47 protein-coding genes and 1 tRNA gene (1 of these 48 only partly in view) are annotated in these 57671 nt (G+C 71.6%); 31 read left to right on the top strand and 17 right to left on the bottom strand.

The genetic code is table 11. The features are described 5' to 3' along the window. Positions 1 to 134: 134 nt before the first annotated feature. The 5 genes from RIC31_RS08820 (at position 135) to RIC31_RS08800 (ending at position 3341) form a co-directional block, all read left to right on the top strand. A complete protein-coding gene (locus RIC31_RS08820; RefSeq protein WP_350105287.1) occupies positions 135 to 1121 on the top strand; it encodes a 2-hydroxyacid dehydrogenase in 987 nt (328 codons plus the stop codon). Positions 1122 to 1138: 17 nt separating this feature from the next. Beyond that, complete coding sequence (locus RIC31_RS08815) at positions 1139 to 1675, top strand: PAS domain-containing protein (RefSeq protein WP_350105285.1); 537 nt, start codon at positions 1139 to 1141, stop codon at positions 1673 to 1675. A 140-nt stretch (positions 1676 to 1815) separates the two neighbouring features. Further along, on the top strand, positions 1816 to 2349 hold the full coding sequence (locus RIC31_RS08810; protein WP_350105283.1) for a PAS domain-containing protein: 534 nt from the start codon (positions 1816 to 1818) through the stop codon (positions 2347 to 2349). Between the two features lie 148 nt (positions 2350 to 2497). Further along, the gene (locus RIC31_RS08805; RefSeq protein ID WP_350105282.1) at positions 2498 to 3025 is read left to right on the top strand and encodes a hypothetical protein; all 528 of its coding nucleotides are present in this window, start codon (positions 2498 to 2500) and stop codon (positions 3023 to 3025) included. Beyond that, positions 3018 to 3341, top strand: coding sequence for a hypothetical protein (locus tag RIC31_RS08800; protein WP_350105280.1), 324 nt, complete (start codon positions 3018 to 3020; stop codon positions 3339 to 3341). Before RIC31_RS08805 ends, RIC31_RS08800 begins: the two co-directional genes overlap by 8 nt. Positions 3342 to 3348: 7 nt before the next feature. Here the strand turns inward: RIC31_RS08800 and ftsY are convergent, their stop codons facing one another. The 4 genes from ftsY to dapF are packed head-to-tail and all read right to left on the bottom strand — an operon-like array spanning position 3349 to position 7115. Continuing rightward, positions 3349 to 4314, bottom strand: a complete 966-nt coding sequence (gene ftsY / locus RIC31_RS08795) for a signal recognition particle-docking protein FtsY (protein WP_350105278.1) — start codon at positions 4312 to 4314, stop codon at positions 3349 to 3351. Between the two features lie 49 nt (positions 4315 to 4363). After that, complete coding sequence (gene mtaB, locus RIC31_RS08790) at positions 4364 to 5659, bottom strand: tRNA (N(6)-L-threonylcarbamoyladenosine(37)-C(2))-methylthiotransferase MtaB (protein WP_350105275.1); 1296 nt, start codon at positions 5657 to 5659, stop codon at positions 4364 to 4366. A gap of 54 nt (positions 5660 to 5713) precedes the next feature. Then, on the bottom strand, positions 5714 to 6247 hold the full coding sequence (locus RIC31_RS08785) for a 2'-5' RNA ligase family protein (RefSeq protein WP_350105272.1): 534 nt from the start codon (positions 6245 to 6247) through the stop codon (positions 5714 to 5716). A gap of 16 nt (positions 6248 to 6263) precedes the next feature. Further along, the gene (dapF, locus tag RIC31_RS08780; protein WP_350105270.1) at positions 6264 to 7115 is read right to left on the bottom strand and encodes a diaminopimelate epimerase; all 852 of its coding nucleotides are present in this window, start codon (positions 7113 to 7115) and stop codon (positions 6264 to 6266) included. A gap of 89 nt (positions 7116 to 7204) precedes the next feature. On the opposite strand from dapF, the gene RIC31_RS08775 reads away from it, so the two are divergent. The 16 genes from RIC31_RS08775 to RIC31_RS08700 all read left to right on the top strand — a co-directional run bounded on the left by RIC31_RS08775 (position 7205) and on the right by RIC31_RS08700 (position 23323). After that, positions 7205 to 8263, top strand: a complete 1059-nt coding sequence (locus RIC31_RS08775) for a malate/lactate/ureidoglycolate dehydrogenase (RefSeq protein ID WP_350105269.1) — start codon at positions 7205 to 7207, stop codon at positions 8261 to 8263. A 46-nt stretch (positions 8264 to 8309) separates the two neighbouring features. Then, positions 8310 to 8633 (top strand): TM2 domain-containing protein, encoded by a 324-nt coding sequence (locus RIC31_RS08770; protein ID WP_350105267.1) that lies wholly within the window; start codon positions 8310 to 8312, stop codon positions 8631 to 8633. 133 nt (positions 8634 to 8766) lie between these two features. Then, positions 8767 to 9108 carry a cupredoxin domain-containing protein gene (locus RIC31_RS08765; RefSeq protein ID WP_350105265.1) on the top strand — a complete coding sequence of 114 codons (342 nt, stop codon included), beginning with the start codon at positions 8767 to 8769 and terminating at the stop codon, positions 9106 to 9108. Positions 9109 to 9247: 139 nt separating this feature from the next. Continuing rightward, positions 9248 to 10615 carry an efflux RND transporter periplasmic adaptor subunit gene (locus RIC31_RS08760; protein ID WP_350105263.1) on the top strand — a complete coding sequence of 456 codons (1368 nt, stop codon included), beginning with the start codon at positions 9248 to 9250 and terminating at the stop codon, positions 10613 to 10615. After that, positions 10612 to 13737 (top strand): efflux RND transporter permease subunit, encoded by a 3126-nt coding sequence (locus RIC31_RS08755; protein WP_350105261.1) that lies wholly within the window; start codon positions 10612 to 10614, stop codon positions 13735 to 13737. Before RIC31_RS08760 ends, RIC31_RS08755 begins: the two co-directional genes overlap by 4 nt. 57 nt (positions 13738 to 13794) lie before the next feature. Beyond that, on the top strand, positions 13795 to 14454 hold the full coding sequence (locus RIC31_RS08750; RefSeq protein WP_350105259.1) for a glutathione S-transferase family protein: 660 nt from the start codon (positions 13795 to 13797) through the stop codon (positions 14452 to 14454). Positions 14455 to 14617: 163 nt separating this feature from the next. Further along, the gene (gene ffh / locus RIC31_RS08745) at positions 14618 to 16099 is read left to right on the top strand and encodes a signal recognition particle protein (RefSeq protein WP_350105257.1); all 1482 of its coding nucleotides are present in this window, start codon (positions 14618 to 14620) and stop codon (positions 16097 to 16099) included. A 69-nt stretch (positions 16100 to 16168) separates the two neighbouring features. Further along, complete coding sequence (gene rpsP / locus RIC31_RS08740; protein WP_350105255.1) at positions 16169 to 16585, top strand: 30S ribosomal protein S16; 417 nt, start codon at positions 16169 to 16171, stop codon at positions 16583 to 16585. A 25-nt stretch (positions 16586 to 16610) separates the two neighbouring features. Beyond that, a complete protein-coding gene (rimM, locus tag RIC31_RS08735) occupies positions 16611 to 17114 on the top strand; it encodes a ribosome maturation factor RimM (RefSeq protein ID WP_350105253.1) in 504 nt (167 codons plus the stop codon). 24 nt (positions 17115 to 17138) lie between these two features. Then, a complete protein-coding gene (gene trmD / locus RIC31_RS08730) occupies positions 17139 to 17897 on the top strand; it encodes a tRNA (guanosine(37)-N1)-methyltransferase TrmD (protein WP_350105250.1) in 759 nt (252 codons plus the stop codon). Further along, positions 17894 to 18391, top strand: a complete 498-nt coding sequence (gene rplS / locus RIC31_RS08725; RefSeq protein ID WP_350105248.1) for a 50S ribosomal protein L19 — start codon at positions 17894 to 17896, stop codon at positions 18389 to 18391. The genes trmD and rplS overlap by 4 nt, the downstream gene beginning before the upstream one ends. Positions 18392 to 18662: 271 nt before the next feature. Continuing rightward, the gene (leuC, locus tag RIC31_RS08720) at positions 18663 to 20072 is read left to right on the top strand and encodes a 3-isopropylmalate dehydratase large subunit (RefSeq protein ID WP_350105246.1); all 1410 of its coding nucleotides are present in this window, start codon (positions 18663 to 18665) and stop codon (positions 20070 to 20072) included. 17 nt (positions 20073 to 20089) lie between these two features. Further along, a complete protein-coding gene (leuD, locus tag RIC31_RS08715; protein WP_350105244.1) occupies positions 20090 to 20695 on the top strand; it encodes a 3-isopropylmalate dehydratase small subunit in 606 nt (201 codons plus the stop codon). Between the two features lie 119 nt (positions 20696 to 20814). Beyond that, entirely contained in the window at positions 20815 to 21933 is a 1119-nt protein-coding gene (gene leuB, locus RIC31_RS08710; protein WP_350105242.1) for a 3-isopropylmalate dehydrogenase, read from the top strand. Between the two features lie 126 nt (positions 21934 to 22059). Then, positions 22060 to 22197: a hypothetical protein gene (locus tag RIC31_RS08705; protein ID WP_350105240.1), complete on the top strand. Its 138-nt coding sequence runs from the start codon at positions 22060 to 22062 to the stop codon at positions 22195 to 22197. A 100-nt stretch (positions 22198 to 22297) separates the two neighbouring features. After that, the gene (locus RIC31_RS08700) at positions 22298 to 23323 is read left to right on the top strand and encodes an aspartate-semialdehyde dehydrogenase (RefSeq protein WP_350105237.1); all 1026 of its coding nucleotides are present in this window, start codon (positions 22298 to 22300) and stop codon (positions 23321 to 23323) included. Positions 23324 to 23486: 163 nt separating this feature from the next. On the opposite strand, the gene pdxY is transcribed toward RIC31_RS08700, so the two are convergent. After that, the gene (gene pdxY, locus RIC31_RS08695) at positions 23487 to 24308 is read right to left on the bottom strand and encodes a pyridoxal kinase (protein WP_350105234.1); all 822 of its coding nucleotides are present in this window, start codon (positions 24306 to 24308) and stop codon (positions 23487 to 23489) included. Positions 24309 to 24451: 143 nt separating this feature from the next. Between pdxY and RIC31_RS08690 the strand changes: the two genes are divergently transcribed. The 3 genes from RIC31_RS08690 (at position 24452) to RIC31_RS08680 (ending at position 27281) form a co-directional block, all read left to right on the top strand. Next, a complete protein-coding gene (locus tag RIC31_RS08690) occupies positions 24452 to 25336 on the top strand; it encodes an HpcH/HpaI aldolase/citrate lyase family protein (RefSeq protein WP_350105232.1) in 885 nt (294 codons plus the stop codon). 123 nt (positions 25337 to 25459) lie between these two features. Then, positions 25460 to 25984, top strand: coding sequence for a PAS domain-containing protein (locus RIC31_RS08685; RefSeq protein ID WP_350105230.1), 525 nt, complete (start codon positions 25460 to 25462; stop codon positions 25982 to 25984). Positions 25985 to 26000: 16 nt separating this feature from the next. Beyond that, positions 26001 to 27281, top strand: coding sequence for a methyl-accepting chemotaxis protein (locus RIC31_RS08680; RefSeq protein WP_350105228.1), 1281 nt, complete (start codon positions 26001 to 26003; stop codon positions 27279 to 27281). Here RIC31_RS08680 and RIC31_RS08675 read toward each other — a convergent pair. From RIC31_RS08675 to RIC31_RS08660, 4 genes are all read right to left on the bottom strand, one after another. Further along, on the bottom strand, positions 27259 to 27891 hold the full coding sequence (locus tag RIC31_RS08675) for a GNAT family N-acetyltransferase (RefSeq protein ID WP_350105226.1): 633 nt from the start codon (positions 27889 to 27891) through the stop codon (positions 27259 to 27261). The genes RIC31_RS08680 and RIC31_RS08675 overlap by 23 nt on opposite strands. After that, positions 27888 to 28307, bottom strand: a complete 420-nt coding sequence (locus tag RIC31_RS08670; protein ID WP_350105224.1) for a ketosteroid isomerase-related protein — start codon at positions 28305 to 28307, stop codon at positions 27888 to 27890. The genes RIC31_RS08675 and RIC31_RS08670 overlap by 4 nt, the downstream gene beginning before the upstream one ends. Before the next feature lie 26 nt (positions 28308 to 28333). Then, positions 28334 to 28735, bottom strand: coding sequence for a c-type cytochrome (locus RIC31_RS08665; RefSeq protein ID WP_350105222.1), 402 nt, complete (start codon positions 28733 to 28735; stop codon positions 28334 to 28336). A gap of 88 nt (positions 28736 to 28823) precedes the next feature. Next, positions 28824 to 29066, bottom strand: coding sequence for a hypothetical protein (locus RIC31_RS08660; RefSeq protein WP_350105220.1), 243 nt, complete (start codon positions 29064 to 29066; stop codon positions 28824 to 28826). Positions 29067 to 29203: 137 nt separating this feature from the next. Here RIC31_RS08660 and RIC31_RS08655 point away from each other — a divergent pair. Then, positions 29204 to 29277 (top strand) — tRNA-Gly (locus tag RIC31_RS08655). A gap of 40 nt (positions 29278 to 29317) precedes the next feature. Here the strand turns inward: RIC31_RS08655 and RIC31_RS08650 are convergent. Genes RIC31_RS08650 through RIC31_RS08635 form a run of 4 tightly spaced genes read right to left on the bottom strand, consistent with a single transcriptional unit; the run spans position 29318 to position 31632 of the window. Continuing rightward, complete coding sequence (locus RIC31_RS08650; protein ID WP_350105218.1) at positions 29318 to 30331, bottom strand: nucleotidyltransferase family protein; 1014 nt, start codon at positions 30329 to 30331, stop codon at positions 29318 to 29320. After that, positions 30318 to 30590: a PqqD family peptide modification chaperone gene (locus tag RIC31_RS08645; protein ID WP_350105216.1), complete on the bottom strand. Its 273-nt coding sequence runs from the start codon at positions 30588 to 30590 to the stop codon at positions 30318 to 30320. Before RIC31_RS08645 ends, RIC31_RS08650 begins: the two co-directional genes overlap by 14 nt. Next, positions 30587 to 31438, bottom strand: a complete 852-nt coding sequence (locus RIC31_RS08640) for a hypothetical protein (RefSeq protein WP_350105214.1) — start codon at positions 31436 to 31438, stop codon at positions 30587 to 30589. Before RIC31_RS08640 ends, RIC31_RS08645 begins: the two co-directional genes overlap by 4 nt. After that, positions 31432 to 31632, bottom strand: a complete 201-nt coding sequence (locus tag RIC31_RS08635; RefSeq protein ID WP_350105211.1) for a hypothetical protein — start codon at positions 31630 to 31632, stop codon at positions 31432 to 31434. Before RIC31_RS08635 ends, RIC31_RS08640 begins: the two co-directional genes overlap by 7 nt. 87 nt (positions 31633 to 31719) lie before the next feature. On the opposite strand from RIC31_RS08635, the gene RIC31_RS08630 reads away from it, so the two are divergent. Further along, on the top strand, positions 31720 to 33180 hold the full coding sequence (locus RIC31_RS08630) for a fused MFS/spermidine synthase (RefSeq protein WP_350105209.1): 1461 nt from the start codon (positions 31720 to 31722) through the stop codon (positions 33178 to 33180). 20 nt (positions 33181 to 33200) lie between these two features. Here the strand turns inward: RIC31_RS08630 and RIC31_RS08625 are convergent, their stop codons facing one another. Further along, positions 33201 to 33944 carry a protein phosphatase CheZ gene (locus tag RIC31_RS08625; RefSeq protein ID WP_350105207.1) on the bottom strand — a complete coding sequence of 248 codons (744 nt, stop codon included), beginning with the start codon at positions 33942 to 33944 and terminating at the stop codon, positions 33201 to 33203. A 184-nt stretch (positions 33945 to 34128) separates the two neighbouring features. Here RIC31_RS08625 and RIC31_RS08620 point away from each other — a divergent pair, with 184 nt between their 5' ends. Then, the gene (locus RIC31_RS08620; protein WP_350105205.1) at positions 34129 to 35085 is read left to right on the top strand and encodes a hypothetical protein; all 957 of its coding nucleotides are present in this window, start codon (positions 34129 to 34131) and stop codon (positions 35083 to 35085) included. 21 nt (positions 35086 to 35106) lie between these two features. Here the strand turns inward: RIC31_RS08620 and RIC31_RS08615 are convergent, their stop codons facing one another. Continuing rightward, a complete protein-coding gene (locus RIC31_RS08615) occupies positions 35107 to 35874 on the bottom strand; it encodes a methyltransferase domain-containing protein (RefSeq protein ID WP_350105203.1) in 768 nt (255 codons plus the stop codon). A 174-nt stretch (positions 35875 to 36048) separates the two neighbouring features. Here RIC31_RS08615 and RIC31_RS08610 point away from each other — a divergent pair, with 174 nt between their 5' ends. Further along, on the top strand, positions 36049 to 37422 hold the full coding sequence (locus RIC31_RS08610) for a pentapeptide repeat-containing protein (RefSeq protein WP_350105201.1): 1374 nt from the start codon (positions 36049 to 36051) through the stop codon (positions 37420 to 37422). Then, positions 37419 to 37901, top strand: coding sequence for an MmcB family DNA repair protein (locus RIC31_RS08605; protein ID WP_350105199.1), 483 nt, complete (start codon positions 37419 to 37421; stop codon positions 37899 to 37901). The genes RIC31_RS08610 and RIC31_RS08605 overlap by 4 nt, the downstream gene beginning before the upstream one ends. Before the next feature lie 468 nt (positions 37902 to 38369). Here the strand turns inward: RIC31_RS08605 and rfaE1 are convergent, their stop codons facing one another. Both rfaE1 and RIC31_RS08595 read right to left on the bottom strand, forming a co-directional pair. Continuing rightward, entirely contained in the window at positions 38370 to 39851 is a 1482-nt protein-coding gene (rfaE1, locus tag RIC31_RS08600) for a D-glycero-beta-D-manno-heptose-7-phosphate kinase (RefSeq protein WP_350105196.1), read from the bottom strand. Next, positions 39848 to 40435, bottom strand: a complete 588-nt coding sequence (locus RIC31_RS08595) for an SIS domain-containing protein (protein ID WP_350105194.1) — start codon at positions 40433 to 40435, stop codon at positions 39848 to 39850. Before RIC31_RS08595 ends, rfaE1 begins: the two co-directional genes overlap by 4 nt. A gap of 182 nt (positions 40436 to 40617) precedes the next feature. Between RIC31_RS08595 and RIC31_RS08590 the strand changes: the two genes are divergently transcribed. Next, the gene (locus RIC31_RS08590) at positions 40618 to 57294 is read left to right on the top strand and encodes a calcium-binding protein (protein WP_350105192.1); all 16677 of its coding nucleotides are present in this window, start codon (positions 40618 to 40620) and stop codon (positions 57292 to 57294) included. A 57-nt stretch (positions 57295 to 57351) separates the two neighbouring features. After that, positions 57352 to 57671: the 5' end (the start) of an O-antigen polymerase gene (locus tag RIC31_RS08585; RefSeq protein WP_350105190.1), read on the top strand. It continues 979 nt past the right edge of the window; 320 of the gene's 1299 nt are visible here — the first part of the coding sequence; its start codon is at positions 57352 to 57354; its stop codon lies beyond the right edge, outside the window.

Here is a 57671-nt window from a genome sequence, read left to right as displayed (position 1 = left end):
CGCGCCTACGATATAAGCTCGACCGCACGGGACAGGTGACAGCCGGTCGCGGCCCTGCTAACCGATGCCTGGACGGTCACGAGCCGGTGCGGCCCGCGGCGAGCCGACGGAGACCGAGGGCCCGGGAGGATTCCATGCCGCATAGCAAGCCGCTGGTCATCGTCACCCGCAAGCTGCCGGATCCGGTCGAGACCCGGATGATGGAGCTGTTCCAGACCCGCCTGAACCTGTCCGACGTGCCGATGACCCACGACCAGCTGGCGGCGGCGATGCGCGAGGCCGACGTGCTGGTGCCGACGGTCACCGACCGGATCGACGCCGCGCTGATCCAGCAGGCCGGCGACCGCCTGAAGCTGATCGCCTCCTTCGGCACCGGCGTCGACCATATCGATCTGCGGGCCGCCAAGGCCCGGCACATCACCATCACCAACACGCCCGGGGTCCTGACCGAGGACACCGCCGACATGACCATGGCGCTGATCCTGGCGGTGCCGCGGCGCATCGTCGAGGGCAGCGCGCTGATCCGCACCGGCACCTGGACCGGCTGGTCGCCGACCGGGATGCTCGGCCACCGGATCCACGGCAAGCGCCTCGGCATCGTCGGGATGGGGCGGATCGGCACCGCGGTGGCGCGCCGGGCCCGCGGTTTCGGGCTGTCGGTCCACTATCACAACCGCCGGCCGGTGCACCCGGACCTGGAGGCCGAGCTCGAGGCGACCTACTGGGACAACCTGGACCAGATGGTCGGCCGGATGGACATCCTGTCGGTCAACTGCCCGCACACCCCGGCGACCTACCATCTGCTGAACCGCCGCCGGATCGACCTGATGCAGCCGCATGCCTATATCGTCAACACCGCGCGCGGCGAGGTGATCGACGAGGCGGCCCTGATCGACGCGCTGCGCGACAAGCGCATCGCCGGTGCCGGCCTCGACGTCTACGAGCACGAGCCGCAGGTCAACCCGGACCTGCTCGGTCTCGACAACGCCGTGCTGCTGCCGCACATGGGGTCGGCGACCATCGAGGGGCGCCGCGACATGGGTGAGCGCGTGATCGTCAACATCCGGTCCTTCGCCGACGGCCATACCCCGCCGGACCGGGTCGTCGAGACGATGTTCTGACGGCAGTGGACCCAGTCATGCTCCGCACGCCGGAGGACCTGCTCCCGGACGACGCGCCCGGCGATATCCGGCGGTTCGCCGGCTACTGGATCGCCAAGGCCGCAGGGCGCCAGATGCCGATCTTCGCCGACATCGACGCGGTCGAGATCCCGTGGGCGCTGTCGCGGGTCTATGTGGTGAGGGTCCTCGACGGCGGGCGCGACTTCGTCTACCGGCTGGCCGGTGAGGCGATCAACCTGCGCTACCAGGGCGCGATCGCCGGCAAGCGCGTCGGCGACCTGCTGGAGGCGAGTGCGGCGGCCGAGGTGTTCGCGCGCTGGCGCCGGGTGGTCGAGTCGCCGGCCGCCTACTACGTCGTCGGCGAACACCCGACCACCAGCGGCCTCCGGATCAGGGGCCTGCGCATCGCGATGCCCCTGGGGCCGGTAGGCGGCCCGGTCGACCACATCATCGGCATGACCGTGTTCGAGAGCCGCCCGGCGGCCGGCAGCGCCGTGATCAGCGGCGCCGAGACCCACGACATCCGCTGGGCCGACCTGTCGGCTGCGGGCTGACCCGGGGCCGCGACCCGGACCCGCCGGATTCCTGCTGACGCCGTCGGCCGTTGCTCTATCCTCGGCGATCGGCGAAATGCCCCGGAGGCGACCGATGGCGGAGCGCAGAAGGCGGCTCCCGACGAGGCGAAGGACGGACCGTGCTCGACTCGCCTGACGACCTGGTCCCGGCCGACGCCCCGGGCGACCTGCGCCGGCTGGCGGCGTACTGGATCGCCAGGGCGGCCGGCCGCCGGATGCCGTGCTTCGAGGACATCGATCCGGTCGACCTGCCCTGGGCGCTGTCGCGGCTGTTCGTGGTCCGCGCCATGGACGGCGGCGCCGACTTCGAATACCGGCTCGCCGGCCAGGAGATCTACGAGCGTCACGGCGGCAGCATCGTCGGCAAGCGGGCCGGCGACCTGTTCCGGCCGGCCGGCGCGGCCGCCATCCTGGCGCGCTGGCGACGCGTCGTGACCGAGCCGGCGGCCTGCTACACCTATGCCCAGCACCCGACCAACGCCGGCCAGCGCATGCCCGGCTACCGGGTGGTGCTGCCGGTCGGCCCGGCGGACGGCCCCGCCGACCACATGGTGGGCATGACGGTCTACGCGAAGTCGGCGGCGATTCCGGTGCTGCAGGCCGAGACCGAGATAATCGACCTGCGTTGGGTGTCGCTGCGCGACAGTCGGTGAGATCGTGGCCGAGGTTGGTGTCCAGTCGTGCAGGTGGAAACGCTCTGGCTTCCCCATAGGTTGTTCGCTGCGGCGGTACGTTGCCGTTATGGTACCGTTAGATCAACTTGATTGGGTTTCGAGCTGATTGGTACGAGGCGAGGGGCGGGTGCCGGACTGGGTCGTTCACATCCTTACGGATTCGCTTTGGGTCGGTGGAGCGACTTGGGGCGCCGGTGTGATTACCATCGTCGGCCTGGCCCTGACCTATCGGCAGGCGCGCGGTGCTCGGAGAGCTGCCGAAGCGGCACGGCAGGCGACTGCGGCAACGGTTCGCCGGCTGAACCAAAGCGATCATATCGCGGAGCTCGGCGAGGCTGGCCAGGTCACTCAGCGGATCAAGGAGCATGCCGAGACAGGCAAATTAGAGGTTGCGAGAATTTGCCTGGAGATGCTGAGGGCCAAGATAGACAGTCTGGAAGCGACCGCTGGCGGGGACAATGCCGCGGATAGAGAGCATCGGTCGATGGATCGCGCCGTCGGTATCCTAGAGCAGCACTTCGACCAAGCGATGGTCTCGCCTGACGCGAGCCTGGACCCGGCTATGATATCGTCCCATCTCAACGATATACGCAGGGTGCTGTCACGGCGCGTGCAGCGCGCGAAGAGATCCCTTCCGGAGGAAGCCGATGGCTGACTTGGCTGCAATGGTTCCCGACATCTTGGCGAAGACCGAATTGGGCAACCTTCAATGGGAAGAGCCCGACTTCAACGAACTCGAGGCCATACTCCCGCCGTACAAGCTACAGCTGAAGCCTTCGCGCGAAGGACTGACACTCACGTTGTTCAACGCTGATGGTCGCCCAATTCAGTCCGTCGTATCTCAGCCTCTCGGCTTTGCAATGAAGCCGGATGGCGTCAACCTGACCGGGCTCTTTGAAGCTGCGAAGCGTCGGGCGCGCCGCGTCGACGAGGCCCTTGCCGAGGTCGAGCAGATGCTCAAGGCCCTGTAGGCCGCCGCTACCCCTCGATCCCCATCAGCGAGCGGGCGAAGGCCTCGGCCTCGAACGGCCTGAGGTCGTCGGCGCCCTCGCCGACGCCGACCGCGTGCACCGGCAGGCCCTGGCTCTGGGCCAGCGCCACCACGATGCCGCCGCGCGCCGAGCCGTCGAGCTTGGTGACGATCAGCCCGGTCACGTTGACCATCTCGCGGAACGCCTTGACCTGCTGGTGGGCGTTCTGGCCGACCGTGCCGTCCAGCACCAGCACGGTGGCGTGCGGGGCGTCGGGCTCCTGCTTCTTCAGCACCCGGATGACCTTGGCCAGCTCCTCCATCAGGGCGGCCTTGTTCTGCAGCCGGCCGGCGGTGTCGACCAGCAGCACGTCGGCGTTGCGGGCCCGCGCCTCGACCAGCGCGTCGTAGGCCAGCGCCGCCGCGTCGGAGCCGTGCGGCTTCTCGACCACGTGGCAGCCGGTGCGCTCGCCCCAGATCCGCAGCTGCTCGATGGCGGCCGCCCGGAAGGTGTCGCCGGCCGCCAGCACCACGGTCTTGCCGGCGGCTGTCCACTGCCGGGCCAGCTTGCCGATGGTGGTGGTCTTGCCGGAGCCGTTGACCCCGACCATCAGCACCACGAACGGCCTGGCCGGGACGTCCCGCGGCTCCAGCGGCACCGCCACCGGCGCGAGGATCTCGGCGATCTCGGCGGCGAAGGCGGCCCGCACCTCGTCGCCGGTGACCTCGTTGTCGAACTTCTCGCGCGCCAGGTTGGCGGTGAGCCTGGCGGCGGTCTCGACGCCGAGGTCGGCGGTGATCAGCAGGTCCTCGAGCTCCTCCAGCGTCGCGGCGTCCAGCCGACGCTTGACGAACAGGCCGGAGATGCCGTCGACCAGCCGGCGCGACGACTTGGCGAGGCCGTCGCGCAGGCGGGCGAACCAGCCCTTCCTTCCCGACGAGTCCGATTGGGGCGCGGTCGGCTCGGCACTCATCGGGCGGTCTCCGGCGAAGCGGGCATCAGGCGGCGGCGCGCAGCGGTCATCACGCTGCGGCGCGCAGCGCCGGGCGGCCGATCAGGCGGCCGTTCTCCAGGCCGAGGATCGTCACCGGCACCACCGTGCCGGGCTCGGCCGCGGATCCGGGCTCCAGCGCGATCGGCGCGAAGCTCTCGCCGCGGCCGATGCCGTCGGCCTCGACCAGCACCCGGTCGGTCGTCCCGACCCGGCCGGCCAGCCAGGCGTCGAGACTGGCGGCGCCGATCGCCCGCAGCCGGGCGGCCCGGGCCTTGCGGACGTCGCCCGGCACCTGCGGCATGCGGGCGGCCGGGGTGCCGGGGCGCGGCGAGTACGGGAACACGTGCAGGTGCTGGATGCCGAGGTCGGCGAGCAGGGCGGCGGTGTTCTCGAACATCGCGTCGCTCTCGGTCGGGAAGCCGGCGATCACGTCGGCGCCGAACGCCACGTCCGGGCGCAGGGCGCGGACCTTCTCGACCAGCCGGATCGCGTCGGCCCGCAGGTGCCGGCGCTTCATGCGCTTCAGCACCATGTCGTCGCCGGCCTGCAGCGACAGGTGCAGGTGCGGCATGAAGCGCGGCTCGCCGGCGATCAGCCGGAACAGGTCGTCGTCCAGCTCGACCGGGTCGACCGAGGACAGCCGCAGGCGCGGCAGCTCGGGCACCAGCGCCAGCAGCCGGCGTACCATCTGGCCGAGGCTCGGCCTGCCGGGCAGGTCGCCGCCATAGGAGGTGATGTCGACCCCGCTCAGCACCATCTCGCGGTAGCCGGCGGCCACCAGGGCGCGGACCTGCTCGACGACGGCGCCGATCGGCACCGAGCGGCTGTTGCCGCGGCCGTAGGGGATGATGCAGAAGGTGCAGCGGTGGTCGCAGCCCTGCTGGACCTGGACGATCGCGCGCTCGCGGCCCTGGGCCTCGGTGACCAAGTGGGCGGCGGTCTCGCGCACGCTCATGATGTCGTTGACCAGCACGGCCGGGGCGTCGTCGACGGCCGACCAGGTCCCGGCCTGCAGCTTCTCCTCGTTCCCGACCACGCGGGCGACCCCGGGGATGGCGGCATAGCGGGCCGGGTCGATCTGCGCGGCGCAGCCGGTGACGACCACCTGGCTGCCGGGGTTGTCGCGGACCAGCCGGCGGATCGCCTGGCGCGACTGCCGCTCGGCCTCGGCGGTGACGGCGCAGGTGTTGACCACGATGGTGTCGCCGGCCCCGGAGGCCGCGAGATGGCCGCGGATCACGTCGGACTCGTGCGCGTTCAGCCGGCAGCCGAAGGTCTCGACCCGGTGGGAAGCAGCGGTGGGGATGTCGGCCGCGCGTGCCATGGGCCGGTAGATGCCTTCACGGCGACGGGAATGCAAGGCCGGTGCGCGCGCCGGTCAGCCGCGCAGCGCCACCTCGGCCAGCCGGCGGGCCGGTTCCTTGCCGTCCAGGCGGAACAACTCGACGGTCTCCAGTCGGGCGCCGATCTCCGGCTCCTGGCCGTTCAGGTCGTCGGCGAGCGCGCGGGCCAGCTTGGCCTCGGCGATGCGGCCGAGGGTGATGTGCGGGATGTAGGGCAGGTCGAGCCGCAGCGCCTCGGCGAACGGCCCGGAATACAGCCGGTCGTGCAGCCGGACCAGGGTCGAGAAGCCCTCGTCGGGCACCAGGTAGACGAAGGTGTCGCCGGAGTCCGGGTCGGGCACCGGCAGCGCGCAACGGAACGCCAGGTCGAGCGGCGGGGTCTCGCCGGCGACCATCGCCAGGTGGCCGGTCGCGGTGGTGGCGTCGGTGGCGCCGGTCGGGAACACCAGGGTGACGTGCGGCCCGATCTCCGGGGTCGCCAGCGCCTTGCCGTGGCGGTCGCGCAACGCGGTGATCCAGGCGGCGTCGGCAGCCTTCAGCCGGGGCCGCCCGAGCACCGCCAGACTCATCGCACGACCGTCGGCATCAGACCGCCAGCAGGTCGGCGTCGAGGATGCCGGCGAAGCTGGTCGCCACCGGCCCGGTCATCTCGACATGGCCGTCCGGGCGCCACCAGATCTCCAGCGACCCGCCGTCCAGGTCGACGGTGGCGCGCCGGCCGGTCAGCCCGCGGCGGGCCGCCGCCACCAGGGTCGCGCAGGCGCCGGAGCCGCAGGCCTGGGTGATGCCGGCGCCGCGCTCCCACACCCGCATGCGCAGCCGGTCGGGGGCCAGCACGGTGGCGAACTCGATGTTGGCGCGTTCCGGGAAGGCCGGGCTGTGTTCGATCCCGGGGCCGACGCCGGCCAGGTCGACGGCCTCGGCGTCGGGCACGAAGAACACCGCGTGCGGGTTGCCGATGTTCACGGCGGTCGCCGGCCCGAAGGCCTCGGCCCCCGGGACCGTGAAGGACAGGGTGTCCGCTTCGGCAGCGTTTTCCGCGGGGGCCAGCGGGATCTCGTCCCAGCCGAGCCGGGCCGGGCCCATGTCGACGGTCACCCGGCCGTCGCCGGCGTCGGTGCAGACCAGCCGGCCGGCGACCGTCTCGATCGCCACCTCGGCGGTGCCGGCCTCGCGCATCAGCAGCGAGGCGACGCAGCGCGTGCCGTTGCCGCAGGCCTGGGCCTCGGAGCCGTCCGGATTGTGGATCGCCATGTAGGCGGCGCCGCCGTTGCGGGCCGGCAGGATGGTCAGGAACTGGTCGTAGCCCACCCCGCGCCGGCGGTCGCCCACGGCGCGGTACTGCGCCGGGCTGAGCGCGGCCGGCATGGCCCGGCCGTCGACCACGACGAAGTCGTTGCCGAGGCCATGCATTTTGGTGAAGGGCAAACCGTCCATGACGGCAGATATAGAGACGGTGTAGGCTCGCGCGCAACCACGCCTTACCGCCTTCCGCGAAAAACCGCATCCAGGGGAGAGAAGCACCGATGATCATCGGGCACGAGCGCCTGACCGAACTCGTCACGCGCATGATCCAGGGGGCCGGCAGCGACCGCGCCGAAGCCGCGGCGGTGGCCGAGAACCTCGTCCAGGCCAACCTGATGGGCCACGACAGCCACGGCGTCGGGCTGGCGCCGCGCTACATGAAGCATGCCCGCACCGGCACCATGAACCTCGGCGTCAAGCCGACGGTGGTGACCGACAACGGCGTCTACCTGCTGCTCGACGGCAACATGGGCTACGGCCAGACGGTGTGCCGTGACGCCACCGAGATGGCGATCGCCCGGGCCAAGGAGAAGGGCGCCGCGATCGTCGGCCTGCGCCGGACCCACCACATGGGCCGGATCGGCGCCTGGGGCGAGATGTGCGCCCGGGCCGGGCTGATCTCGATCCACTACGTCAACACCACCGGTCACCGGCCCTATGTGGCACCGTGGGGCGGCTACGAGGCGCGCTACTCGACCAACCCTTACTGCACGGCGATCCCGGCGACCGACAAGACCCCGATGATCGTGCTCGACATGGCGACCTCCAGAGTCGCCCAGGGCAAGGTCCGGGTCGCCTACTACGCCGGCAAGAAGACCCCGGCCGACGCCCTGATCGGCCCCGACGGCCTGCCGACCGACGATCCGAAGGTGATCTTCGAGGAGCCCTACGGCGCGATGATGAGCTTCGGCCAGCACAAGGGCTACGGGCTGGCGATGATCTGCGAGATCCTGGCGGCCGGCATCACCGGCGGCGGCACCGCCCGCGACGAGCTGATGGACCAGGAGACGATCTGCAACAACATGCTGATGATCGTCATCGACCCCAAGGGCTTCGGGGCCGACATCCCGTTCCGCGACGAGATCGACAAGCTGGTCGAGCACGTCAGTTCCTCGAAGCCGGCCAAGGGCTTCGACAAGGTGCAGTTCCCGGGCGATCCCGAGCGCGCGGCCATGGCCGAGCGCCAGGCCAACGGCATCTGGATCGACGACAACACCTGGGGCGAGATGCGCCGGGCCGGGCTCGAGGCCGGCCTGAGCGAGGCGGACTTCGCGGGCTGAACTTGCTAGCCTCCGGGAACCTGCACGGACCGAACGGGAGCCGGGGATGAGCGACGACCGGGGACGGATGGACGAGGCCGGCAAGCTGATGCGGTTCGACGCCGCGAAGAAGTCGGTCCTGGTCGCCTACCTGCTGTGGTTCTTCCTCGGCTTCTTCGGGCTGCACCGGATCTATCTCGGATATGTGCTCAGCGGCCTGCTGATGCTGGCCCTGTGGGCCGTCGGCACGGCCCTGAGCATTATCCTGATCGGCTACGTCATCCTGGTGCTGCCGTTCCTGTGGTGGCTGGTCGACGCCCTGCTGATCCCGGGGTTGGCCCGCGACCGCAACAACGCGATCATCGCCGAGATCGAGCGCGGCGCCCGCTGATCGACCGGGCCCGGCCGGCCGATCGTGTCGGGCATGCGCCATTGTATCCGACCGGCAGGACTGGTAGCGCTGTGGCAGGCCTGAACCAGCCCGGGGGGCGCCGGGGGAAACTCAGGAGCAGAGGATACCGCGCATGAATGTCCGACCAATCGCCCGTGCCGCCGCCTTCGCCGCCGGCCTGCTCGCGGCCGTGCCGGCGTCGGCGAACGTCGACAAGCCGGTCGAGCTGACCATCAAGGACCACCACTTCCATCCGGCCCGCCTCGAGGTGCCGGCCGGCAAGCTGTTCACCCTGCTGGTGCACAACACGGACGGCACCGCCGAGCATCTCGACCTGACGGACCTTCGGCTCGAGAAGGTCATCCGCGGCAACAGCAAGGGCTATATCTCGATCCGGCCGCTGAAGCCGGGCGAGTATCGCTTCGTCGGGCAGCGCCACGACAAGACCGCCAGGGGCGTGATCGTCGCCAAGTAGCCCCAGGGGATCCACACCGGGGGCTCCGCTCCGGGGTTGCCGCCCGCCGGTCGCGGCGCGGTCGTCGATGGCGGCAATTGCCACTTTGAAACCCCGCGTCGGCGGTTACTCTGGGCCGGTCGCTACCCGGAGATGAGCCATGGCGGTTTCGCGCAAGCTGTTGATCCTGCCGCCGGTCGTCCTGGGCGCGCTGGTGCTGGCTGCAGTGGTTGCGACCCGCGGCGAGCCGGCGCGCGAGCCGGCCGGGGAGACGGCGGCCCGGGTCCGTGTGCTCGAGGTCGCCGCCATGCCCTTCGTGCCGCGGCTCACCGGCTACGGGACGGTGGCACCGGGCCGCAGCTGGTCGGCGGTCGCGCAGGTCGCGGGCCGGGTCGCCCGGACCGCGCCCGAGCTGGAGCGCGGGGCCCGGGTCGCGGCCGGCACCGAGATCGTCAAGATCGCCGACGAGGACTACCAGCTGGCGGTCGCCAAGGCCGACGCCGACATCAATGCCGCCCAGGCCGGCCTCGACGAGCTGGCGATGGACGAAGCCAACCTGCGGACCAGCCTGGAGATCGAGCAGCGGGCGCTGGCGCTGGCCGAGCGCGACCTGCAGCGCCAGCGCGACCTGGTCAGGCGCGGCAACACCTCGCAGGCGTCGGTCGACGACAGCGATCTGGCGGTGGTCCGGCAGCGCGCCACCGTCCAGGGACTCGAGAACGACCTCCGGCTGATGCCGACGAAACGTCGGACCCAGGAGCTGGCAAAGGCGGTCGACGAGGCCGACCTGGCGACCGCGCTGCTGAACCTGGACCGGACCGCGATCAGGACGCCATTCGAGGGCCGGATCGCCGAGGTCAAGGTCGAGGCCACCCAGTATGTCGGGGTCGGCGAGGTGCTGGCGACCCTGGACGGCATCGACACCGCCGAGGTCGACATGCAGGTCCCGCAGTCCCGGATGAAGCCGTTCTCCGAGCTCGGCTTCGGCGGCTTCGGGAAGACCGCCGACCCGGTCGCGAACTTCCGCGACCTGGTCGACCGGGCCGGGCTGAGCGCCACCGTGCGGCTGCGCTTCGACGACCGCGACATCGAGTGGCCCGGCCGGCTGGCGCGGGTCAGCGACACCGTCGACCCGTCGACCCGGACCGTCGGCCTGATCGTGGTGGTGGACGAGCCCTATGCCCGCGCCCGCCCGGGCGAGCGGCCGCCTTTGATCAAGGACATGTTCGTCCAGGTCGAGCTGCGGGCGGCGGCGATCGCCGATACGATCGTGGTGCCGCGTTCGGCGGTGCGCGACGGCGCGGTCCACGTGGTCGGCCCGGAGGCCCGCCTCGAGCGCCGGCCGGTATCGGCGATGCGGGCGTTCGGCGACCTGGTGGTGGTCGGGTCCGGCCTGGCGCCCGGCGACATGGTGGTACTGGACGACCTGCCGGCGGCGATTCCGGGCATGCTGCTGACGCCGGTGCCCGACGCCGGCGCCGCCGAGGCGCTGCGGCGCCGGGCTGCGGGCGAGGCGGGCCGGCGATGATCCGCTACTTCGCCGGCCATCCGACGGCCGCCAACCTGCTGATGCTGGCCTTCGTCGTGGCCGGCATCGCGATCGCCCCGAGCCTGCGCCGCGAGACCTTCCCGCGCATCGACCCGGACGAGGTGCAGGCCCGCATCGCCTATCCGGGGGCCGCCCCGGCCGAGGTCGCCGACGCGGTCTGCCAGCGGGTCGAGGACGCGGTCGACGGCGTCGACAACATGGCGGAAATCCGCTGCGAGGCGCGCGAGGGGCTGGCGATCGCCACCTTCGAGATGACCGAGGGGTCGAACTTCGACCGCTTCTTCCTCGACATCAAGACCGAGGTCGACGCCATCGACAGCTTCCCCGACGAGGTCGAGACCCCGGTGGTCAAGCAGCTCGGGCTCGCCGATTTCGTCGCCGCGGTGGCGATCACCGGGCCGGACCGCCTGCCGGAACTCAAGGCCTATGCCGAGGCGGTCAAGGCCCGGATGCTGCGCTGGGGCGGCATCCCGAACGTCGATGTCACCGGCTTCTCCGACCACCAGATCAGCATCGAGGTGCAGGACGGCATGTCCCGCGCGCTCGGCCTCAGCGTGTCGGACATCGCCGACCTGGTGGGCCGCCGCAACGTCGAGCTGCCGGCCGGCGACATCGAGACCGCGGACCGGGTGGTGGCCCTGCGGTTCGACGACCAGCGGGTCTCGGTCGACGCCCTGAAGGACCTGGTGGTGGTGGAGGGCGGCCGCGGCGGGCAGATCCGGCTCGGCGACATCGCCACGGTCACCGACCGGTTCCAGGACGACGAGGTCCGCATCGAGTTCAACGGCAAGCCGGCGGCGCTGCTGGAGATCACCAAGACATGGTCGGCCGACAGCCTGGACGTCATCGCCGCGCTGCAGGCGTTCCTGGAGGACGAGCGCGGGCGGGCGCCGCCCGGCGCGGTGCTGGCGATCACCAGCGACCGGTCGTCGATCGTGCGCGACCGGCTGACCATGCTGTTCGAGAACGCCGTCCAGGGCATCGTGCTGGTGGCGGCCGCGGTCTGGCTGTTCTTCGGCCTGCGCACCGCGTTCTGGATCTCCATGGGCCTGCCGGTGTCGTTCCTCGGCGGGCTCGCCGCCATGGCCCTGCTCGGCTACTCGATCAACATGCTGACCATGGTCGGGCTGCTGATCGTGATCGGCATCATCATGGACGACGCCATCGTGATCGCCGAGAACATCCAGGCGCACCGCCAGCGCGGCCGCCCGGCGCTGCAGGCCGCGATCGACGGCACGGTGCAGGTGCTGCCGGGGGTGGTGTCGTCCTTCGTCACCACCGCGGCGGTGTTCGGCTACCTGGCATTCCTGAGCGGCGACCTCGGCCAGCTGCTGTCGGTGGTGCCGGTGGTGATGCTGCTGGTGCTGGCGGTGTCGCTGGTCGAGGCCTTCCTGATCCTGCCGAACCACCTCAGCCACGATCCCCATGACACCGAACACGGCCCCGATCGGCCCGGGCGGGTGCGGCGCTGGGCCGAGGGCTGGATGGAGCGGGTCCGCGACCGGCAGGTCGGGCCGCTGGCGGCGCGCGCCGTGGCGCATCGCTACCTGACCGTCGGCATCGCGTTCGGCGCCTTCCTGGTCGCGGTGGCGATGCTGGCCGGCGGTGTGCTGAAGTTCCAGGCCTTTCCGGAACTCGACGGCGACACCCTGGAGGCCCGCGTCACGCTGCCGCGCGGCAGCCGGCTGGCCGACACCGAGGCCATGGTGGCCCGGCTGGTCGACGCCGCCGGGCGGGTGAACCAACAGCTCGCGCCGAGGCAGCCGGACGGCCGGCCATTGGTCCGCCATGTCCTGTTGACCTACAACGAGAACGCCGACACCGGCGACACCGGCGCCAACCTGGCGACCGTGTCGATCGACCTGCTGTCGTCGGAGATCCGCACGGTCGACAACGACGGCATCGTCGACCGCTGGCGCCGGGAGGTCGGGCCGCTGCTCGACAGCGTCCGCGTCACCTATGCCGAGCCCACGGCCGGCCCGGCCGGCAAGGCGATCGAGTTCCGGCTGGCCGGCGCCGACCTGCCGGCGCTGGACGCCGCCGCCCGGGACCTGGAGGGCTGGCTCGCCGGTTACCGCGGCACCCGCGACCTGCTGGACGACCTGGAGGCCGGCAAGCCGGAGATCGTGCTGACCCTGAAGGAGGGGGCCGGCCAGCTCGGCCTGGACGCCCGCACCGTCGCCCAGCAGCTGCGCGCGGCGTTCTTCGGCAGCACCGCTGACGAGATCCAGGTCGGCGTCGAATCCTACGAGATCGACGTGCGGCTGGCCGGCGTCGACCGCGGCAGCCTGGCCGCCCTGGACGACGCGGTGATCGCGACCCCGGACGGCAAGCTGGTGCCGCTGAGCGAGGTCGCGGCCGCCCGCTGGAACCGCGGCTACGCCCGCATCGTGCGGATCGACCGGCGGCCGACCGTGACCGTCCAGGGCGACGTCGACACCCGGGTGGCGAACGCCACCGAGATCGTCAACGACACCTACGCCCGCTTCGTGCCGGAACTTCGCCGGCGCTATCCCGGCCTGGAGGTGTCGATCGAGGGCCAGGTCGCCAGCGGCCGGACTACCGGCACGTCGATGGCCAAGGCGCTGGTGCTCGGGCTGGTCGGGATCTTCCTGGTGCTGAGCTTCCAGTTCCGCAGCTACGTCGAGCCGCTGGTGGTGATGAGCCTGATCCCGTTCGCGCTGATCGGCGCGGTCGCCGGGCACCTGCTGCTGGGCATCGACCTGGCGCTGCCGAGCCTGCTCGGCCTGATCTCGCTGGCCGGCATCGTGGTCAACGACTCGATCCTGCTGGTGCAGTTCATCAAGAGCGAGCACGCCCCCGGCGACGTCACCGTCGAGGCCGCCGCCCCGAAGGCGGCGAAGGCGCGGTTCCGGGCGATCTTCCTGACCTCGCTGACCACCGTGGCCGGGCTGCTGCCGCTGCTGTTCGAGACCAGCCTGCAGGCCCAGCTGCTGATCCCGCTGGTCACCAGCATCGCCTTCGGCCTGACCACCACGACCTTCCTGGTGCTGTTCGTGGTGCCGGCGTTCTACGCCATCCTCGACGATTTCGGCCTGACCTCGCTGGCCCGCGAGCGGCGCGAGGCGGCGCGGGCTTGACATCGGTCGACTTTATGAGTTGATATCAACTCATAATCCTGCCGGAGGAGATCCGCCTTGGTCCCGTCGCTCTATGCGCACCCGTTCTCGTCCTACTGCCAGAAGGCGCTGATCGCGCTGTACGAGAACGGCACAGGTTTCCGATACCGCCGGATCGGCCAGGACGACGACCCTGCGGCGTTCGCCGAGATGACGGCGCTGTGGCCGATGAAGCGCTTCCCGGTCCTGGCCGACGGCGACCGGACGGTGTTCGAGACGACGGTCATCATCGAGTACCTGGACGTGCACCATCCCGGACCGCTGCGGCTGATCCCCGAGGATCCGGCGGCGGCCCTCGATGCACGGATGCTGGACCGAGTGTTCGACAACTACGTCATGACCCCGCTGCAGAAGATCGTCGGCGACAGCCTGCGTCCCGCCGACCGGCGGGACCGGCAGGGCGTGGACGAGGCTCGGGGCATGCTCGACACCGCCTATGGCTGGCTCGATTCCCGGATGGCCGGGCGCGAGTGGGCGGCCGGCGGGTTCGGCCTCGCCGACTGCGCGGCGGCCCCGTCCCTGTTCTATGCCGACTGGGCGCATCCCCTGGGCGACCGGTTTCCGGCGCTGCGCCGGTACCGCGACCGGCTGCTGGCCCGGCCTTCCTTCGCCCGCGCCGTCGACGAGGCCCGCCCGTTCCGCCACCTGTTTCCGCTCGGCGCGCCGGACCGCGACTGAGCGGATCTCGCCGCTCGCCTTGACCCTCCCGGCCGCCGCGCGTATAAGGCGGCCTTCTCGGCGAGACCCTGTCTGCTGAGACCTTAACGGGTTCCGTCCGTCCTCGAGGGTTCGAGCACGGGCGCGATATCGTTTGGGGCAACGGTTTGTCTGGAGTGACGGTTTGTTCGAAGGACTGAGCGAGAGGCTGGGATCGGTCTTCGACCGGCTGCGCAAGCGCGGGGCGCTGAGCGAGGCCGACGTCGCGACCGCCATGCGCGAGGTCCGGGTCGCCCTGCTCGAGGCCGACGTCGCCCTGCCGGTGGTCAAGCAGTTCGTCGACAAGGTCCGCGAGCGGGCGGTCGGCCGCGAGGTGCTGCGCTCGGTCACGCCGGGCCAGATGGTCGTCAAGATCGTCCACGACGAGCTCGTGGACATGCTCGGCTCCGACAGCCAGTCGATCAGCCTGAACGCCCCGGCCCCGGTGCCGATCCTGATGGTCGGCCTGCAGGGCGGCGGCAAGACCACGACCACCGCCAAGATCGCCAAGCGCCTGAAGGAGCGCGAGCGCAAGAAGGTGCTGATGGCGTCGCTCGACGTCACCCGCCCGGCGGCGCGCGAGCAGCTCCGGATCCTCGGCGAGCAGGTCGGCGTCGCCACCCTGCCGATTGTCGCCGGCGAGACCCCGGCCGGGATCGCCAGGCGGGCTATGACCGCGGCGAGGCTGCAGGGCTTCGACGTGGTGATGCTGGACACCGCCGGCCGCACCTCGATCGACGAGGGGCTGATGGCCGAGGCCCGGGCGGTCCGCGAGGCGGTGAACCCGCACGAGGTGCTGCTGGTCGCCGACGCGCTGACCGGCCAGGACGCGGTCACCACCGCCACCAACTTCCACGAGCGGGTCGGGATCACCGGCATCGTGCTGACCCGGGTCGATGGCGACAGCCGCGGCGGTGCCGCGCTGTCGATGCGCGGCGTCACCGGTATGCCGATCAAGATGCTCGGCGTCGGCGAGAAGGTCGACGACCTGGAGGACTTCCACCCGGAGCGCCTGGCCGGCCGCATCCTCGGCATGGGCGACGTGGTCAGCCTGGTCGAGAAGGCCGCCGAGACGATCGACGCCGAGGAGGCCCAGAAGACCGCCGAGCGAATGATGCGCGGCGTCTTCACCCTCGACGACATGGCGGCCCAGCTGAAGCAGGTCCGCACGCTCGGCGGGCTCGGCGGCATCATGGGAATGCTGCCCGGCATCGGCAAGCTGCAGAAGCAGATGGCCGGCGCCAATCTCGACGACAAGGTGCTGAAGCGCAACGAGGCGATCATCTCCTCGATGACCCGCGACGAGCGCCGCAACCCGAAGCTGCTCAACGCCTCGCGCCGCAAGCGCATCGCCGCCGGTTCCGGCACCCAGGTGCAGGACGTCAACAAGGTGCTGAAGCAGCACCAGGACATGGCGCGGATGATGAAGCAGGTCGGCAAGATGGGCGGCAAGGGCGCGCTGGCCGGCCTGTTCGGCGGTGGCGGCGGCATGCCCGCTCCGCCCGCCGGCGGTGGTTCGCTGCCGCCGATGCCCGGCGGCTTCCCGGGCCTCGGCGGCCCCGGCGGCCCCCGGCTTCCAGGGCTTGGCGGCGGCCTGCCCCCCGGATTTCCCGGCAAGCGCAAATAAGCGCGCCGGCGATCGTCAACGAACCGAATTGATACTCATCGGACTGCAGGAACACGAAAGGACCAAACCATGTCGCTTCGCATTCGTCTCGCCCGCGGCGGCGCCAAGAAGCGCCCGTTCTACCGGATCGTCGTCGCCGAGGCGACCAGCCCGCGCGACGGCCGCTTCGTCGAGAAGATCGGCACCTACAACCCGATGCTGCCGAAGGACCATGCCGACCGGCTGATCGTGAAGGCCGACCGCATCCAGCATTGGCTGAGCGTCGGCGCCCGCCCGACCGACCGGATGCACAAGATGCTCGGCCAGGCCGGCCTGATGGAGCCGTTCCAGTACAACGCGCAGCCGCTGAAGTCGGCACCGGGCAAGAAGCGCGCCGAGCGCGAGGCCGAGGCCGCGCAGAAGGCCGCCGACGCCGCCGAGAAGGCTGCCGCGGAGGCCGCCGAGACGCCGGCAGAGGCGCCGGCCGAGGCATCGGCCGAGGCCTGATCGCGAGCGCAGGGCGGGAACGGCGGTGGTCGATCGCGTCTGCCTGGGGGCGGTAACCGGCGCCCATGGCGTCCGCGGTCAGGTGAAGGTCAGGCCCTTCACCGAGAACCCGGACGACGTGGCCGCCTACGGCCCGGTCGAGGACGAGTCCGGCGACCGCCGGTTCGAGCTGCAGGTCACCGGCCGCCACAAGGACGGGGTGATCGTCCGGGTCGACGGCGTGGCCGACCGCGATGCCGCCGAGGCGTTGCGCGGTACCCGGTTCTACGTGGCGCGCTCGGTGTTGCCGGAGCCGTCGGACGGCGAGTACTACCACGCCGACCTGATCGGCCTGGCGGTGGTCGCGACCGACGGCCGGCAACTCGGCCGGGTCACGGCGATGCACGACTTCGGGGCCGGCGACCTGATCGAGTATGTCGGCGCCGACGGCAGGTCCCAAATGCTGCCGTTCACCGAGGCGGTGGTGCCGGAGGTCGATCTGGCCGGCGGCCGGCTGCTGGTGGATCCGCCCGAGGGGCTGCTGGACTGATGAAGGGCGGCGGAGTGAGGAGCGATGGCCGACGCTGCGGCGACCGGATGGCAGGCAACGGTGCTGACTCTGTTCCCGGAGATGTTTCCGGGGCCGCTCGGGCTGTCGCTGGCCGGAAAGGCGCTGAATGCCGGGATTTGGTCGCTGAAAGCGCTGGACATCCGGGAATTCGCACGCGATAAGCACCGCTCCGTCGACGACACCCCGTTCGGGGGCGGATCCGGCATGGTCATGCGGCCGGACGTCGTCGATGCGGCGCTCGCCTCGATCGAGGATCAGCCCGGACCGCGGATCTATCTCAGCCCCCGCGGCCGGCGGTTCGATCAGGCGCGGGCCAGGGCGCTGGCGGCGGAACCGGGTGTGGTGCTGCTGTGCGGGCGCTACGAGGGGTTGGACGAACGGGTGATCGCCGCCCGCGGCCTCGAGGAACTGAGCCTCGGGGATTTCGTGCTCTCCGGCGGGGAGCCGGCGGCGCTCGCGGTGATGGACGCGGTGATCCGCCTGCTGCCGGGGGTTCTCGGCGCGGCGGAGACGCTGGCGGAAGAGAGTTTCGAGGAGGGGCTGCTGGAGTATCCCCTCTATACCCAGCCTCGGGACTGGAACGGGATGACCGTTCCCGAGGTGCTGACCAGCGGGCACCACGCCAATGTCAGGGCGTGGCGGCGCCGGGAGGCGGAACGGATCACCCGGGAGCGGCGCCCCGACCTGTGGGCCCGCCGTTCCGGGCAGTGTGAACGGGCCGGCGGTACGGCCGACGACGAGGATACGGAGACCACGCCATGAACATCATCGAGCAGCTCGAGACCGAGCAGGTCGCGGCCCTCTCGGCCGACAAGCAGATCCCGGTCTTCGGCCCGGGCGACACGGTGCGGGTCGACGTGAAGGTCGTCGAAGGCACGCGCGAGCGCATCCAGGCGTTCGAGGGTGTCTGCATCGCCCGCAGCAACGACGGCGTGAACTCGTCGTTCACGGTCCGCAAGATCTCCTACGGCGAGGGCGTCGAGCGGATCTTCCCGCTGTACTCGCCGCGGATCGCCGGGATCGAGCTGATCCGGCGCGGCAAGGTGCGGCGCGCCAAGCTGTATTACCTGCGCGGCCGGACCGGCAAGTCGGCCCGTATCGCCGAGAAGACCACCGGCGTCGCCGGCAAGGCTGCCGCCGAGGATCGTGCGGTCGCCGCCGAGGCGCGCGCCGCGCGCCTGGCCGAGCAGGCCGAGCAGCGGGCCGCCAAGGCCGAGGCGAAGGCCGCCGAGGCCGAGGCCGGCACCGAGGCGTAAGCCTGCACATCCGGAACGGGATCCAGCGCCCCCGGACGGCAACGTCCGGGGGCGTTTCGCGTTGGCGGGTTCCGGGCGCCCACGCCGGTCCTGATTTCATCACGTCGTCCGGATGGCCGCCGGCATCGGGCCTGGCGGCTCTGCAAAGCCCCCTTGCGCGTTTCGTGGTTTGCCTCGGCGGCGCAACTTTGTAATGTCCGGCCTCCGGAGAACACGAGGCACCGCCGCGCCGACTGAACGCGCGACGGCCCGCAGGAGGGAATACCGAGCCATGGCCAAGCCCCGCACCCTGTTCGACAAGATCTGGGCGTCGCACCTGGTCGACGTCCAGGACGACGGGACCTGCCTGATCTACATCGACCGGCATCTGGTCCACGAGGTCACCAGCCCGCAGGCCTTCGAGGGCCTGCGCCAGAACGGCCGCAAGGTGCGCCGTCCCGAGCTGACCCTGGCGGTCGCCGACCACAACATCCCGACCACCGACCGCAGCAAGGGGATCGAGGACGAGGAGAGCCGGATACAGGTCGAGACCCTGGAGAGCAACGTCAAGGCGTTCGGGGTTCCCTACTTCCCGGTCCTGGACGCCCGCCAGGGCATCGTCCACATCATCGGGCCGGAGCAGGGCTTCACCCTGCCGGGCATGACCATCGTGTGCGGCGACAGCCATACCGCGACCCACGGCGCCTTCGGCTCGCTGGCCTTCGGCATCGGCACCTCCGAGGTCGAGCACGTGCTGGCGACCCAGACCCTGGTGCAGGCCCCGGCCAAGAACATGCGGATCACCGTTGATGGCGAGCTGCCTGCCGGCGTGACCTCCAAGGACGTGGTGCTGGCGATCATCGGCGCCATCGGCACCGCCGGCGGTACCGGCCACGTGGTCGAGTATGCCGGCGAGGCGATCCGGGCGATGTCGATGGAAGCCCGCATGACGGTCTGCAACATGACCATCGAGGCGGGCGCCCGCGCCGGCATGATCGCGCCGGACGACACCACCTTCGAGTACCTCAAGGGTCGGCCGATGGCGCCGAAGGGCGCGGCCTGGGAGGCCGCCGTGGCGTACTGGAAGACTCTGCCGTCGGACCCCGGCGCCGCCTACGACAAGGAAGTGACCCTGAAGGCGTCGGACATCGCGCCGCAGGTCACCTGGGGCACCAGCCCGCAGGACGTGGTGCCGGTCACCGGCCGCACCCCGGACCCGGCGGCCGAGAGCGACCCGAACAAGAAGGCGGCGATCGAGCGGTCGCTGAAGTACATGGGCCTGGCCCCGAACACCCCGATCGCCGAGGTCAAGGTCGACAAGGTGTTCATCGGCTCCTGCACCAACGGCCGGATCGAGGACCTGCGCGCCGCCGCGGCGGTCGCCAAGGGCCGCAAGGTCGCCGACGGGGTCCACGCCATGGTGGTCCCGGGCTCCGGCCTGGTGAAGGAGCAGGCCGAGGCCGAGGGCATCGCCGACATCCTGATGGCGGCCGGTTTCGACTGGCGCGAGGCGGGCTGCTCAATGTGCCTGGCGATGAACGCCGACAAGCTGGAGCCGGGCGAGCGCTGTGCCTCGACCTCGAACCGCAACTTCGAGGGCCGGCAGGGCCGCGGCGGGCGGACCCATCTGGTCAGCCCGGCGATGGCGGCGGCGGCGGCGATCACCGGCCGGCTGTCCGACGTTCGCGAACTGACGAACTGAGCGGGAGGAGAGCACCGATGGAAAAGTTCACCCAGCTGCGCGGCACCGCCGCCCCGCTCGACATGATCAACGTCGACACCGACATGATCATCCCCAAGCAGTACCTGAAGACCATCAAGCGGACCGGGCTTGGCAAGCACCTGTTCGCCGAGATGCGCTACGACGACGACGGCAGGGAGAAGCCGGACTTCGTACTCAACAAGCCGCAGTACCGGGGCGCCCAGGTGCTGGTCGCCGAGGACAACTTTGGCTGCGGCTCGAGCCGCGAGCACGCGCCCTGGGCGCTGCTGGACTTCGGTATCCGCTGCGTGATCAGCACCAGCTTCGCCGACATCTTCTACAACAACTGCTTCAAGAACGGCATCCTGCCGATCAAGGTCACCAAGCAGCAGCTGCGCGAGCTGCTGGACGACGCCTCCAAGGGCTCGAACGCGGTGCTGGAGATCGACCTGGAGAACCAGACGATCGGCCGGCCGAACGGCGAGAGCGTGTCGTTCGAGATCGACCCGCACCGCAAGGACTGCCTGATCAACGGGCTCGACGACATCGGCCTGACCATGAAGCAAGAGGGCGACATCACGGCGTTCGAGGAAAAGCGCAAGCTGGCCCAGCCCTGGGCCTGAGGCCGCGTCCGGAACCCACCCGCGCGATCCCGCATCGCGGATATCCACGTTTGCCACGCCCCGGCGGTTCGGATAAGCAATCGCTCATCCAAGCCGATGATCGGGGGTAAAGGAGCGTCATGGCGTCCAACAAGAAACTGCTCGTGCTGCCGGGCGACGGTATCGGCCCGGAAGTGGTGCGCGAGACCCTGCGCGTCGTCGACTGGATGGCGAAGAAGCGGTCGGTATCGTTCGACGTGCAGGAAGGTCTGGTGGGCGGTGCGGCCTACGACGAGTCCGGGACCCCGCTGACCGACGAGACCCTGGCCGATGCGGTCGCCGCCGACGCCGTGCTGTTCGGCGCCGTGGGCGGCCCGAAATACGACGACCTGCCGTTCGAGAAGAAGCCCGAGCGCGGCCTGTTGCGCCTGCGCAAGGAAATGGACCTGTTCGCCAACCTGCGGCCGGCCATGGTGTTCGCCTCGATGGCCGACAACTCCTCGCTCAAGAAGGAACTGGTGGCCGGGCTCGACATCATGATCCTGCGCGAGCTGACCGGCGGCGTGTATTTCTGCGAGCCGCGCGGCATCGAGGACCTGCCCGGCGGCGGCAAGCGCGGCTTCGACACCCAGGCCTACACCACGCCGGAGATCGAGCGCATCGGCCGGGTCGCCTTCGACCTGGCGCGCAAGCGGCGCGGCAAGGTGACTTCGGTCGAGAAGGCCAACGTCATGATGTCCGGCGTGCTGTGGCGCGAGGTCATGACCGGCCTGCACAAGGCCGAGGGCGAGGGCCTGGAATACGAGAACATGTTCGCCGACAACTGCGCCATGCAGCTCGTTCGCAATCCGAAACAGTTCGACGTGATCGTCACCGACAACCTGTTCGGCGACATCCTGTCGGATTGTGCGGCGATGCTGACCGGCTCGCTCGGCATGCTGCCGTCGGCCTCGCTCGGCGCCCAGGACCCGACCACCGGCCGCCGCCACGCCCTGTACGAGCCGGTGCACGGCTCGGCCCCGGACATCGCCGGCAAGGGCTCGGCCAACCCGATCGCCGAGCTGCTCTCCTTCGCCATGCTGCTGCGCTACAGCTTCGACATGGGCGAGGACGCCGACCTGATCGAGAAGGCGATCGACAACGTGCTCGGCTCCGGCCTGCGCACCGCCGACATCATGCAGCCCGGCAAGGCCAAGGTGTCGACCAACGTGATGACCGACAGCATCCTCAAGGAGCTGGACAAGCTGGCGGCCGGCTGAGGGTCTGCCTCTCCATACCATTCGTCATTCCGGAGAGGGCGCGCGAGCGCCCGGCTCCGGGAGACACCCGCTGCCGCGGAAATTCCCCCATTTTCATCCCCGGCGTTTTGCCGTATGAAGCGCGCCATGGACGAGACGGCTTTCCGTTCCGGGATCCGCATGCACGCCGACGGGGCGCAGCGCCCCGCCGTGCCCTCGCCCTGCCCGCGCTCCGGCGCGTTCGCCACCACCACCACCACGAAAGCCGGCAAGACCACCCTCTAGGGGTCTGGCCTCCTGCCGCGCGCGAGCGATCGGCGGTCGGGGGGCCCAGGCGGACCCCCGGGCGATGCGATGCCGTGCGGTTTCGAGAGGAGTTGAGGACATGGGCTACAAGGTTGCGGTCGTCGGGGCCACGGGTGCGGTGGGACGCGAGATGCTGACCACGCTGGCCGAGCGCAGCTTCCCGGCCGACGAGGTCATCGCCCTGGCGTCAGGCCGGTCGGCCGGCGGCCAGGTCTCCTACGGCGAGAAGGGGACGCTGACCGTCCAGGATCTGGCAAAGTACGACTTCTCGACCACCGACATCGCGCTGTTCTCGGCCGGCGGCGACGTGAGCAAGGAATACGCCCCGAAGGTCGGGCAGGCCGGCTGCGTGGTGATCGACAACTCCTCGGCGTTCCGCATGGACCCGGACGTGCCGCTGGTGGTGCCGGAGGTCAACCCGGACGCCCTGGCGCGCTACGGCAGGAAGAACATCATCGCCAACCCGAACTGCTCGACCGCGCAGCTGGTGGTGGCGCTGAAGCCGCTGCACGACGCCTTCGGGGTCAAGCGGGTGGTGGTCTCGACCTACCAGTCGGTGTCCGGCGCCGGCAAGGACGGCATGGACGAGCTGTTCAACCAGACCCGCGCCGTCTACGTGAACGACCCGATCTCCAAGGAGCAGTTCACCAAGCAGATCGCCTTCAACGTGATCCCGCATATCGACGTCTTCATGGAGGACGGGTTCACCAAGGAGGAGTGGAAGATGGCGGTCGAGACCAAGAAGATCCTCGACCCGGACATCGCGGTGGTCGCCCAGTGCGTCCGGGTGCCGGTGTTCATCGGCCATTCCGAGGCGGTGTTCATCGAGACCCGGAAGCCGATCGACGAGGCTTCGGCGCGGGCCGCGATGAAGGGCTTCCCCGGCCTGCTGGTGGTCGACCACCGCGCCGACGAGGGCTATGTCACCCCGGTCGAGAGCGCCGGCGAGGACGCGGTCTATGTCAGCCGCATCCGCAAGGACCCGACCGTGAAGAACGGCCTGGTGTTCTGGTGCGTGTCCGACAACCTGCGCAAGGGCGCGGCGCTCAACGCCGTGCAGATCGCCGAGGAACTGATCGCCCGCCACCTGAAGAAGGCGGCCTGACGCACCCCGAGGTCCTGGAGCGGCGGGTGGGTTCCGGAGCCGGACGCTCGCGCGCCCTCTCCGGAATGACGGACAGTGTTCATATCGTCATCCCGGAGAGCCCCGGACTTGATCCGGGGCGGCTCCGGGACCCACGGAGCGACGGGCATCGCCCGATCCCGCCTCACTCCGGGCGGTCGGCCCGGACGATCGCGTCGAGGTTCGGGATCAGGTCGAGGTCGACGGTCCCGGCCGCCTCGGTCGCGGCGGTCGCCACGTCAAGCCCGGCGACGCTGCGCCGCATCGCCCGGTACGGGTCGCGGCCGTCCAGGTAGTGGGCCAGGTACAGCCCGGCGAACAGGTCGCCGGTGCCGAAGAACGCCCGCCTGCGGCGCGGCGTGCGCACCACCGCCTCGCCCTCGACGGTCACCATCACGATCGCCAGCCGGTCGTCGCCGTCCGGGATGCCGGTGCCGAGCACGATGTCCGGCCCCCATTCCAGCAGGGTCACGGCGGCGGCGCGGGCGTCGTCGACGGTCTCGACCCGGTGGCCGGTCAGCCGCTCCAGCTCGAAGGCGTTGGGCGTGACGATCGTGGCGCGCGGCACCAGGCGCTCGCGGATCGCCTTCTCGACGCCGTCGCGCACGAACACCCGGCCGTGGTCGCCGATCACCGGGTCGCAGAGATAGACCAGCCCGGACTCGACCGCGCGCGCCGCGTCGACGGCGTCGGCGACCGCCCAGCCGCTGCCGGCCTCGCCGAGATAGCCCGAGTAGACCCCGTGGCAGCCCTGCCAGCCGGTCAGCCGCCCGACCCCCTGCAGCAGGTCGCGGACCTCGTGGTCCGGCCGCACCGTGCCGGCGTGGTGGCCGTGCCCCGGATGGTTGGAGAACGCCACCGTGTCGACCCGCCAGACCGGGTGGCCGAGCCGCTCCAGCGCCGGCGCGGCGGCGGCGTTGCCCACATGCCCGACGGCGACGTGCGAGGAGACGGCGAGGATCGGCATGGCCGCGACTATAGTCGCCCCGGCGGGCGGTGCCAGCGGCATGTATCGCGGCATGCATTGGGGGCAGGACGTCTCTTCCGCCGGCTGCCTCGCGAAGCTACGGTGCCGCCGGTTCGCCCCGAGATTCCGGACTGGAGATCCCGATGCCCGCCCCGCTGCGCCCGCGCCGTTCCGCCCTGTACATGCCCGGCTCCAATCCGCGGGCGCTTGAGAAGGCCCGCGACCTGCCCTGCGACGTGATCGTCATGGACCTGGAGGACGCGGTCGCGCCGGATGCCAAGGCGTCGGCCCGCGAGACCGTGGCGGCGGCCCTGCGGGGCGGCGGCTATGGCGGCCGCGAGCTGGTGCTGCGGGTCAACGGCCTGGACACCGCCTGGGGCCACGACGACCTCGCCTTCGCCGCCGGCCAGCCGGTGGATGCGGTGCTGCTGCCCAAGGTCGAGAGCGCCGATGCCGTGCGGCGGGCGGAGGCGGTGCTGGCGGCGCACGGCGCACCGGACGGCCTGGCGCTGTGGTGCATGATGGAGACTCCGCGCGGGGTTCTGGAGGCGGCCGGGATCGCCGGCGCGACCCCGCGCCTGGCTGGGCTGGTGATGGGTACCTCCGACCTGGCGAAGGACCTGCACTGCCTGCACACCCCGGACCGGCTGCCGTTCGTCACGGCACTCGGCCTGTGCCTGCTGGCGGCCCGCGCCTACGGCCTGGCGATCCTCGACGGCGTCTACCTGGACCTCGCCGACGACGACGGTTTCGCCGCCTCGTGCCGGCAGGGCGTCCAGTTCGGCTTCGACGGCAAGACCCTGATCCATCCCAAGACCATCGCGGCGGCCAACGCCGCGTTCGCGCCGTCCGAGGAGGCGCTGGCCTGGGCCCGCCGCATCACTGCCGCGCACGCCGCCGCCGAGGCCGAGGGCAAGGGCGTGCTGCTGGTCGACGGCAAGCTGGTGGAGGCCCTGCATGTCGCCGAGGCGGAGCGCCTGGTGGCGCTGGCCGGGCGCATCGAGGACCTGCATCGCGGCTCCCGTTAACCCCGTATTCATTGTCATGGGTCAATGCTCCCCGCCGACTTCAGGCGCAGCCTGACTTTCGTCCCCCCGGGCGTCGCGGGCGCGCCGGTCGGGGGGCTGTTTGTCCTTCCGGAGGATGGCGGATTGGCCAAGTACGCAGTGTCGCCGACCGGACGTGCGGTCACGTTCGGGCGCGACGAGATCATCGTCAGCAAGACCGACCTGAAAGGCCGGTTGACCTACTGCAACGACGTGTTCCGGCGGATCGCCGGGTTCACCGAGCGGGAACTGCTGGGGCAGCCGCACAGCATCATCCGGCATCCCGACATGCCGCGCTGCGTCTTCAAGCTGCTCTGGGACACGATCGCCGCCAAGGGCGAGATCTTCGCCTATGTGAAGAACATGGCCCGCAACGGCGATCACTACTGGGTGCTGGCGCATGTGACGCCGAGCCTGGACGCCGGCGGCAACCTCCTCGGCTACCACTCGAACCGACGGTTGCCGGACCCGGCCGCGGTCGCCGCGGTCGAGCGGCTCTACGCCGACCTGGTGGCGATCGAGGCGCGGCCGGACAGCCGCAAGGACGGCATGACCGCCGCCTCCGACCATCTCGCCGGCGTGCTCCAGGGAAAGGGGGTCGGTTATGACCAGTTCGTCCTCTCGCTCTAGGGCGCCGGCCTGCGCATTGCTGGCGACCGTCGGTGCGGCGCTCGCCGCCCTGCTGCCCTGGCTGCCGCTGCCGGTCGACGCCGCGGTGCCGGCGGCCGCCGCGTCGGTCGCGGCCGGTATCGCCGCCGCGGCCGCGCTGGTGGCGTTCCGGCTGGCGGCCTCGACGGATGCCTGGATCGCCCGCACCCAACAGGTCTGCGCGGCGGTCGCCACCGGCGACTTCGAGCGCCGGCTGATCGGCGTCGAGGGCAAGGGCAGTCCGACCGCGATGCTGCTGGCGGTCAACGACATGATCGACGTGACCGACGCCTTCGTGCGCGAGGCCGGGGCGGCCATGGAGGCGGTGTCCAAGGGCGTCTACTACCGCAAGATCCGGCCCGAGGGGCTGGGCGGGCACTTCTCGATCAGTGCTGCCCGGATCAACGACGCGACCGACGCCATGGCGGCCAAGGTCCTGCAGTTCGCGGCCCTGACCGACACCTTCGAGCGGCAGGTCGGCGGCGTGGTCGACTCGGTGGCGGCGGCGGCGGCGCAGATGCGCGGCACCGCCGGCAACCTCACCCAGCTCGCCGACTCCACCACCGACCAGACCACCGCGGTCGCCGCCGCCACCGAGCAGGCCTCGGCCAACGTGCAGACGGTGGCTTCGGCGGCCGAGGAACTGTCGGCCTCGATCCTGGAGATCACCCGCCAGGTCGCCGAGGCCGGCCGCACCACCAGCGAGGCCACCACCAAGGCGGAGGCGGCCAATGCCATGGTGCAGGCCCTGAACGAGGCGGCCTCGGAGATCGGCAGCGTGGTCACCCTGATCACCGACATCGCCGAGCAGACCAACCTGCTGGCGCTGAACGCCACGATCGAAGCCGCCCGTGCCGGCGAGGCCGGCAAGGGCTTCGCGGTGGTCGCCGGCGAGGTGAAGAGCCTGGCCAACCAGACCGGGCAGGCGACCCAGCGCATCCAGGAACAGGTCGCGCGGATCCGCGAGGCGACCGCCGAGGCGGTCACCGCGATCGGCCAGATCGTCACCGCGATCGCCGACGTCAGCCAGCGTTCGGCGGCGGTGGCGGCGGCGGTCGACCAGCAGGCCGCGACCACCACCGAGATCTCCCGCAACGTGCAGGAGGCGGCGATCGGCACCCAGGAGGTGGCGCGCAACACCGGGCTGGTCCGCGAGGCCGCCTCGGACACCGACCGGGCGGCGCGCGAGGTGGCGGATGCCGCTGGCGATCTCGCCGAGCAGTCGGCGACCCTGCGGGCCGAGGTCGAGGGCTACCTCAAGGGGGCCCGGGCCGCCTGACCTGCAGCTGCCTGACCTCGAGCGGCTTGATCCAGAACTGCATGGGCTTGACGGTCTCGTCCGCCCGGTCGACGTCCTTCCAGGGAAACCCGGCGGTGACGCCGTCCAGGCGACGATAGCCGAAGCGTCGCCAGACCGGATCCAGTGGGCGCGCGTCGGCCGGCTTCAGCGGATGGTCGTCCGGCCGGACCACCCCGCAGAACACCAGCTGCGCGAACCCGCCCAGGGCGGCGGCATGGGCCTCCCGGCCGGCGAAGAACCGCCGGTACAGACCGCGGCCCCGATACTGCCGCCGCAGGATTGTCTCGGCTCCGTAATAAAGCTCTCCGACCGGATAGCCAGCGGCCGCCAGCGGGGCCGCGAAATCGGCGTGCTCGGCCGCCAGCGGCAGGCCGGTCGAGGCCCCGACCAGGTCGTCGCCGTCGAACGCCGCGACCAGCACCGCGCCCTCGGCGGCGGCGAACCGCGCCAGGTACCACGCCTCGTAGTCGCGGCTGCCGTCGTACAGATAGGGCCAGTCGCGGAACACCTCGATCCGCAGGTCGGCCAGCGGATCGAGCAGGCGGTCCAGCACCGGGCCGCGGGTCAGGCGCTCGAGGCGGAGGGTCATCCGCCGCCGGCCACCTGGGCGGTCCAGTCCGCCAGGTTGTAGTGGGTGGTGATCCGGGCGATGCGGCCGTCGCGCAGCTCGAAGAATGCCCCGGCCGGCAGCCTGTAGGCCTGCCCGGTCGCCGGCGGCAGCCCGTCGTCGGTCGCCAGGTACCTGCCGTCGACGACGAACTCGGCGGCGGCGCGCCGGCCGTCGTCGGTCGCCATGATCGCGATGTCCTCGAGCCGCTCCCGGTAGCACCGGGCCATGTGGGCGCAGAACGCCCGGAACGCCGCGACCCCGACCCGTCGCCCACCCTGGTTGACGTCGTGGGCGACGTCGTCGGCGAGGCAGCCGGCCATGGCCTCGACGTCATCCCGGTTGAAGGCGTCGTAGTAGCGGCGGATCAGGGCTTCGGTCGCCGATCGCGGGTCCATGGGGCGCTCCGGGTCGGGCGACGGCATCACTCGCCGTCGGCGGCCTTCAGATAGGCGATGACGTCGGTGCGCTCCTGGGCGTCCTTCATGCCTGGAAAGGCCATCTTGTTGCCCTTGATGAAGCCGCGCGGGTCGGCCAGGTAGGCATCCAGGGTGGCGGCATCCCAGATTCCGCCGCCGGCGCCGAAATTCAGCATCGCCTTGGAATACTTGAAGCCCTCGACGCTGCCCGCCTGGCGGTCGACGATCCCGGCCAGGCTCGGCCCGACTCGGTTCTTGCCGGCCTGGACGGTGTGGCAGGCGCCGCATTTGCGGAAGGCCTTCTTGCCGGCGGCCGGGTCGCCCTCGGCAAGGGTGGGCCCGCCGGCGAGGACGGTCGCGGCCGCCAGGATGGCGAGGCCGAGGCGGTGGCGTCGGAGGGTGGTCATGGGCGGGTCCTTCGAAGCGGTGCGACGACTGTTTCCGGAACCATAGTGTTGGCGGCCGCAGCCGGCGACTGCAATGCGACCCGGCGTCTCAGTACCCGCGCGACAGCAGCCGATTCATGATGTGGGTGACGATCAGAGCGCGGGGCTCGACCGTCCGCCAGGCGTCGCCGGCGGCCTCGTCCTGCCAGGCCGCGAGCTCCTCGGTCGCGGCGGCCAGGGTCATGACCCGGCGCAGCACCTTCTCGGCCAACAGACCGGCCTGCCAGTCGATGTCGGGATGGATCGGCCGGGTGCCGTCGCCTTCCGGCGACGGTGCCGTCGGTTCGCTCACGGTCGCTGCCTCGACGCGGTCGGGATCGTCCGCCGCCCTGGTAGCACGGCGCGGTCGCCGGCGCGACCGCGAGGGCCGCGATGCCCCGTATTCGCAGTGGCGTTCGCCGGAGGCCTTGGGTATGGTGCGGCGCTTTCGCGGGCGTAGTTCAATGGTAGAACATCAGCCTTCCAAGCTGTTTATGCCGGTTCGATTCCGGTCGCCCGCTCCAGCTTCCCCTCCCGCTCCGCCGGTTCTTCGGTCCAGCGCCCTCAGTCGAGGCCGGGCGGACGGCCGCTGCGTGGCCGCAGCAGGCCGGCCAGGCGGAACCGCCACAGCCGGGCGACGGTCGCCGGCGCGTAGCACCAGCCGGCTTCCCGAACGGTCTTGGCGAGCCTTCCGGGCGCCGCGGTCCGCAACTGCCCGAGGTCGCGGGCCAGCCGCCGCGCCGGGCCGAATTCCGGGTCGGGATGCGCCGGCAGCCGTTGCGGCGGCACGCCCAGCCGGTGCAGGGCGCCGAACAGGGTGGCATGCGCCGGGCCGAGGCCGGCGGCCACGGCCACCCGGTCGACCGCCGGCCAGTCCACCGACTCCCGCAGGGCCAGCCGGCCGAGATCCAGGAGGTGGCGCCAGGCATAGGGCGCGAACCGTTCCTTGGCGGCGTTCGACAGCGCGGCGAGGGCCGCGTGATGCGGCGCGATCCGGCCGCCGTCGCCGGCGGTCGCCTGGGCGAACACCGTCTCGGCGCCGAGCACCGCCGACAGGGGGTAGGCATCGAGCGCGGTGTGCAGGTCGACCGAGACCAGGCCGTCGGGCGAGACCATCGGGTGAAAGCTGACATCCGAGGTGACGCCGAGCGCACCCTGGGGCGAGGTCTCGAGCGCGAAGCCCCGTCGCTTCAGCTCCTGCACCACGGCGCCGGCCTGTCGCGGCGGCACCAGCAGGTCGAGGTCGCCGAGGATGCGCACCGAGGGCGGATCGTAGAGCCGGGCCGCGTCGAAACCCTTGATCGCCAGCACCGGCAACCCGGCCGCCCGCAGTTCGGCCAGGATCTCAGCCTGGCGGGCCAGCAGCAGCCGGCGATAGGCGGCCTCGGCGGCCTCCGACGGAGCCGGCGGCACCAGCCCGGCGACCGGCCAGCGCGCCAGCAGCGGCCCGAGGACAGGGGACAGCAGGGCCACCGCCTCGGAGGCAAGCGCGGCGGAGATGGTCGTGCCGGGCGGTTCGTCCAGGCCGAGCGCGCGGCGCCACCACCCGGTGAACCGGCCGTCGTCAGGCCGGGTCATCCGCCACCATGCCGTCCGCCCGCAGCGCTGCCAGGGCAAGGTCGATGTCGGCCGCCAGCCGATCCACCGGGACGTCCGGGAATGCCGCCGCGAACAGGCCCGCCAGCTCCTCGGGCGTGGCCGGCTCGGCGAGCGCATGCCACAGCGCGGTGGCGGTCGGATTGAGGCGAAGGATGGCGTCGCTGTCGCGTCGCACCAGGAAGGCCTCGCCGTCGAGCTCGGTGGCGCGCGCCTCGGGATGACGCCGCAGCCGGGTCATCGGTCGGCCGCCGCTGCCGGCGTCCCGGCCAGAGCCGTGGCGGCTGCCGCGGAATTGCCCGCCTCCAGGCGTTGCACCGGGACCCGCCGGACCAGGCCGGCGACCGCGTCCAGCAGCGCGGCGGCCGGGCCGGCGTGGCGACCGCACAACGCCAGCAGCGCGGCCACCGCCTCGGCGGCGCCGAGGCCGGAGATCCGTGCGGTATCGAGGCCCGGGTCGCGGCGCAGCAGCAGGATGCGGTCGACCGGCGCGGCGGTGCCGGCCGGCATGTCGATCGCCGTGTCCCAGCGCAGCACGTCGGCGCCGGCGGCATGCCCGGCGCGGGTCGCCGCAGCCAGGCGGCGGGCGGCGTCCGAGAAGTCGTCCGGCAGCGGCGTGCGGACCTTGCGGGCGAGGCCGAGTGCGATCGCCGTCGGGGGCGACGCGGCGGTATCCAGAATCAGGCGGTCGTCGCCGAGCGTCACCACGCCGTCGGCGGCCAGGTGCAGGCCGACCGAACTCTTGCCGGCATGGCTCTCGCCGGCGAACACCACGGCTCCGCCGGTGGTCAGGGCGGCACCGGCATTCAGGACGAAGCGGCCGGAACGAGCCTCGGCGAAGCGGCCGATGGCGGCGGCCAGCACCCAGTGCGCGGCTTCCCAGGCGTCGTCGGCGAACCGGTCCGCGCCGTCGCCCGAGACCCGGAAGCCGTGGGAGGTCCGGACGACCCGGACACCGTCGTCAGCGGTGGCTGTCGGCCAGCCGGGCGCGGCGAGGGCCAGCGCCTGCGGTATTTCGGGCGGCACCGGCTGGCACAGGCGGATCGGCGTGAAAGGGGACAGGAGCGAGCGGTGCCGCGGGCTCAGCAATTCTTCGGATTCTTGGCGCAGGACGGACCCTGGGCCCGGGCGCTGCGGTCGATCGAGAGCACGGTCGGCGCCAGATAGGCGGCACCAACCGCCAAGCCGAGCCGTACCAGCGCCCTGCGGCGATCCGCCGAAACCTCCGACGCCGTAGGATCCGGCGCTGCGGATTCCGGGTTCGACTGCGGTTGATCCGTCATGACGGTCGTCCTCAGGGTGCAAGCCACCGCTTCAATTTACTGCGGATGCCGTTTATTGCAAAGGAGCCAACCACACGGAACCACCGCATGCGTCACGCTGTCGCCATGGTCGTCGTCTCGGCCGGCGCCATGGTCGTCGAGATCGTGGCGGCCCGGATGCTGGCGCCGCTGGTCGGGATGACCGTGTTCAGCTGGACCGCGGTGATCGCGACGGTGCTGGCCGGGCTCAGCGCCGGGCACTGGATCGGCGGCATCGTCGCCGACCGCGAGCCGGCCCGGCTCGGCGCCCGGCTGTTCCAGATGCTGATCGCGACCGCGGTGCTCACCACCACCCCGATCCTGCTGGTAGCACCGGTGCACGCCGGCGCCGAGACGCTCGGCCTGGGATGGATGGCGGCGACCGTGACGGTCGCGGGCGTCTGCTTCACGATGCCGAGCCTGCTGGCCGGCGCCGTCACCCCGGTGCTGACGGCGGCGGCGGTGGCCGGGGCGCCGGACCGCACCGGCCTGGTGATCGGCCGGATGTTCGCGCTGGGCGCCGCCGGCGCCATCCTCGGCACCATGCTCGCCGGCTTCGTGCTGCTGCAATGGGTCGGCTCGATCGGCTCGCTGGCGGTGGTCGCCGCGGCCGAGGCGGCGGTCGCCGCACTGTTCCTGCGCGACCTGCGGGCCCCGGTGGTCGGCGTGCTGGTGATCGCCGGCGTGCTGGCCGGGTCCGGCGCGCCGCTGCTGGCGGCGCCGTACTGCCGGGTCGAGAGCCGGTACTACTGCCTCGACCTGGTCGATACCACGGCCTGGGCCGGCTTCCCGAGTCGCGGCATGTTCCTGGACGGCTGGATCCAGAGCGTCGAACCGACCGACGGCTCCGACCGGCTGGCGATCGAGGCCCACGCCTTCCTGGACGCGTGGGCGCGCCGCAGTCACGGCCCCGACGACGCCTGGCGCGCGTTCTTCATCGGCGGCGGCGGCTATTCGCTGCCGACGCGCTGGGTGGCGCGCTGGCCGCATGCCGAGGCGGTGGTCGCGGAGATCGATCCGGCGGTCACGGCTTTCGCGGCCGAGATCGGCTTCCGTCGGCCGAGCCGGCGGATACGGGTGCATGACGACGACGCCCGCTCGGTGCTGCGCCGCGGCGCCGTGCGCTACGACCTGGTATTCTCCGATGCGTTCTCCGGGCACACCATGCCGGCGCATCTCGTCACGGTGGAGTTCCATCGCCTGGTGCGCGACCGGCTCGAGCCCGGCGGGATCTACGCGATCAACGCCTACGACTGGGCCCGCGACCCGCGGTTCCTGGCGGCCATGCTGCGCAGCTTGCGGGAGGTGTTCGCGGAGGTGACGGTCTGGCGGTCCGATACCGGCCCGGTCCGGCCCGGCAGGCGGACGCCCTACATCCTGCTGGCATCGCAGGGCGCGCTGGACCCGGCCCCGGTGACCGAGGCCGGCGGCGGGCGGTCATGGACGGTGCGGCCGGCGCCGCCCGCCACCGCCGACGCGCCGGTCCTGACCGACGACTACGCGCCGGTCGACCGGCTGACACTGCGCTGACCGCCGTCAGTTGACCGGCGTCAGTCGAACAGGGCGTCGATGTCTTCCTGGCTGAGCCCGGCGCCGCCGAGGGCGGGGCCGTTCAGCAGCTCGGCGTCCTCGCGCTCGTCCTCGGGCTCGCTTTCCGCCGGCAGCGGCAGATCGCGGAACGCCTCCAGCCCCCAGATGTCGATCATCGCCAGGATGCGGCTCTCGATGAAGCGCAGCGTCCTGACCACCTGGGTCACGCGCTGGCCGGTCAGGTCGTGGAACGAGCAGGCCTCGATGATCTCGATCAGGCGCTCGGACGCGTGGTCGATGAGCGGTGCCACCTCGCCGTCGTCGACCGTGAGATGGGTGATCTTCTTGAGGGTCTGCTCGATGTCATCGACCGCCGCCATGATGTCGTTGGTCGACCGCTCGGTGGTGGCGGTGATCGCCTCGAGCTGATGGGAGGCGGTCTCCATCTGGTCGGTCTCGGCGGTCGGGTTCTTGATCGCCGCGATCTCGGCCTTGGCCCGGCCGATGCTGCGGACCATCAGGGCGATCTCGACCCGGACGTCGCGCTTCATGGCGTCTTCGTCGATCTCGTCGACCGCAGGCGGGGTGCTGGCGACCTGGCCGATCATCTCGCGCATCTCGGCCATCTCGGCACGCAACGCCCGCAACTCCTCCAGGACCTCGCCGTTCATCGGCGCGACCTGCGGTGCGGACGCCAGTGTCGGCTTGGCCACGAACTGGGCGCGGCGCTCGACAGAGAACTGCTTCATCGGCACATGTGCCATCGTGGAACTCCCCACCCTTCGACCGTCAGCCGGGTGGCGAGATCCTGCCCGCCACCGATTAAATTTGCGTTAAGCGAAACCGTCGCAGCGGTGCTCCGCCACCGCGCCCCGTCACTGTTAGCACCTTGTTAATCGAATCCAGCGATGCTGGCGCCACGGTCGCGATGACCCCTCAGAGGAACCGATGCCCGCCGCGTTGTCTGACGAGCGATCCAGGCCCGATCCCAGCACGCATTTCGCGTTCCAGCATCGCATCTTCTCGCTGCCGGACGCCCGTTTCGACATGGCGGGGCGCGAGCGCTCGCCGGTGCTGCGGGTCAAGCTCGGCGACATCGACGCGGTGATCCCGATCGACGACGTCGCCTCCGAGTTCGGCATCAAGCCGGACTCCCAGGACGGCCGCCTGCTGGTCCAGGTCGCCCAGGGGCTGCGCTTCGTGAAGGACATCCGACCGGGCGACTCGATCCCGTCGGAACTGCTGGACGGGACCGCGAGCTGGCGCGTTCAGGACCATCACCGCGAGATCGCCAAGAACCGCCTGATGGTGCAGATCGCCACCTGGCTGGTCGGCCACGAGTCGGTGGTTCTGGACCTCCGGGAACTGCGGCGGATGTCGGTGGATGCCGGGATGCAGGACCGCGTCCGCGACGGCGTGTCCAAGATCGCGACCGCCCTCGGCCTCGGCGCCGACCGACGCGACGAGGTCCTGGACATGATCGACCGGTTCGCGCGCGAACTCAGCTACATCGAGGCGCTGCGCGACCGCTACAACCTCGGGGCCGGGATCGCCGACAAGCTGGTGGTCGTCGAGCGCCTGTACCGGGACGAGAAGCTCTTCTACGAGGAGGTGCGCCGGGCCCGCATCCTGTTCCGGCCGGCGATCCAGAGCTTCGTCGGGTTGTTCGAGCAGGCCGATGCCCAGACCAGCGAGATCGTCTCGGTCCTCAAGAGCTACGACTCGATGGTGAAGTACGTGCGCGAGATGCGCGACGAGCTGCACCAGCGGCTGATCATCTGGGAAGAGATCATTCCAGCCTGGGATATCGGCCTGGAACGCCGCCACGACAACATCCGCGACGCGGTCCGTGCGACCTACCGGTTCGTCGCCTTCCACTTTCCACAGACCCACGACTGGCTGTAGGCCGGCCCGGACCCCGGCCGCTCAGCGGCGGCGCGCCACCATGAACAGCCGCCGGAACGGGAACAGGGTGCGGCCGTCGGCGGCCGGCGGGTAGGCCGCCGCGATCCGGGCCCGGTAGGCCGCCTCGAAGCCGGCGCGCTCGGGCTCCTCCAGGGCGTCGAGGAACGGCCGCAGCCACGTGCCCTTGGTCCATTCCGCGACCGGATTCTCGCCCTCCAGGATCTGCAGATACTCGGTTTCCCAGACATCGAGCGACGCGGCCATCGGCGCCAGCCGCCGGACGTATTCGGCCGGCGGGTCGACCGGCGGCGGCGCCAGCATCGGGCGGATCCGTTCGCCCCAGGGCCCGTCGCCGGCCGCTTCGGCCACCGAGGTGTGCGACGGGGCGCCGAAATTGCGCGGCATCTGCACGGCCAGCCAGCCGCCCGGGGCGACCTGCTCGAACAGCCGCGGGAACAGGCCGTCATGGTCGCCGAGCCAGTGCAGCGCGGCGTTGGAGTACAGCACGTCGACCGGCGGGACGGCGGACCAGCGGGCGGCGTCGGCGGTCTCGAAGGCCAGGCCGGGATGCTCGGTCCGGGCGCGCTCGAGCATGCTGGCGGACGGGTCCACCCCGGTCACCGCGGCCCCCGGCCAGCGTCCGGCCAGGATGGCGGTGACATTGCCGGTGCCGCAGCCGAGGTCGACGACCCGGGCCGGCGAGCCGGCGCCGATTCGGGACAGCAGGTCGAGCGCCGGGCGCAGGCGATGGTCGGCGAACTTCAGGTACTGAGCGGGGTCCCAGGCCAACGGGTCACTCTCCGGTGTTCGCGGCGGCGCCGTCCGCGATAGGATGCGGGAACCTCCCGACGTTCGACAGGGTTGCCGTCACAGGGGAGAGGGTGGACGGATGCGACTATGACGGATCGGCGCGAGGACACCAAACCTCCCGGAACCGGACCTTCGAAGAGCGGGATCTCCCGCGTGATCGCCGATCATGCGGCCGGTCACGAGTTCCCGCGCGACGACCGCCCGACCGCGCTCCGCCTGCGCAAGCTGTCGCAGCGCGACGTCGACGACATGACCGAGCGCCACCAGCTGTTCCAGCAGGGCCGGACCGGCGGCGGGCGGGCCAGCTTCGCCGGCTGCGACCTCGGATATCTCGACTTCAAGGGCCGCGACCTGACAGGTGCCGACTTCTCGGGCGCCCGGCTGGCCCATGCCGATCTGCGCGAAGCGGTGCTGGCCGCCGCCAACCTTTTCGCCTGCGACCTGCGGCATGCCGACTTCCGGTTCGCCGACCTCAGCCGGTCCGACCTGCGCGGCGCCTGCCTGCGCGGGGCCAACCTGTCCGACGTCAAGATGGTCGAGGCCGACCTGCGCGACGGCGTGCTGCTGAAGCCGGACGCGCGCGGCAACCTGGTGGCGACCGGGTTCGAGACGACGTCCTCCGACATCGCGACCGCGACCGCGGTCCGCGCCGACATGTCGAACGCCAAGATGTCGAACGCCTTCGTGGTGCAGACCGACCTGACCGATACCCTGATGCGGAACGTCAAGCTCTACCGCGCCGACCTCAGCCACGCCAACCTGACCGGCTCGAACCTGGAGGGCGCCGACCTCACCGAGGCCAACCTGACCGGCGCGATCCTGCACGGCGCGGTGCTGTACAACGTGATCTTCTCCGGCACCACGCTGACCGACGCCGATCTGTCCGGCGCGGCGTTCACCAAGCTGGACCGCGAGGCGCCGTATCTCGCCGGCGCCAGGCTGCCGAAGGTGCTGGACGCGCTCAGCCAGGAAACCCGGACCATGCTGATTGCGCACGACGCCTGGATCCGCTCGAGCGGCCGCCAGGGCAAGCGGGCCGACCTGACGCGCCGGGACGCCAGCGGGCAGTCGCTGTCCGGGGTCAATCTGTCGGCCTCGAACATGGAGTTCGTGGTGCTGGTCGGCTGCGACCTGTCGCGCATGGACCTGCTGATGGCCGACCTGTCGTTCGCCGACCTGCGCGACGCCGACCTGACCTATGCCGACATGCGCGGGGTCACCCTGCGGCGCGCCAACCTGACCGGGGCGAACCTGCTGGGCGCGCAGTTGTCGCCGATCAACATCATCGGCTCCAACGTCCAGCGCTGGGGCGCCCATCTCGAGCACGCCCGGCTCATGCGGACCAAGCTGCGGGGCGTGGACATGTCCTATGCGCAGCTTCAGAACGCCGACCTGAGCGAGGCCGACCTGCGCGACACCGACCTGACCGGCGCCAACCTGCAGGATGCCGACCTGACCGACGCCGACCTGCGCGGCGCGAAACTCCAGGATGCCGACCTGCGCGGCGCCAAGGGGCACAACCCGTGACAGCGGCCGGAGCCGGGCCCGACGGACCGGCCGGCGACGATGTCACCTCGGTCCCCGGCACCACCCGGCAGGTGACCCGCGGCGCCGCCAGGCTGTTCGAGGACCTCGGTTGTGCCGTGGTCACCGAGTTCGCCCTCGCCAACGGCAGGCGGGCCGACGTCGCGGCGCTCTCCGGCGACGGCCGCATCACCCTGGTCGAGGTCAAGTCGGGGGTGCCGGACTTCCGGGCCGACGGCAAATGGCCGGAATACGTGGATTTCTGCGATGCCTTCTATTTCGCGGTAGCGCCCGGGTTCCCGCGCGACCTGCTGCCGGAAGGGGACGTCTGCGGGGTCATCGTGGCCGACGCCTGGGAGGCGGCGATCCTGCGGCCGGCCCCGGAGCGGCGCCTGCCGCCGGCGCGCCGGCGCGCCGTGACGGTTCGGATCGCGCGGGTCGCCGCACAGCGGCTGCGCGCCCTGACCGACCCTCGCATTTGATGCTGCGGATGCGAAGACGATTCGGTGTCGTCGTCCTATTTGATGGCCATGTGCCAATGGATAAATTGTATACACGTATAATTGGTTCGATTTAAGCATCAATACCGTGACAACAAGGTCAGTACCTCTGACCTGTTTCGAGTCACATATTGCATCTGCGAATGACGGCGGATGACCCGCCGCCGAACTCTGCGGAGGCGACCATGATCGACATCACCAAGACTGCCATCGTGTATGGCCTGGGTTTCGCGACCATCGCGATCGTGGCCCTGAACGGCGCCCTGAAGTTCGCCGTTGTCTGAGCATCCGGCCCGGCCGGCGGCACGCCCTGGTGGGGCGCTCCTACACGGCGTACCGCCCGCGGCCGGGTTCCCCGACTGCCAGGACCTGTACTGCCAGGACCTGTGTTGAATCCCGGCGCCGCTGAGGCGGCCTGACCGCCAGGGGCCCGGCCGGGACCGCGTCGCCTCAGACGTTCTTGCCCTTGTTGGCCCGCTCGATCGACTTGGTCGTGCTGTGGCCGTCCCGGAAGTTGGCGAGCATCACCCGACCGCCATAGGCCCGCACGATGTCGGCGCCGACCACCCGGTCGATGGAATAGTCCCCGCCCTTCACCAGCACGTCCGGCCGCAGCGCCTCGAGCAGCGGCTCCGGCGTGTCCTCCGGGAAGATCACCACCAGATCGACCGCGGCCAGCGAGCCCAGCACCAGGGCGCGCGCGGCGTCGTTCTGGATCGGCCGGCTGTCGCCCTTCAGCCGCCGCACCGAGGCGTCGCTGTTGATGCCGACGATCAGCCGGTCGCAATGCGCCTTGGCCTCGCGCAGCAGGGCGATGTGGCCAGGATGCAGCAGGTCGAAGACCCCGTTGGTGAAGCCGATCGACTGACCCTGCGCGCGCCAGGCCTCGACATGGCTGAGCGCGTCTTCCAGGGTCACCGACTTGGCTTCGCCGGTCTCCAGCTCGCGGGCCCGGAACACTGCGGTCAGCTCGGTCGAGCCGGCGGTCGCGGTGCCGACCTTGCCGACCACGATACCGGCGGCGGCGTTGGCCAGCCGGGCCGCGCTCTCCAGGTCGATGCCGGCGGCCAGCGCCGCCGACACCGTGGCGACCACCGTGTCGCCGGCGCCCGAAACGTCGTACACCTCGCGGGCGGTCGCCGGCAGGTGCAGCGGCGCGTCCGGCGCATTCCGGCACAGCAGCGTCATGCCGTCCTGGCTGCGGGTCACCAGCACCGCCTCGACGCCGGCCCGCTCGATCAGGAAAGCGGCGGCGGCGACCACTTCCTCGTCGCTGCCGGCCGGCATCCCGGTGGCCTCGGTCAGCTCACGCCGGTTCGGGGTGACCAGGGTGGCGCCGCTGTAGCGGGTGTAGTCGCTGCCCTTCGGGTCGATGATCACCGGCACCGCGCGCGGCCGGGCCGCGGCGATCAGCCGCTGGACCACGCGTCCGGTCAGCACGCCCTTGCCGTAGTCCGACAGCACCAGCGCCTGGGCCAGCCCGAGATCGGCCTCGGCGCGCGCGATGATCTCCTCCTCGATCGCGCCCGAGACCGCCTGCACGCGCTCGCGATCGGCCCGCAGCATCTGCTGGCCGCCGGCGATGTAGCGGGTCTTGATGGTGGTCGGCCGGTCGTCCTCCTCGAGGAGGTGACTCTCGATCTCGACGTCGTCGCGCAGCAATCCCTTGATCTCGCGGGCCGCCTCGTCGCGGCCCAGCAGGGCGACCAGGCAGACCGAGGCGGCCTGGGCGCGCAGGTTGCGCACCACGTTGCCGACCCCGCCGAGCATCGCCTGCTCGCGCTCGATGCGAAGCACCGGGACCGGCGCCTCCGGCGAGATCCGCTCGACCGCGCCATAGACGAAGCGGTCCAGCATCAGGTCGCCGACCGCCAGTACCCGCACCTCGGCCAGTCGGCCGACCAGCTCCGCGAGATCGGAATCCCAGGTCACTTTTCCTCCACGAGGCCGAGCTCGACTTCCACCGCCCCGCAGAGCATCTGGCCGAGCAGGATGTGCATTTCCTGGATCCGCGCCGTGGTCCGCGACGGCACGATCAGCAGCAGGTCGGAGACCTCGGCCAGCCGCCCGCCGTCGCCGCCGCCGAGACCGACCGTGGCGATCCCCATGGCGCGGGCGCGGCCCAGGCCCTCGATCACGTTCGGCGACCGGCCGGAGGTCGAGATGCCGATCGCAACGTCGCCGGCCCGCCCGAGCGCCTCGACCTGGCGGGCGAAGGCCTGCTCGAAGCCCAGGTCGTTGCCGATCGCCGTGAGCACCGCGCCGTCGGTCGTGAGGCCGATCGCCGGGATCGCCCTGCGGTCGCGCTTGTAGCGGACCGCGAACTCGGTCGCGATGTTGTGGGCATCGGCGGCGCTGCCGCCGTTTCCGAACAGCATGATCTTGCCGCCCGTCCGGACCGTGTCGGCTACGAGAACCACCAGCTGCCTGAAGGGTTCGAGGAGGCTTTCGCGAGTCGCGGCGGTGACGGCGGCGTGCTCGGCAAGTTCGGCGGCGAAGAAGCGGTCAATATCCATCGGGGCGGGTCCGGACCGGTGAGGCCGTGTCCCGACCGTGTACCGCCTGCGCGCCAGGAAGCCAAGCGTGGCCCGACACTGGTCGTGGCAAGAATACATAAAAATTTAGCAAAAGCCCCGATTCGTTCTTTCCCAATCGCCAGACTCCCTGTATGTTCTGTACTGGGAAGAGGGGTCCAAGAATGGCCACCATTAGCGGCACAAGCGCCGGCGATACGCTTTCGGGCGGCTCGGGTAGCGACACGATCGACGGCGGTGCCGGCGCCGACCTCCTGTATGGGGGCGCCGGAAACGATCTGATCGACGGCAGCGCCGGTAATATCGGCTCGTACAACGAGCCGACCGGAAACGACACCCTGGTCGGCGAGGCCGGGGACGATACGCTGCGCGGCGGCGGCGGCAACGACGTCTATGTGTTCGGCACCGGCTACGATCACGACGTCGTCCGCGACTACTACATCTATCATCCGCGCAGCGCGCTCGGAAAAATCGGGACCCCGGTTCCGTCCGACGGCGGGGTCGACACCCTGAAGCTGGTCGGCGTCGATGCCGACGACGCCTGGTTCACCCTGGACGGCGATACCCTGGTGGTCGGGCTGCGCGACGGCAGCACGGACATCCACGACCTGTCCGACCAGCTGCGCTGGGAATCGCTCTCCGACCCGTTCCACCGGTTCGAGTACGTCTCGTTCGACGACGGCACCACGCTGACCTTCAACGACGTGACCTCGCGCCTCGAGGGGTCGCAGGGCGACGACAACATATCCTGGGGGTATTCGCCGGTCGGGATGTCGGCCGGCACCGGCGACGACGCGGTATCGACCGGCGAATTCGCCGACACTCTTTCGGGCGGCAGCGGCAACGACACGCTGAGCGCCGGCGGCGGTGTCGACCGCGTGGTCGGGGGCGTCGGCGACGACAACCTGCACGGCGGCGGCGGCAACGACACGGTGAGCGGCGGCGTCGGCAACGACACCGTCGACGGCGGCAACGGCGCCGACCTGCTGATCGGCGGGGACGGCGACGACGAGCTGCGGGGCTCGGCGGGCGAGATCGACTCCTACAATCAGGACGAGGGCGCCGACACGCTCTCGGGCGGTCTCGGCAACGACCTGCTGCGCGGCGGCGGCGGCGACGACGTCTACCGCTTCGAACTCGGCGATGGCCGTGACACGATCAGCGACGAGTACAACTACCACTACAAGAGTCCGCTCGGGCACATCGACAATCCGATCCTGATGGACGGCGGCGTCGACACGCTGGTGCTCGGCCCCGGGATCACGGCCGAGAACCTCTGGATCGACCTGATCGGCGACGACCTGGTGGTCGGCATCCGCGACGGCGACACCCCGCTGGCCGAGCTGTCGAACCAGATCACCGTCGACAACTGGCGCAGCCTCGACCGGCGCCTGGAGTCCATCCAGTTCGACGACGGCTCGAGCCTCGACGTCGACGACATGATGGCCCGCCTCGACGGGACCGCGGGCAACGACACCCTGAGCTTCGGCGAGACAGCGGTCGGATTCCGGGCGGCCGACGGCGACGACCGGGTCGTCACCGGCGGCTTCGACGACACCCTGTCGGGCGGGTCCGGCAACGACACCGTCAGCAGCGGCGGCGGCGCCGACCTGGTGTCCGGCGGCGACGGCGACGACTCGGTGCATGCCGGCGGCGACGCCGACACCGTGCTGGGCGGCACCGGCAACGACACGATCGACGGCGGCAGCGGCGCCGACCTGCTGTCCGGCGGCGCCGGCGACGACGTGCTGCTCGGCAGCGGCGGCCAGAAGAACACCGGCACGAACGAAGAGGCCGGCGCCGACACCCTGGTCGGCGGCACCGGCGCCGACACCATGCTCGGCGGCGGCGGCGGCGACCTTTACCGCTATTCCGCCGGCGACGGCGCCGACCTGATCCGCGACGAGTACTGGTTCCAGCAGCAGAGCCCGCTCGGCCACATCTACAACCCGGTGCTGCTCGACGGCGGCAACGACACGCTGCAGTTCGACGGCGGCCTGTCGCTGGACGACGCCACCTTCTGGTTCGACGGCACCGACCTGGAGGTCGTGCTGCCGGGCGGCGAGTCGCTGCCGTGGGAGGCGATCGCCGACCGCGTGCGGCTCGACGACTGGACCGACTCGTTCCGCAAGATCGAGAACATCAAGTTCGGCGACATGGTCGTCGACGCCAACTCGCTGTCCTCGATCGCCCGTTCCGCCACCGGCGGCGACGACCTGATCGGCTGGTCGAGCGGCGGCCTGCGCCTGGACGCGGGTGCCGGCGACGACACCATCGGCGGCGGCAACTACCGCGACTACGTCGACGGCGGCACCGGCAACGACCTGCTCGAGGGCGGCGGCGGCGCCGATACCCTGGTGGGCGGGGCCGGCGGCGACGTGCTGTACGGCGGGGCCGGCGACGACCTGCTGGACGGCGGGGCCGGGACCGACACCATCTACGGCGGGGCCGGCGACGACGTCTTCGTCATCAAGGTCGAGAACGGCGCCGCGCCCGAGTTCGACGGCGACGTGTTCGCCGACTTCGGCGACGGCGACAGCATCCGCCTGCAGGGCGCCAGCATCGATGCCTCGGCGGTCACCCTGACCCCGTCCGAGGACGAGACCACCACCCTGGTCGAGATCGACCTCGACGGCGACGGCTCGCCCGACCTGTCGTTCACGGTCGCCGGCAACTTCGGCACCGCGGTGCCGGTCACCACCACGGTCGGCGGCGTCACCTATACCGATCTCGGATTCCTGGAGGATCAGGACGTCGCGCTGACCGGCGGTGTCGGCGACGATACCCTGTCCGGCGGCATCGGCGACGACACCCTGTCCGGCGGGGCCGGCAACGACGTGCTGTCGGGCGGCGACGGCGACGACAGCATCGACGGCGGCACCGGCGACGACACCGGCTTCGGCGGCGGCGGCTCAGACACGCTGGCCGGCGGCGACGGCGACGACAGCCTCGACGGCGGCGCCGACAACGACACCCTGTCCGGCGGTGCCGGCAACGACACGCTGGTCGGAGGCGACGGGAACGATTCCCTCGACGGCGGCGATGGCGACGACAGCCTGGACGGCGGTACCGGCAGCGACACCCTGAACGGCGGTGCCGGCTCCGATACGCTGGGCGGCGGCGACGGCAACGATTCACTGGCGGGCGGCGACGGCAACGACAGCCTCGACGGCGGCCCCGGCGACGACACCCTGTCGGGTGGCGCCGGCTTCGACACCCTGAACGGCGGCGACGGCAACGACTCGCTCGACGGCGGCAGCGACGACGACACCCTGTCGGGCGGCGCCGGGACCGACACCCTGGTCGGCGGCAGCGGCAATGACAGCCTCGACGGCGGCCCCGGCGACGACACCCTGTCGGGCGGCGCCGGCTTCGACACCCTGAACGGCGGCGGCGGCAACGACTCGCTCGACGGCGGCAGCGACGACGACACCCTGTCGGGCGGTGCCGGCAACGACACCCTGGTCGGCGGCGGCGGCAACGACAGCCTGCAGGGCAACGACGGCGACGATTCCCTGGTCGGCGGCGACGGCAGCGACAGTCTCGACGGCGGCCTCGGGAACGACACCCTTTCCGGCGGTGCCGGGACCGACACCCTGGTCGGCGGCGACGGCAACGACAGCCTGGACGGCGGCGGCGACGGCGACACCCTGTCGGGCGGCGCCGGCACCGATGTCCTGTCGGGCGGCTCCGGCGACGACCAGGTCTCCGGCGGCAGCGAGGACGATACGCTGGTCGGCGGCGCCGGTTCCGACGCCCTGTCGGGTGGCGCCGGCAACGATCAGGTCTCGGGCGGCGGCGACGGCGACAGCCTGGTCGGCGGGACCGGGACCGACACGCTGTCCGGCGGCGACGGCGACGACAGCCTGCAGGGCGGCGCGGGCGACGACAGCCTGGCCGGCGGTGCCGGCAACGACGGGCTCAGCGGCAGCGACGGCAACGACCTGCTGTCGGGCGGCGCCGGGACCGACACGTTGTCCGGCGGCGCCGGCTACGACACCCTGTACGGTGGCGAGGATGCGGATGCCCTCGACGGCGGCGGCGACGACGACGTCGTGGTCGGCGAAGGCGGTTCCGACGCGCTGGTGGGCGGCGTCGGCAACGACACGCTGATCGGCGGCGGCGGCGACGACACCCTGGACGGTGGCGACGGCCAGGATTCCGTGGTCGGCAGCGACGGCGACGACGTGCTGATCGGCGGCAGCGGCACCGACACCCTGGCCGGCGGCCTCGGCAACGACACCTTCCGGGCGGCCTCACTGTCCGATCTCGACGGCGACACCATCACCGACTACGAGGCCGGCGAGGCCATCGAGGTCGGCGGGGTCGATGCCGAGACCGCGTCGATCAGCCTGACCCGCAGCAACGGCACCACCACGGTGACGGTCGATACCGACGGCGACGGCAATGCCGACGCCAGCTTCGACCTGACCGGGCTGTTCTCGGGCGGCTCGATCGAGGCCGGTGCCGACGGCGCGGTTCAATTCTCCTTCGAGTCGACGCTGGCGCTGTCGGTCGAGGCGATGGGCACCGCCGACCTGAACAACGACGGCAATCTCGAGCAGATCTGGAAGATCACCAACCCGAACGGCGAGTCGGTCGAGGTGGCGATCGATCTGGTCGGCGGCAGCGACCCGCAGGAGGGCACCGTCACGGTGCCGCAGGGCACCACCTACCACTGGACCGACGCCGACTCCGGAACCCTCGAGATCAGCTGGTCGATGGACGGCGGATCGACGGTCGAGACTGCCGACGCCGCGGCGAGCGCCGATCCGGCCGACCTGGCGGCACTCGAGGCAGACGGCTTCGTCAATCCGTTCGGCGGCCCGACCGAGGGCAACGACACCCTGACCGGCACTTCGGGCAACGACACCATCGACGCGCTGGGCGGCGACGACCTGGTGTTCGCCGGCTTCGGCGACGACGAGGTGACCGGCGGCGCCGGCAACGACGCGCTGTCCGGCAGCGGCGGCAACGACACCCTGATCGGCGGCAGCGGCGCCGACACCCTGTTCGGCAGCCTGGACGACGACCAGCTGTCCGGCGGCGAAGGCGACGACCTGCTGATCGGCGGCGACGGCAACGACACCCTGTCCGGCGGCGCCGGGGCCGACACCCTGATCGCCGAGAAGGGCGCCGACGTCGCCGACGGCGGCGATGGCGACGACCTGGTGCTGGGCGGCAGCGGCGCGGATCTGCTGATCGGCGGGGTCGGCAACGACACTCTGCACGGCGCTGACGGCAACGACACCCTGTCCGGCGGTGCCGGCGACGACGTGCTGGGCGGCGTCGAGGGCGACGACCTGGTGCTTGGCGGCGACGGCAACGACACCCTCGGCGGCTATGTCGGCGACGACACCCTGATCGGCGAGGCCGGGGCCGACGCGCTCACCGGCGGCGCCGGCAACGACCTGCTGCAGGGCGGCGCCGAGGCCGACTCGGTGTATGGCGGCGAGGGCGAGGACACGCTGAGCGGCGGTCTCGGCAACGACGTCCTGTCCGGCGGCGTCGGCAACGACGTGGTCGACGGCGGCGACGGCGACGACGTGATCTTCGCGGGCGCCGGGGCCGACACCGTTGCCGGCGGCAGCGGCAACGACGTCTATCAGGTCACCGAATTCCACCAGATCGACGGCGACGTCTACGGCGACTACCAGGCCGGCGAGGCGATCCGCATCGAGGGCGTCGACGCCAACGTGGCGACCGTCACGCTGACCGAGGTGGACGGCAACACCGTCGTGGCGCTGGACGTCGACGGCGACGGCACCGCCGAGGTCTCGTTCCAGGTCGCCGGCACCTATGTCGGCGGCGCCGAATGGACCGACGAGGGCGGGGTCGCCCAGCTGGTGTTCAGCGACGTGCCGCCGGGCCCGACCGAGGGCGACGACACCGTCACCGGCACGCCGGATGCCGACACCATCTCGGCGCTCGGCGGCGACGACCTGGTCTCGGCGCTGGCCGGTGACGACGTGGTGTCCGGCATGGCCGGCAACGACACCCTGTCGGGCGGCGACGGCGCCGACACCCTGTCAGGCGGCGCCGGTAACGACGCCCTGTCGGGTGGCGAAGGCGACGACGCCCTGGCCGGCGGCAGCGGGGCCGACCTGGCCGAGGGCGGCAGCGGCAACGACCTGCTGTCCGGCGGCGACGGCGCCGATACCTTGGTCGGGGGCGCCGGATCGGACACCCTGGTCGGCGGTGCCGGCAACGACGTGTTCATCGCGACTACGCTGGCCGATCTCGACGGCGACAGCATCGCCGACCTGGGCGACGGCGACAGCATCCGTATCGGCACCCCGCTGGGCGAGAGCGCCACCGTTTCGACGACGGTGGCCGACGGCGTGACCACGGTCTCGATCGACGCCGACGGCGATGGTTCCGCAGACGCAACGTTCACGGTGACCGGCAGCTTCCTCGGCGCCCAGCTCTCGACCGCGGGCGGCGTGACCGAGCTGGTCCTCAGCGAGGCGGCGATCGCCACCGAGTTCGACGACACCCTGCTCGGCACGCCGGACGCCGACACCATCTCGGCGCTCGGCGGCGACGATCTGGTCTCGGCCCTCGCGGGCGACGACGTGGTCTCCGGCATGGCCGGCAACGACACCCTGTCGGGCGGCGACGGTGCCGACACCCTGGTGGGCGGCGCCGACGACGACGCCCTTGTGGGCGGCACCGGGGCCGACGTCCTCTCGGGCGGGTCCGGCAACGACGCGCTGTCCGGCGGCGCCGACGACGACACCCTGCGCGGCGGAGCCGGGGCCGACAGCCTGTCCGGCGGTGCCGGCAACGACGTCCTGTCCGGCGGCGCCGGCAACGACCTGCTGCAGGGCGGCGCGGGCAACGACCAGCTGTACACCGGGGCCGGCAATGACACGCTGTCCGGCGGCGACGGTGCCGACACCCTGCGGGTCAGCGGGCTCGACAGCATCGGCGGCGGCGTCGCCGGCGGACCGGCGGTGCTGGACGGTGGCGCCGGCGACGACCGGCTGCTCGGTGGCGGCCAGGACGACTCGCTCTACGGCGGCGCGGGCAACGACAGCCTGAACGGCGGGTCCGGCCAGGACGTGCTGTCCGGCGGCGTCGGCAACGACACCCTGGACGGTGGCGCCGGCGACGACCTGCTGCGGGGCGGCGACGGGAAGGACTATCTGGTCGCGGGCGGTGGCAACGACACGCTGTCCGGCGGCGCCGGCAACGACACCCTGCGTGCCAACGGGCTCGACAGCATCGGCGGGGGCGCCGGCGGACCGACGGTGCTCGATGGCGGTGACGGCGACGACGTCCTGATTGCCGGCCAGGGTGGCGACACGCTCTACGGCGGCGCCGGCCACGACACGCTGTACGCCAGTTCCGGATCCGAAACGCTGTATGGCGGCGCCGGCGACGACGTGATTCACGCGGTCAATCTGGGGCAGCTGGACGGCGACCATATCGCCGACTACAGCGCGGGCGACGTCATCCGGCTCGGCTCGACGCTTCTGCCGGGCGCGACGATCTCGACCGCCGTCGCCGACGGCGTCACCACCGTCAGCATCGACGGGAACGGCGACGGAACCGTCGATGCGACCTTCACGGTCACCGGCAGCTTCCTGGGCGCCGAGCTGGCCGCCAGCCCGTTCGGCCGGGAGATCGTCCTCAGCGAGCAGGCGATCGCCACCGAGGGCGCGGACACCCTGGTCGGCACGCCCGACGCCGACACCATCTCCGCGCTCGGCGGCGACGACCTGGTCTCGGCGCTGGCGGGCGACGACGTGGTCTCCGGCATGGCCGGCAACGACACGCTCTCGGGCGGCGGCGGCAACGACACGCTCGCCGGCGGCGACGACGACGACGCCCTGCTGGGCGGCACCGGCGCGGACGTCCTGTCCGGCGGTGCCGGCAACGACGTGCTCTCGGGCGGCGCCGACGACGATACCCTGCGCGGCGGCGCCGGGGCGGACAGCCTGGACGGCGGCGCCGGCAACGACCTGCTGTCCGGCGCGCTCGGGGCCGACGCGATCGACGGCGGCGACGGCGACGACACGGTGCTCGGCGGCGAGGATGCCGACACCCTGCGCGGCGGGGCTGGGGCCGACAGCCTGTCCGGCGGCCTGGGGAACGACGCCCTGTCGGGCGGCGACGGCGCCGACACCCTGTTCGGCGGCGAAGGCGGCGACGCCCTGCTGGGTGGCACCGGCGCCGACCTGCTGTCCGGCGGCAACGGCAACGACACCCTGGCCGGCGGCGGCGACGGCGACCTGCTGCGCGGCGGCGAGGGCAGCGACGTCCTGACCGGCGGCGCCGGGGCGGATACCCTGTCGGGCGGTGCCGGCAACGACACCTTCGAGGCGGCGACCCTGTCGGACCTGGACGGCGACACCATCGCCGACTTCGCCGAGGGCGACGTCATCCGGGTCGGCGGCCCGCTGGGCGAGAGCGCCACGGTGTCAACCGCGGTCGCCGACGGTGTGACCACGGTCAGCATCGACGCTGACGGTGACGGTTCCGCAGACGCAACGTTCACGGTGGCCGGCAGCTTCCTGGGCGCCGAACTGGCGACCGCCGACGGTGTCACCGAGATCGTGCTCAGCGAGACGCCGCTCGGCCCGACCGAGAACGACGACACCCTGACCGGCACCGCCGGCGCCGACACCGTCTCGGCGCTCGGCGGCGACGACCTGGTCTCCGGCCTCGACGGCGACGACGTGCTGTCCGGCATGGCCGGCAACGACACCCTGTCGGGCGGTGCGGGCAACGACAGCCTCGACGGCGGCGCCGGCAACGACGACCTGCAGGGCGGCGCCGGGTCCGACACGCTGGTGGCCGGAGCCGGCCACGACACCCTGAACGGCGGCGAGGGCGGCGACCTCTACCAGTGGTCCACAGACTCCGGCAGCCCGATCGTCCACTACCAGGTCGGCGATCCGGAGAACCACAACTACGAGGGCACGAACTGGCAGTCGGCCGACACCTTCAGGCCGGACGACCCGGGCCACTCGCAGCACGACAGCTACCTCGACGACGGCACCAGCGGCATCGACACGCTGAGCGGCACCGCCGGCGACGACAACATCGCCCTGCACTTCGGCGGCGAACGGCTGCGCGGCATCGAGGTGATCGACGGCGGCGACGGCGACGACGTGATCGACCTCGCGAGCCATGTGTACAGCTACGGCGACGCCACCCTCCTGGGCGGCGCCGGCAACGACGTGCTGTGGGGCAACGCCGGCGACGACCTGCTGGAAGGCGGCGACGGCAACGACTGGATGGCCGGCAACTCCGGCGCGGACACCGCGATCGGCGGGCTCGGCGACGACCGCCTGGAAGGCTTCAGCGACGACGACGTTCTGGCCGGCGGCGACGGCAGCGACTCGCTGTCCGGCGGCACCGGCAACGACGCCCTCTCGGGCGGCGCCGGCGACGACGTGCTGCTGGGCGGCGCCGGGGCCGATACCCTGTCGGGCGGGGCCGGCAACGACGAATTCCGGGCCGCCTCGGTCGGCGACCTGGACGGCGACTCGATCGCCGATTATCAACAGGGCGAAACGATCCGCGTCGACGGCCTGAACGCCGAGACCGCGACGATCTCCGTGACGACCGCCGACGGCATGTCGACGGTGGCGATCGACGCCGACGGAGACGGCACCGCCGAGGCCACCTTCACGGTCGCCGGCAGCTACGAGGCCGGCGCCCTGACCGACTCCGGCGACGGCGCCGCCCTCGTGTCGCTCGACACCGTGCCGCCGCTGCAGCTCGAGGCCATGGGCACCGCCGACCTCGACGGCGACGGCGACCTGGAGCAGATCTGGCGGGTCGTCAACCCGACCGACTCCGACGTCGCGGCGACCCTCGACCTGCTGGACGCCAGCGACAGCCAGGAAGGCCCGTTCACGGCGGTCCCCGGCGGCAGCTATGTGTGGACCGAGGCCGAGGCCGGCACCCTGGAGGTCAGCTGGACCGGCCCGGACGGCGCGCGCAGCGTGACCGCCGCGGCCAGCGCCGATCCGGCCGACCTGGAGGCCCTGGCGGCCGACGGCTTCGTCAACCCGTTCGCCCACCCGTTCGGCGCCACCGAGTTCGACGACACCCTGGCCGGCACCAACGACGCCGACACCATCTCCGCCCTCGGCGGCGACGACCTGGTCTCGGCGAAGGCCGGCGACGACCTGGTCGACGGCATGACCGGCAACGACACCCTGCTCGGCCAGGACGGCGCCGACACCCTGATCGGCGGCGAGGGCGACGACTCCCTGCTCGGCCACAGCGGTGCAGACGCGCTGTCCGGCGGTGCCGGGAACGATACGTTGCGCGGCGGCAACGATGCCGACGTGCTGTCGGGCGGCGACGGCGACGACTCGCTGCGCGGCGACCGCGGCTCCGACCTGCTGGTCGGCGGCGACGGCGACGACACCCTGGTCGGCGGCGGCGACAGCGACACCCTGTCCGGCGGCGACGGCAACGACAAGCTGGTCGGCGCGGCCTCCGACGACACCCTGATCGGCGGCGCCGGCGACGACACCCTGCAGGGCGGCGGCGGGGTCGACGTGCTGTCCGGCGGCGCCGGCAACGACTCGGTCCGCGGCGGCGGCGAGGACGACACCCTGTATGGCGGTGCCGGCGACGACACCCTGGTGGGGGCGACCGGCGCCGACGTGCTGTCGGGCGGCCTGGGCAACGACTCCCTGCATGGCGGTGCCGACGCCGATACCCTGTCTGGCGGGCTCGGCGACGACACCCTGGTCGGCGGCGGCGGTACCGACGATCTCTCCGGCGGCGCCGGCAACGACTCGCTGGTCGGTCACCGTGACGCCGACACCCTGTCGGGCGGCAGCGGCGACGACACCCTGAAGGGCGGCGGCGGATCCGACCTGCTGTCCGGCGCCGACGGCAACGACGTGCTGCACGGCGGTGCCGAGGACGACACCCTGTACGGCGGCACCGGCAACGACACCCTGCACGGCGGCGGCGGCGGCGACATCCTGTCGGGCGGGCTGGGCGACGACTCGGTCCGCGGCGGCACCGGCAACGACCTGATCGTCGGGGCCGACGGCAACGACACCCTGGTCGGCATCGCCGGCCTCGACACGCTCTACGGCGGCGCCGGCGACGACCTGATCAAGGGCGGCCGCGACACCGACATCCTGTCCGGCGGGATCGGCGACGACACCCTGCAAGGCGGGGGCGGCAACGACGTGCTGTACGGCGCCGAGGGCGACGACGTGCTGCACGGCGGCCAGGACGCCGACACCCTGTCGGGCGGTGCCGGCAACGACACCCTGCACGGCGGCGGCGGCGGCGACATCCTGTCGGGCGGCCAGGGCGACGACTCTGTCCGCGGCGGAACCGGCAACGACCTGATCGTCGGGGCCGACGGCAACGACACCCTGGTCGGCATCGCCGGTCTCGACACCCTCTACGGCGGCGCCGGCGACGACCTGCTGAAGGGCGGCCGCGACACCGACATCCTGTCGGGCGGGATCGGCGACGACACCCTCCACGGCGGTGGCGGCAACGACGTGCTGTACGGCGCCGAGGGCGACGACTCGCTGGCCGGCGGCCATGACGCCGACACCCTCTCGGGTGGGGTCGGCAACGACACCCTGGTCGGCAACGGCGGCGACGACCTGCTGTCCGGCGGCGCCGGCGACGACCTGCTGAAGGGCGGTGCCGACAACGACACCCTGTACGGCGCCGACGGCGACGACACCCTGTACGGCTACGGCGGCGGCGACGTGCTGTCCGGCGGCGCCGGCAACGACTCGATCCGCGGCGGCACCGGCAACGACCTGCTGGTCGGCGCCGACGGCAACGACACCATCCAGGACTCCGCTGGCGACGACACGGTGTACGGCGGTGCCGGCGACGACCTGATCCGGGCCGGGCGCGACAACGACATCCTGTCGGGCGGCGTCGGCAACGACACCATCCACGGCGGCAACGGCAACGACCTGATCGACGGCGCCGAGGGCGACGACTCGCTGGTCGGCGGCCGCGACGCCGACCTGGTGCTGGGCGGCAGCGGCAACGACACCCTGCAGGGCGGCGGCGGCGCCGACACCCTGTCCGGCGGCACCGGCGACGACCTGCTGAAGGGCGGCGCGGACGGCGACACCCTGTATGGCGGCAGCGGCGGCGATACCCTGATCGGCAACGGCGGCGGCGACCTGCTGTCCGGCGGCGACGGCGACGACTCGCTGCGCGGCGCCACCGGCGCGGACACCCTGGTCGGCGGCGACGGCAACGACACCCTGCTCGGGATCGCCGGCAACGACGCCCTGTCCGGCGGCGCCGGCGACGACCTGCTGAAGGGCGGCCGCGACGGCGACATCCTGTCGGGCGGGGCCGGCAACGACACCCTGCTGGGCGGCGGCGGCAACGATACCCTTTCGGGCGGCGACGGAGACGACTCGCTGCTCGGCGGCACGGACGCCGATACGCTGGTCGGCGGCGCCGGCGACGATACCCTGCGCGGGCGGACCGGCGACGACGCGCTCTCGGGCGGGGCCGGCAACGACACCCTGTCCGGCGGCGCCGGGGCCGACACCCTGGCCGGCGGCGACGGCGACGACCGGTTCTCCGGCAGCCTCGCGCACCTGAACGGCGACCACATCGCCGACTACGGCGACGGCGACGCGATCCACGTCGACTCGCTGAACCTCAGCCGCGCCCAGGTCACCCTGTCGACGGTCGACGGCGTCACCACCGTGGCCATCGACAACAACGGCGACGGCATCGCCGAGGCGACCATGACGGTCGACGGCACGTTCGATACCGCCGAGATCGTCGCCGGCGACGGCCGCTCGGCCGACATCTTCCTGAGCGATGGCGGCGCCGGGGTGCTGCGCAGCGGCACGGCAGGCGACGACACCGTGACCGGCGGGGCCGGCGACGACACCCTGCTCGGCGGCGGCGGCGACGACACCCTTTCGGGCGGCGCCGGCAACGACATCCTGTCGGGCGGCGGCGGCGACGACACCCTTTCGGGCGGCGCCGGCAACGACATCCTGTCGGGCGGCGACGGCAACGACGCGCTGTACGGCGGCGCGGGCGACACCGTGGTCGGCGGCGACGGCGACGACACGCTGTGCGTCGGCTCGCCCGCGGACCTGGACGGCATCGACCTCGACGGGATCGAGCACCTGGTGGTCGACGGCGTGACGCCGCCGGCGGCCGGCAGCAACCTGCTGGTCAACGGCGACTTCGAGACCACCGGCCCGCTGAACACCAACTCGGTCTGGACGATGTTCCAGGAGATCGAGGGCTGGACCGCGCAGGACCCGGATCCCGAGATCGCCGGCACCCCGCCGATCGAGATCCAGCACGGCCGCATCGGCGGTGCCCCGGAATCGCCGGACGGCTGGTCGTCGACCAACAACGTCATCGAGCTCGACTCCGGCCCGGAACTGGGCGGCCAGCCGGTCGGCAACAACAACGCGCTGATCTCGCAGACCTTCACGGTCTACGACGCCGGCACCCACGCGCTGTCCTTCGACTTCTCGGCGCGCGACGCCGGCGCCAACACCGGCGCCTCGAGCGGCTTCTCCATCCAGATCGATGGCGAAACGGTCTACTCGAACCTGGATCCGCAGCTCGGCTGGACCAGCGACTGGCTCACCCTCCAGCTCGGCGTCGGCACCCACACCATCTCGCTGGTCGGCGAGGGTATCGCCGACCGTCAGGGCGCGCTGCTCGACAACATCGAGCTGGTGCAGGGCGAGGTGCCGACCCGCGAGCTGCTGACCGGCCCGGTGGCGCTGCCGGCGAGCGAGGGCGACGACACCCTGGTCGGGACCGCCGACGACGACACGATCTCCGCCCTGGGCGGCAACGACGTGGTGTCCGGGCTGGCCGGCAACGACGTCCTGTCCGGCGGCGCCGGCAACGACACCCTGTCGGGCGGCGACGGGTCCGACACGCTGGTCGGCGGCGCCGGCAACGACGCGCTGTACGCCGGCCAGGGCGGCGGCACCGTCGAGGGCGGCGAAGGCGACGACACCCTGTATGTCGGCGACCTGGACGACCTGGCCGGGCTCGACGTCTCCGGCATCGAGCACCTGGTGGTGGACGGCGTGACCGCACCGGCGGCCGGCAGCAACCTGCTGATCAATTCGGACTTCGAGGACGTCACCGGCTTCAACCACGGCAGCTGGGGCACCTTCACCCAGATCGCCGGCTGGACTGCCGAGGATCTGGACGCCGGCGCCCCGGGCGTCGCACCGATCGAGATCCAGCGCGGCGTGCAGTCCGGCGCCCCGGCGATGCCGGACGGCTGGTCGTCGAGCAACCAGGTGCTGGAACTCGACAGCCACGCCGACAACGGCGGCGTCGGCGGCCATACCAACGTCAAGGTCACCCAGACCTTCACGGTGTTCGAGGCCGGCACCCACGCCCTGTCCTTCGACTTCGCGGCCCGCCAGTTCCAGGGCCAGACCGCCGCGACCAGCCAGTTCTCGATCCAGATCGATGGCGAAACGGTCTACACCCAGACCGACGCGGCGCATGCCTGGCAGAGCGACTGGTTCACCCTCGAGCTCGGGGTCGGCAGCCACAGCATCACCCTGGTCGGCGGCGATGCCGACGGCACGTCCGACACCTACGGCGCGCTGATCGACAACATCCGGCTGGTCTCGGGCAGCGAACCGGGCGGCGAGCTGCTGCCGGAGCTGCCGACGACCGGCGACGACACCCTGACCGGCACCGCCGGCGACGACAGCATCGCCGCGCTCGCCGGCAACGACCTGGTGTCCGGGCTCGACGGCAACGACACCCTGTCCGGCGGCGCCGGCAACGACGTGCTCTCGGGCGGTGCCGGCAACGACCTGCTGGTCGGCGGCGCCGGCGCCGACACCCTGCTCGGCGACAACGGCATCGACACCATCATCGGCACTGCCGCCGACCTGAACGGCGACTTCATCGCCGACCTGGGCCCGGGCGACGTGCTGGCGATCCAGGGCGTCTCCGCCGCGGTCGCGACGATCGCGGTGGCGGTCGCCGACGGGGTCACCACGGTCACGGTCGACGCCGACGGCGACGGCAACCCGGACTCGGTGTTCACGGTCAGCGGCAGCTACTACGGCGCCAGCCTCGCCGACGACGGCCTGGGTGGGGTGACCGTGACGCTCTCCTCGACGGCGCCGAACGTCGCCACCGAGGGCGCCGACACCCTGGTCGGAAGCGTGTTCAGCGAAGTCCTGGCGGCGCTCGGCGGCGATGACCTGGTGTCCGGGCTGGCCGGCAGCGACACCCTGTCGGGCGGCGCCGGCAACGACACCCTGCTCGGCGGGATCGGCTCGGATCTCGTGTCCGGCGGCGCCGGCAACGACCTGCTGTCCGGCGGCGGCGACGGCGACACGCTGAGCGGCGGCGACGGGGACGACACCCTGGTCGGCGGCGACGGCGGCGATTCCCTGATGGGCGGCACCGGCAGCGACGTGCTGTCGGGCGGTGCCGGCAACGACGAGGTCTTCGGCGGCGCCGGCAACGACGTGCTCTACGGCGGCGCCGGCAGCGACCGGATGTTCGGCGGCCTCGGCGACGACACGGTCTACGCCGACACGGTCGACGGCACCTTGGCCGGCATCCTGGACGGCGGCGACGGCAACGACGTGCTGGTGGTGGCCGAGGGCACCGACCTCGGCACGCTGAACCACAGCGGCTTCGAGACCGCCTGGTTCGTCGACGGCAGCGGTACGGTGGTCGAGACCCGTGACCTGACGATCCCGGTTCCGACCGGCCCGGTGCTGGGCTTCCTCCACGCCGACGGCGTCGTGCAGGCGATGCAGTTCGAGGCCGGCATCCCGATGGCGACGATCGAGACCGCCGGCCTGTCGACCGACTGGGAGTCGGCCGGAATGGCGGACTTCGACGGCGACGGCGTCGACGACGTCTTGCTGCGCAACACCAACTCCGGGTCGATCGCGATCTGGGAGTTCGGCGACGCCGGCATCGAGATGGGCATCGTCCAGGGCATCGGCACCGACTGGGATGTCGCCGGGCTGGCCGACTTCGACGGCAACGGCAAGGCCGACATCCTGTGGAGCCACGCCGGGCTCAACGCGCTGGCGGTCTGGAACGATGCGTTCGGCCGCGGGCCGGTGGAACTGCTCGGCCAGAGCGGCTGGGCGGTCGCCGGGACCGAGGACTTCGACGGCGACGGCGGCGCCGACCTGCTGCTGCGCAACGCCGATACCGGCGACGTCGCGCTGTGGGGCTTCGACGCGGCCGGCAATGCGTCCAAGGGCGTCACGCAGAACGTCGATACCGGCTGGCAGATCGAGAAGCTGGGCGACTTCAACGGCGACGGCGGCACCGACATCCTGTGGCGCGAGCAGGCCACCGGCAATCTGTCGGCCTGGACCAACAACGGCCTCGCCAGTTCGACCCATGGCCAGGTGCTGGGCCTGGATTCGGCCTGGGAGATCGCGGGCGTCGCCGATGTCGGCGGCGACGGCAAGGACGACCTGCTGCTGCGCAACGAGCAGGACGGCCTGTTCACCGTCTGGGAGATGGACGGCGGCACGCCGACCCGCGGCGAGACCTTCGGCGGCGTCTCGGCCGACTGGAAGGTTGCGGCGGTGCACGACTTCGACGGCGACGGCAAGGCCGACGTGCTGTGGCGCAACGACGCCACCAACACTGCCTCGGTATGGGAGATGAACGGCCCGGCCAGCGAGGCGCGCTACGACTTCGGCATGGAGGCCGACTGGACGATCATGTCGATCGGCAAGCTGAACGACGACGCCACCGACGACATCCTGGTGCGGGACTCCGAGGGCCGGTTCTTCACTATCGCCACGGCCGACGGGGCGGCGCCGGAGATCACCCTGGTCGGCCAGCTCGATCCGAACTGGACCCCGCTCTAGCGGTCGCCGAGAATGCCGGCCTGACGACCGAGTGCCGGCAGCGGCGATGGAGCGTTCGTGCGGACCTATTGGTGGGCCAACCCGGGCTGGGTGACGCTGCTGCTCATGGTGCCGATCAGCCTGATCGTCGCCGCAATGCCGAAGCAGGCCTATCTGGAATTCGACCAGGCCCGGCAGTTCTTCGCGGGCACCCAGCTGCTGGTCGCCCTGGCCGGAATGCTGGCGTTCGCCGCGGGCAGCGGGATCGTCGGATACGTCACCCGCAGCGCCCGGCGCCAGAAGACCGGGGGCGCGCCCGCCAGCCGGATCCTGCACAGCCACTACCGCCGGGTGATGCTGCTGGTCGGTCTGGTGGCGTTCGCCGGGAACATCGCCGT

Source organism: Thalassobaculum sp. (genome assembly GCF_040219615.1).
In the GTDB taxonomy this organism is placed as follows: Bacteria; Pseudomonadota; Alphaproteobacteria; order Thalassobaculales; family Thalassobaculaceae; genus Thalassobaculum_A.
This window is presented reverse-complemented; position numbering and strand designations above follow the sequence as displayed.

What these genes read in the sequence shown, in the direction of transcription:
- RIC31_RS08820 (WP_350105287.1), top strand. Translation starts at nt 135, where the DNA reads ATGCCGCATAGCAAGCCGCTGGTCATCGTCACCCGCAAGCTGCCGGAT.
- RIC31_RS08675 (WP_350105226.1), bottom strand. Translation starts at nt 27,891, where the DNA reads ATGACCCTCCGCCTCGAGCGCCTGACCCGCGGCCCGGTGCTGGACCGC.
- RIC31_RS08620 (WP_350105205.1), top strand. Translation starts at nt 34,129, where the DNA reads ATGCCCGCCGCGTTGTCTGACGAGCGATCCAGGCCCGATCCCAGCACG.
- RIC31_RS08800 (WP_350105280.1), top strand. Translation starts at nt 3,018, where the DNA reads ATGGCTGACTTGGCTGCAATGGTTCCCGACATCTTGGCGAAGACCGAA.
- RIC31_RS08775 (WP_350105269.1), top strand. Translation starts at nt 7,205, where the DNA reads ATGATCATCGGGCACGAGCGCCTGACCGAACTCGTCACGCGCATGATC.
- RIC31_RS08755 (WP_350105261.1), top strand. Translation starts at nt 10,612, where the DNA reads ATGATCCGCTACTTCGCCGGCCATCCGACGGCCGCCAACCTGCTGATG.
- RIC31_RS08595 (WP_350105194.1), bottom strand. Translation starts at nt 40,435, where the DNA reads ATGGATATTGACCGCTTCTTCGCCGCCGAACTTGCCGAGCACGCCGCC.
- ftsY (WP_350105278.1), bottom strand. Translation starts at nt 4,314, where the DNA reads ATGAGTGCCGAGCCGACCGCGCCCCAATCGGACTCGTCGGGAAGGAAG.
- RIC31_RS08670 (WP_350105224.1), bottom strand. Translation starts at nt 28,307, where the DNA reads ATGGACCCGCGATCGGCGACCGAAGCCCTGATCCGCCGCTACTACGAC.
- rplS (WP_350105248.1), top strand. Translation starts at nt 17,894, where the DNA reads ATGAACATCATCGAGCAGCTCGAGACCGAGCAGGTCGCGGCCCTCTCG.
- pdxY (WP_350105234.1), bottom strand. Translation starts at nt 24,308, where the DNA reads ATGCCGATCCTCGCCGTCTCCTCGCACGTCGCCGTCGGGCATGTGGGC.
- RIC31_RS08785 (WP_350105272.1), bottom strand. Translation starts at nt 6,247, where the DNA reads ATGAGTCTGGCGGTGCTCGGGCGGCCCCGGCTGAAGGCTGCCGACGCC.
- RIC31_RS08770 (WP_350105267.1), top strand. Translation starts at nt 8,310, where the DNA reads ATGAGCGACGACCGGGGACGGATGGACGAGGCCGGCAAGCTGATGCGG.
- RIC31_RS08700 (WP_350105237.1), top strand. Translation starts at nt 22,298, where the DNA reads ATGGGCTACAAGGTTGCGGTCGTCGGGGCCACGGGTGCGGTGGGACGC.
- RIC31_RS08625 (WP_350105207.1), bottom strand. Translation starts at nt 33,944, where the DNA reads ATGGCACATGTGCCGATGAAGCAGTTCTCTGTCGAGCGCCGCGCCCAG.
- trmD (WP_350105250.1), top strand. Translation starts at nt 17,139, where the DNA reads ATGGCCGACGCTGCGGCGACCGGATGGCAGGCAACGGTGCTGACTCTG.
- RIC31_RS08645 (WP_350105216.1), bottom strand. Translation starts at nt 30,590, where the DNA reads ATGACCCGGCTGCGGCGTCATCCCGAGGCGCGCGCCACCGAGCTCGAC.
- RIC31_RS08590 (WP_350105192.1), top strand. Translation starts at nt 40,618, where the DNA reads ATGGCCACCATTAGCGGCACAAGCGCCGGCGATACGCTTTCGGGCGGC.
- RIC31_RS08765 (WP_350105265.1), top strand. Translation starts at nt 8,767, where the DNA reads ATGAATGTCCGACCAATCGCCCGTGCCGCCGCCTTCGCCGCCGGCCTG.
- RIC31_RS08690 (WP_350105232.1), top strand. Translation starts at nt 24,452, where the DNA reads ATGCCCGCCCCGCTGCGCCCGCGCCGTTCCGCCCTGTACATGCCCGGC.
- RIC31_RS08815 (WP_350105285.1), top strand. Translation starts at nt 1,139, where the DNA reads ATGCTCCGCACGCCGGAGGACCTGCTCCCGGACGACGCGCCCGGCGAT.
- RIC31_RS08630 (WP_350105209.1), top strand. Translation starts at nt 31,720, where the DNA reads ATGCGTCACGCTGTCGCCATGGTCGTCGTCTCGGCCGGCGCCATGGTC.
- rpsP (WP_350105255.1), top strand. Translation starts at nt 16,169, where the DNA reads ATGTCGCTTCGCATTCGTCTCGCCCGCGGCGGCGCCAAGAAGCGCCCG.
- leuB (WP_350105242.1), top strand. Translation starts at nt 20,815, where the DNA reads ATGGCGTCCAACAAGAAACTGCTCGTGCTGCCGGGCGACGGTATCGGC.
- RIC31_RS08760 (WP_350105263.1), top strand. Translation starts at nt 9,248, where the DNA reads ATGGCGGTTTCGCGCAAGCTGTTGATCCTGCCGCCGGTCGTCCTGGGC.
- RIC31_RS08635 (WP_350105211.1), bottom strand. Translation starts at nt 31,632, where the DNA reads ATGACGGATCAACCGCAGTCGAACCCGGAATCCGCAGCGCCGGATCCT.
- RIC31_RS08650 (WP_350105218.1), bottom strand. Translation starts at nt 30,331, where the DNA reads ATGACCCGGCCTGACGACGGCCGGTTCACCGGGTGGTGGCGCCGCGCG.
- leuD (WP_350105244.1), top strand. Translation starts at nt 20,090, where the DNA reads ATGGAAAAGTTCACCCAGCTGCGCGGCACCGCCGCCCCGCTCGACATG.
- RIC31_RS08665 (WP_350105222.1), bottom strand. Translation starts at nt 28,735, where the DNA reads ATGACCACCCTCCGACGCCACCGCCTCGGCCTCGCCATCCTGGCGGCC.
- RIC31_RS08705 (WP_350105240.1), top strand. Translation starts at nt 22,060, where the DNA reads ATGGACGAGACGGCTTTCCGTTCCGGGATCCGCATGCACGCCGACGGG.
- mtaB (WP_350105275.1), bottom strand. Translation starts at nt 5,659, where the DNA reads ATGGCACGCGCGGCCGACATCCCCACCGCTGCTTCCCACCGGGTCGAG.
- dapF (WP_350105270.1), bottom strand. Translation starts at nt 7,115, where the DNA reads ATGGACGGTTTGCCCTTCACCAAAATGCATGGCCTCGGCAACGACTTC.
- leuC (WP_350105246.1), top strand. Translation starts at nt 18,663, where the DNA reads ATGGCCAAGCCCCGCACCCTGTTCGACAAGATCTGGGCGTCGCACCTG.